The 57,671-nt window shown below is 69.8% G+C and carries 40 protein-coding genes (1 of these 40 running past the window's edge); 23 read left to right on the forward strand and 17 right to left on the reverse strand.

What is annotated here, in order from left to right:
- The first annotated feature begins 432 nt into the window (after positions 1 to 432).
- Positions 433 to 2,688, forward strand: a complete 2,256-nt coding sequence (gene yicI / locus ACFC51_RS34755; protein ID WP_376532741.1) for an alpha-xylosidase — start codon at positions 433 to 435, stop codon at positions 2,686 to 2,688.
- Between the two features lie 136 nt (positions 2,689 to 2,824).
- On the opposite strand, the gene ACFC51_RS34760 is transcribed toward yicI, so the two are convergent.
- Complete coding sequence (locus ACFC51_RS34760; protein ID WP_376532743.1) at positions 2,825 to 5,752, reverse strand: FG-GAP repeat domain-containing protein; 2,928 nt, start codon at positions 5,750 to 5,752, stop codon at positions 2,825 to 2,827.
- Positions 5,752 to 8,334: a S8 family serine peptidase gene (locus tag ACFC51_RS34765; protein WP_376532745.1), complete on the reverse strand. Its 2,583-nt coding sequence runs from the start codon at positions 8,332 to 8,334 to the stop codon at positions 5,752 to 5,754. The genes ACFC51_RS34760 and ACFC51_RS34765 overlap by 1 nt, the downstream gene beginning before the upstream one ends.
- 418 nt (positions 8,335 to 8,752) lie before the next feature.
- Here ACFC51_RS34765 and ACFC51_RS34770 point away from each other — a divergent pair, with 418 nt between their 5' ends.
- The 4 genes from ACFC51_RS34770 to ACFC51_RS34785 all read left to right on the forward strand — a co-directional run bounded on the left by ACFC51_RS34770 (position 8,753) and on the right by ACFC51_RS34785 (position 14,683).
- Entirely contained in the window at positions 8,753 to 9,376 is a 624-nt protein-coding gene (locus ACFC51_RS34770; RefSeq protein WP_376380947.1) for a histidine phosphatase family protein, read from the forward strand.
- Between the two features lie 1,037 nt (positions 9,377 to 10,413).
- Positions 10,414 to 10,962 (forward strand): DUF2690 domain-containing protein, encoded by a 549-nt coding sequence (locus ACFC51_RS34775; protein WP_376380738.1) that lies wholly within the window; start codon positions 10,414 to 10,416, stop codon positions 10,960 to 10,962.
- Between the two features lie 8 nt (positions 10,963 to 10,970).
- On the forward strand, positions 10,971 to 13,991 hold the full coding sequence (locus ACFC51_RS34780; RefSeq protein WP_376380735.1) for a hypothetical protein: 3,021 nt from the start codon (positions 10,971 to 10,973) through the stop codon (positions 13,989 to 13,991).
- Positions 13,991 to 14,683, forward strand: coding sequence for a hypothetical protein (locus ACFC51_RS34785; protein ID WP_376380732.1), 693 nt, complete (start codon positions 13,991 to 13,993; stop codon positions 14,681 to 14,683). The genes ACFC51_RS34780 and ACFC51_RS34785 overlap by 1 nt, the downstream gene beginning before the upstream one ends.
- A gap of 83 nt (positions 14,684 to 14,766) precedes the next feature.
- Here ACFC51_RS34785 and ACFC51_RS34790 read toward each other — a convergent pair whose 3' ends face one another.
- On the reverse strand, positions 14,767 to 15,093 hold the full coding sequence (locus ACFC51_RS34790; protein WP_376380729.1) for a hypothetical protein: 327 nt from the start codon (positions 15,091 to 15,093) through the stop codon (positions 14,767 to 14,769).
- Positions 15,094 to 15,774: 681 nt separating this feature from the next.
- Between ACFC51_RS34790 and ACFC51_RS34795 the strand changes: the two genes are divergently transcribed.
- Positions 15,775 to 17,496, forward strand: a complete 1,722-nt coding sequence (locus ACFC51_RS34795) for an LCP family protein (RefSeq protein ID WP_376532747.1) — start codon at positions 15,775 to 15,777, stop codon at positions 17,494 to 17,496.
- Positions 17,497 to 17,707: 211 nt separating this feature from the next.
- Here ACFC51_RS34795 and ACFC51_RS34800 read toward each other — a convergent pair whose 3' ends face one another.
- The 4 genes from ACFC51_RS34800 to ACFC51_RS34815 form a co-directional block, all read right to left on the reverse strand.
- Complete coding sequence (locus ACFC51_RS34800; RefSeq protein WP_376380724.1) at positions 17,708 to 18,355, reverse strand: class F sortase; 648 nt, start codon at positions 18,353 to 18,355, stop codon at positions 17,708 to 17,710.
- Between the two features lie 52 nt (positions 18,356 to 18,407).
- A complete protein-coding gene (locus ACFC51_RS34805) occupies positions 18,408 to 19,121 on the reverse strand; it encodes a hypothetical protein (protein ID WP_376380721.1) in 714 nt (237 codons plus the stop codon).
- 246 nt (positions 19,122 to 19,367) lie between these two features.
- Positions 19,368 to 20,828: a hypothetical protein gene (locus ACFC51_RS34810; protein WP_376532749.1), complete on the reverse strand. Its 1,461-nt coding sequence runs from the start codon at positions 20,826 to 20,828 to the stop codon at positions 19,368 to 19,370.
- Positions 20,829 to 20,907: 79 nt separating this feature from the next.
- Positions 20,908 to 24,756, reverse strand: a complete 3,849-nt coding sequence (locus ACFC51_RS34815; RefSeq protein WP_376381057.1) for a GH92 family glycosyl hydrolase — start codon at positions 24,754 to 24,756, stop codon at positions 20,908 to 20,910.
- 493 nt (positions 24,757 to 25,249) lie between these two features.
- On the opposite strand from ACFC51_RS34815, the gene ngcE reads away from it, so the two are divergent.
- The 3 genes from ngcE (at position 25,250) to ACFC51_RS34830 (ending at position 28,687) form a co-directional block, all read left to right on the forward strand.
- Positions 25,250 to 26,698 carry an N-acetylglucosamine/diacetylchitobiose ABC transporter substrate-binding protein gene (ngcE, locus tag ACFC51_RS34820; RefSeq protein WP_376381060.1) on the forward strand — a complete coding sequence of 483 codons (1,449 nt, stop codon included), beginning with the start codon at positions 25,250 to 25,252 and terminating at the stop codon, positions 26,696 to 26,698.
- Between the two features lie 50 nt (positions 26,699 to 26,748).
- Complete coding sequence (locus ACFC51_RS34825; RefSeq protein WP_376381063.1) at positions 26,749 to 27,672, forward strand: carbohydrate ABC transporter permease; 924 nt, start codon at positions 26,749 to 26,751, stop codon at positions 27,670 to 27,672.
- A 97-nt stretch (positions 27,673 to 27,769) separates the two neighbouring features.
- Positions 27,770 to 28,687, forward strand: coding sequence for a carbohydrate ABC transporter permease (locus ACFC51_RS34830; protein WP_376532750.1), 918 nt, complete (start codon positions 27,770 to 27,772; stop codon positions 28,685 to 28,687).
- A 74-nt stretch (positions 28,688 to 28,761) separates the two neighbouring features.
- On the opposite strand, the gene ACFC51_RS34835 is transcribed toward ACFC51_RS34830, so the two are convergent.
- The 7 genes from ACFC51_RS34835 to ACFC51_RS34865 form a co-directional block, all read right to left on the reverse strand.
- Positions 28,762 to 29,484 carry a GPR1/FUN34/YaaH family transporter gene (locus ACFC51_RS34835; RefSeq protein ID WP_376532751.1) on the reverse strand — a complete coding sequence of 241 codons (723 nt, stop codon included), beginning with the start codon at positions 29,482 to 29,484 and terminating at the stop codon, positions 28,762 to 28,764.
- A gap of 17 nt (positions 29,485 to 29,501) precedes the next feature.
- Positions 29,502 to 31,388 (reverse strand): amidohydrolase, encoded by a 1,887-nt coding sequence (locus ACFC51_RS34840; RefSeq protein WP_376376622.1) that lies wholly within the window; start codon positions 31,386 to 31,388, stop codon positions 29,502 to 29,504.
- Positions 31,385 to 32,338, reverse strand: a complete 954-nt coding sequence (locus ACFC51_RS34845; protein ID WP_376532753.1) for an alpha/beta hydrolase — start codon at positions 32,336 to 32,338, stop codon at positions 31,385 to 31,387. The genes ACFC51_RS34840 and ACFC51_RS34845 overlap by 4 nt, the downstream gene beginning before the upstream one ends.
- Positions 32,339 to 32,399: 61 nt before the next feature.
- Positions 32,400 to 33,230, reverse strand: a complete 831-nt coding sequence (locus ACFC51_RS34850; RefSeq protein ID WP_376532755.1) for an alpha/beta fold hydrolase — start codon at positions 33,228 to 33,230, stop codon at positions 32,400 to 32,402.
- Between the two features lie 64 nt (positions 33,231 to 33,294).
- Positions 33,295 to 33,879: a Dps family protein gene (locus ACFC51_RS34855; RefSeq protein ID WP_376532757.1), complete on the reverse strand. Its 585-nt coding sequence runs from the start codon at positions 33,877 to 33,879 to the stop codon at positions 33,295 to 33,297.
- Between the two features lie 122 nt (positions 33,880 to 34,001).
- Positions 34,002 to 34,532: a DoxX family protein gene (locus ACFC51_RS34860; protein WP_376532759.1), complete on the reverse strand. Its 531-nt coding sequence runs from the start codon at positions 34,530 to 34,532 to the stop codon at positions 34,002 to 34,004.
- A gap of 5 nt (positions 34,533 to 34,537) precedes the next feature.
- Positions 34,538 to 35,200 carry a hydrolase gene (locus tag ACFC51_RS34865; RefSeq protein WP_376532761.1) on the reverse strand — a complete coding sequence of 221 codons (663 nt, stop codon included), beginning with the start codon at positions 35,198 to 35,200 and terminating at the stop codon, positions 34,538 to 34,540.
- 230 nt (positions 35,201 to 35,430) lie between these two features.
- On the opposite strand from ACFC51_RS34865, the gene ACFC51_RS34870 reads away from it, so the two are divergent.
- Together ACFC51_RS34870 and ACFC51_RS34875 are read left to right on the forward strand one after the other, a co-directional pair.
- On the forward strand, positions 35,431 to 37,704 hold the full coding sequence (locus ACFC51_RS34870; protein WP_376532763.1) for a tetratricopeptide repeat protein: 2,274 nt from the start codon (positions 35,431 to 35,433) through the stop codon (positions 37,702 to 37,704).
- Positions 37,705 to 37,831: 127 nt separating this feature from the next.
- Positions 37,832 to 38,839 carry a helix-turn-helix domain-containing protein gene (locus ACFC51_RS34875; protein WP_376376608.1) on the forward strand — a complete coding sequence of 336 codons (1,008 nt, stop codon included), beginning with the start codon at positions 37,832 to 37,834 and terminating at the stop codon, positions 38,837 to 38,839.
- A 78-nt stretch (positions 38,840 to 38,917) separates the two neighbouring features.
- Here ACFC51_RS34875 and ACFC51_RS34880 read toward each other — a convergent pair whose 3' ends face one another.
- Positions 38,918 to 39,493: a TetR/AcrR family transcriptional regulator gene (locus tag ACFC51_RS34880; protein WP_376376606.1), complete on the reverse strand. Its 576-nt coding sequence runs from the start codon at positions 39,491 to 39,493 to the stop codon at positions 38,918 to 38,920.
- Positions 39,494 to 39,560: 67 nt separating this feature from the next.
- On the opposite strand from ACFC51_RS34880, the gene ACFC51_RS34885 reads away from it, so the two are divergent.
- The 7 genes from ACFC51_RS34885 to ACFC51_RS34915 all read left to right on the forward strand — a co-directional run bounded on the left by ACFC51_RS34885 (position 39,561) and on the right by ACFC51_RS34915 (position 48,861).
- A complete protein-coding gene (locus tag ACFC51_RS34885; protein WP_376376604.1) occupies positions 39,561 to 40,148 on the forward strand; it encodes a dihydrofolate reductase family protein in 588 nt (195 codons plus the stop codon).
- Between the two features lie 299 nt (positions 40,149 to 40,447).
- Positions 40,448 to 41,647 (forward strand): ROK family protein, encoded by a 1,200-nt coding sequence (locus tag ACFC51_RS34890; protein WP_376376602.1) that lies wholly within the window; start codon positions 40,448 to 40,450, stop codon positions 41,645 to 41,647.
- Between the two features lie 119 nt (positions 41,648 to 41,766).
- The gene (locus tag ACFC51_RS34895; RefSeq protein ID WP_376376600.1) at positions 41,767 to 42,876 is read left to right on the forward strand and encodes a sugar ABC transporter substrate-binding protein; all 1,110 of its coding nucleotides are present in this window, start codon (positions 41,767 to 41,769) and stop codon (positions 42,874 to 42,876) included.
- Positions 42,877 to 43,063: 187 nt separating this feature from the next.
- Positions 43,064 to 43,852 (forward strand): ATP-binding cassette domain-containing protein, encoded by a 789-nt coding sequence (locus ACFC51_RS34900; RefSeq protein WP_056791786.1) that lies wholly within the window; start codon positions 43,064 to 43,066, stop codon positions 43,850 to 43,852.
- Positions 43,849 to 45,126 (forward strand): sugar ABC transporter permease, encoded by a 1,278-nt coding sequence (locus ACFC51_RS34905; protein WP_376376597.1) that lies wholly within the window; start codon positions 43,849 to 43,851, stop codon positions 45,124 to 45,126. Before ACFC51_RS34900 ends, ACFC51_RS34905 begins: the two co-directional genes overlap by 4 nt.
- A 173-nt stretch (positions 45,127 to 45,299) precedes the next feature.
- Positions 45,300 to 47,213 (forward strand): 1-deoxy-D-xylulose-5-phosphate synthase, encoded by a 1,914-nt coding sequence (gene dxs / locus ACFC51_RS34910; RefSeq protein ID WP_376376596.1) that lies wholly within the window; start codon positions 45,300 to 45,302, stop codon positions 47,211 to 47,213.
- A gap of 145 nt (positions 47,214 to 47,358) precedes the next feature.
- Entirely contained in the window at positions 47,359 to 48,861 is a 1,503-nt protein-coding gene (locus tag ACFC51_RS34915; RefSeq protein WP_376532765.1) for an amino acid permease, read from the forward strand.
- Between the two features lie 5 nt (positions 48,862 to 48,866).
- Here ACFC51_RS34915 and ACFC51_RS34920 read toward each other — a convergent pair whose 3' ends face one another.
- On the reverse strand, positions 48,867 to 49,268 hold the full coding sequence (locus tag ACFC51_RS34920; RefSeq protein ID WP_376532767.1) for an NTP pyrophosphohydrolase: 402 nt from the start codon (positions 49,266 to 49,268) through the stop codon (positions 48,867 to 48,869).
- Positions 49,269 to 49,285: 17 nt separating this feature from the next.
- Positions 49,286 to 50,389 (reverse strand): LCP family protein, encoded by a 1,104-nt coding sequence (locus ACFC51_RS34925; protein WP_376376592.1) that lies wholly within the window; start codon positions 50,387 to 50,389, stop codon positions 49,286 to 49,288.
- 189 nt (positions 50,390 to 50,578) lie between these two features.
- On the opposite strand from ACFC51_RS34925, the gene galE reads away from it, so the two are divergent.
- From galE to ACFC51_RS34950, 5 genes are all read left to right on the forward strand, one after another.
- Positions 50,579 to 51,565 carry a UDP-glucose 4-epimerase GalE gene (gene galE, locus ACFC51_RS34930; protein ID WP_376376590.1) on the forward strand — a complete coding sequence of 329 codons (987 nt, stop codon included), beginning with the start codon at positions 50,579 to 50,581 and terminating at the stop codon, positions 51,563 to 51,565.
- A gap of 113 nt (positions 51,566 to 51,678) precedes the next feature.
- Positions 51,679 to 52,770, forward strand: coding sequence for a hypothetical protein (locus ACFC51_RS34935; protein ID WP_376376588.1), 1,092 nt, complete (start codon positions 51,679 to 51,681; stop codon positions 52,768 to 52,770).
- Positions 52,771 to 52,809: 39 nt separating this feature from the next.
- Entirely contained in the window at positions 52,810 to 54,384 is a 1,575-nt protein-coding gene (locus ACFC51_RS34940) for a hypothetical protein (protein ID WP_376532769.1), read from the forward strand.
- Between the two features lie 192 nt (positions 54,385 to 54,576).
- The gene (locus ACFC51_RS34945) at positions 54,577 to 55,833 is read left to right on the forward strand and encodes a CDP-alcohol phosphatidyltransferase family protein (RefSeq protein WP_376532771.1); all 1,257 of its coding nucleotides are present in this window, start codon (positions 54,577 to 54,579) and stop codon (positions 55,831 to 55,833) included.
- A protein-coding gene (locus tag ACFC51_RS34950; protein ID WP_376376582.1) for a glycosyltransferase crosses the window boundary here: on the forward strand, positions 55,830 to 57,671 show its beginning. 2,706 nt of this gene lie beyond the right edge of the window; the window shows 1,842 of its 4,548 coding nt (coding positions 1-1,842); its start codon is at positions 55,830 to 55,832; the stop codon falls past the right edge of the window. Before ACFC51_RS34945 ends, ACFC51_RS34950 begins: the two co-directional genes overlap by 4 nt.

The raw sequence follows: 57,671 nt of genomic DNA on the forward strand, positions 1-57,671 counted from the left end.
GCGGGACGCGTCGGCTCACCGAACGGGTCGTTGCCACGCCAGCCCACGGTCCACAGACCGAAGGTGAACCTGTCCGCAGGGGTGGGAGTGAAGCGGTCCGACATTGCACAGCCTCTTCGTCGACGTGGGGCCGGGCGGCAGCGCTGCCGGACCAGCCAATTTGTTTGCTTGCAGTACTAATACGCCATCTCGACGATGGTTTCTAGAGCATTTCCGTGATATTGCCGTCACGTGGCGTCAGTGTGGCCGCTCCAAGGTCACTCTCCGGGCTCCAGGTACTCGGGCAAATCGGTAATTCCCGAAGCCCGGCACCCCTGTCGGTCATATTTGTTTTGTGTACGATCAAAAGTGAGAGGACCCGCAGCCGCGCTCGCCGCAGGCGTCCGGACGTCCCGCAGTCCAGCACCACCTGATCGGTTAAGGACCACCCCCATGAAGTTCACCGACGGCTTCTGGCAGTTGCGCAGCGGTGTGCACGCCTCGTACGCCACCGAAGTCCGCGACGTCCGCCTCGACGACGACCGTCTCGCCGCCTACGCGGCCGTCAAGCGCGTCGAGCGCCGCGGCGACACGCTGAACGCCCCGCTGATCACCGTGGAGGCGTACGCCCCGGCCGAGGGCGTCATCGCGGTGCGCCTCACCCACCACGCGGGCAGGCGTCGCAGGGGCCCCGACTTCGAGATGCCGGGGGCCGCCGCGCGGTCCGCGGCCACCACCCGGACGCAGGGCCCGGCCGCCGAGCTGACCAGCGGGCCGCTCACCCTGCGGCTGCCCACCGAGGGCACCTTCGGCCTGGAGTTCCTCGACGGGGACGGCCGGGTCCTGACCTCCGCCGGCCGCAAGGGCAGCGCGTTCGCCACCCTCGACGACGGCAGCCACCACATGGTCGCCCAGCTCGCCCTGGGAGTGGGCGAGACCGTCCACGGCCTCGGCGAGCGCTTCACCCCGTACGTGAAGAACGGCCAGACCGTCGACATGTGGCAGGCCGACGGCGGCACCAGCAGCGAGCAGGCGTACAAGAACATTCCGTTCTACCTCTCCTCGCGCGGCTACGGCGTCTTCGTCAACCACCCCGGCAAGGTCTCCTTCGAGGTCGGCTCCGAGGCCGTCGGGCAGGTGCAGTTCAGCGTCGAGGACCAGACGCTGGAGTACTTCGTCATCGCCGGCCCCACGCCGAAGGACGTCCTCGCGCGCTGGACGGCCCTCTCCGGCCGGCCGGCCCTCCCGCCGGCCTGGTCGTTCGGCCTCTGGCTGACGACGTCCTTCACCACCTCGTACGACGAGGCCACCGTCACCTCCTTCGTCGACGGCATGGCCGAGCGGGGGATCCCGCTGAGCGTCTTCCACTTCGACTGCTTCTGGATGCGCGAGTACCAGTGGTGCGACTTCGAGTGGGACCCGGCCGTCTTCCCCGACCCGGAGGGCATGCTCGCCCGGCTCAAGGACAAGGGCCTCAAGATCTGCGTCTGGATCAACCCGTACATCGGGCAGAAGAGCGCCCTGTACGAAGAGGGCGTCCGCGAGGGCTACTTCGTGCAGACGCCCGAGGGCGACGTCTGGCAGTGGGACAAGTGGCAGGCCGGCATGGCCCTCGTCGACTTCACCGACCCGGCGGCCACCGCCTGGTTCCAGAGCAAGCTGAAGGTGCTCCTCGACCAGGGCGTCGACGCTTTCAAGACCGACTTCGGCGAGCGCATCCCCACGGACGTCGTCTGGCACGACGGCTCCGACCAGGAGCGCATGCACAACTACTACACGCACCTCTACAACAAGGCCGTCTTCGACCTCCTGGAGAAGGAGCGCGGCCAGGGCGAGGCCGTCCTCTTCGCACGCTCCGCCGCCGCCGGCGGACAGCAGTACCCGGTGCACTGGGGAGGCGACTGCTGGTCCTCCTTCGAGGCCATGGCGGAGTCCCTGCGCGGCGGCCTCTCGCTGTCCCTGTCCGGCTTCGGCTTCTGGAGCCACGACATCGGCGGCTTCGAGGGCACCCCCGACCCGGCGGTCTTCAAGCGCTGGCTCGCCTTCGGGCTCCTCTCCTCGCACAGCCGGCTCCACGGCTCGTCGTCGTACCGCGTGCCGTGGGAGTTCGGTGACGAAGCGGTCGACGTGGCCCGGCAGTTCACCCGGCTCAAGCACCGACTCATGCCGTACCTGTACGGCACCGCCGTCGAGACGCACCGTACGGGTGTCCCGACGATGCGTCCCCTGCTGCTGGAGTTCCCGGACGACCCGACGGCCCGGGTCGCCGACCGGCAGTACCTGCTGGGCCCGGATCTCCTGGTCGCGCCGGTCTTCTCCGACGACGGCACCGTCGAGTACTACGTCCCCGAGGGCACCTGGACCCACCTGCTGACGGGCGACACGGTCACCGGCCCGGCCTGGCGCCAGGAGACGCACGGCTTCGACAGCCTGCCGCTGCTGGTCCGCCAGGGCGCGGTCCTGGCGCTCGGCGCCGACGAGTCGCGCCCGGACGCCGAGTGGCTCGACGACCTCGAACTCCGGGTGTTCGCCCCAGCCGGCACCGGCGACTTCACCCGCACGGTGACCGTCCCCGACCGCACGGGCGCGGTGGCGGCGACGTACGAGGTGGTCCGCGAGGGCGGCGAGGTCCGCGTCACGACGGACACGGACCGGCCGTACACGGTCACGGTCGTGGGGGGAGACCGCCTGACGGCGGTCAGCCGCTGATCGCAGCACCACGGCGGACAGCCGGAGCACCCTGCCAGGGTGCTCCGGCTGTCCGCTCTCCGCGAGGGCGGCCCCACCGGTCCGCGCCGCGGGTGTCCCGGATCCGAGAGGGACACCGGCAGCGCGGGACGGGAGGTCAGGACAGCGTGAACGCCGTGACCTGGTGGATACCGTTGTCGGTCAGGAAGTAGCCGCCGTCGGACAGACCGGCGGTGCGGTCCATCCCGGAGTCGTCGCTGTTCAGCGACAACACCTCGTCGACACCGTCGCCGTCCAGGTCACCCGCGAAGTAGTTGCGGGCGCCGTTGGTGGCGGGGATGCCGCCGACCTCATCGGCCCAGCTGTCCTCGGAGTCGACGATGCTCGGGTCCCAGAGGTCGAGGCCGGCCTCGCCGCCGGCCACCAGCAGCGAACGGCCACCGGGGCCGGTCAGGAAACCGCCTCCGTAGGACTGCGGAAAGACACCCTGCTGCTTGAACGCGCCGTCCGGCCCGAAGCGGCGGAAGGAGGACGTGCCGCCCTCGTACAGCGACCCGTCCTTCACGAAGAAGCTGAAGTGCGTCCACAGACCGCCCGAGATCCAGCTGTTCAGCACCTCACCGGTTCGGCCGTCCCGGATCTCGAAGACGTTCTGCGTACCCGTACCGTTGTTGCCGGAGACGTCCCAGACGTAGGGTGCGTCGACCGTCCAGGTGTAGACCACCGCGTGCCCGTCCGCGTAGGGGATCTCCTTGGAAGCGAAGACCCCTTCGTTGGCGACCGCGGTACGAATCGGGGTGACGGCGCTCGCAGGCGCCTTCGGGGCCTCGGCCCAGCGTGCCTTGCCGGTCTTGGCGTTCAGCGCTACCGCGCTGATCGCCGGCTGGGCCACACGCAGGGAGTTGCGGCCGGCGTACGAGACGTACACCCGGCCGTCGTTGACCGACGGGTCGGAGAAGTACACGTCGCCCGCGTCCTCGGGGGCGTTGTACGTCCACAGGGCGTGACCGTCGCCGTAGTAGGCGCGCAGCGCGTCCGTCGCGACGAGGATGTCCAGCTCGCCGTCGCCGTTCAGGTCGGCGAGCCTGGCCGAGCGGACGAACTGGCCGCCGCCGTCGATGGTGGCGAGCGTCTTGCCGGTCCTGCCGTTGAGGACGACCGTCGCGGTGTCGGCCGCCACGACGATCTCCTGCTTGCCGTCGCCGTTGACGTCGCCGATCTGGATGTCGTGGACACCGCCCGCGACGGTGGCCTGCCACAGCTTCTCGGGCTTGGATCCGTTCACCAGCGACGGGCCCGAATACGCCCAGACGCCGTTGGACGAACCGCCCATCACCAGATCGTTCTTGCCGTCCTTGTTCAGGTCGGCGCTCTTGGCGTAGGCGATGTCGCCCTGGAGCGGGGTGACCTTCTCCGTCTTGCCGTTGCCCAGCTTGAAGGTGCGGATGTTCTGTTCCTGGTCGATCACCCGCACGTGCGAGCCCGTGGCGTCGCTGTAGAGGTCCTGGAACATCGGCGAGGCCTCGACGTCCTCGGACCGCCACGCGAGCTTGCCGTTACCGGAGAAGACGGTGAGCGAGGCGTAGCGCAGGCTGCCCCGGTTCTCCGGCTCGAACATCTTCCGGTCGTTCTGCGCGGACGCGACCAGCTTGCCGTCCATGATCCCGAGACCCCAGGTGCTGGGCGCGTCGCGGCCGTTCTCGGCATCCCGCTTGGTCGTGGACGACCAGAGGACCTTGTCCGCGTCGTCACCGCTGACGACACGGATGGTGCTGGCGTTGATGGACAGGTTCTCGTCGAAGGAGGACTCGGCGACCGCGTACTCGTCTCCCGCCCTGGCGCCGAGATCGCCGACCGTCAGCGCGGTGGGCAGAACATTGCTCCTGGAACTCAGGGTGGCGCGGTGGCCGCTCTTCAGGTCGTACGCGGCGACCTCGTAGCGCACCGCGTCGTTGACGTCCGCCTGCTCGATCGCGACGAGCCGCTTGCGGCCGGCGTCGAGGTGCAGCATGCGGTTGTACAGCACGCTGTCGGTCTGCCAGGTGACGGAGCCGTCGGTGGTGTCGAGGACGGCGGTGTGGCCGCGCGCGTCGACGCCGTCGGCCTTGGCGAGGTTCCAGCTGACGGCGACCTTGCCCTTGCCGAGGGCCTGGACGTCGCCCCAGTTCGTGTACCGGGCTTCTTTGGTGTCGAACGTCCAGGTGCCGGCCGGCGTCAGCCTGCCGTCCGCGGAGGAGAAGCGGATGCCGGTCAGGGTGGCGGTCGCGTCGGCCGGGACCTTGGCGTCGCCGCTCATCCGGGGCGCGTCGGCGATCAGCAGGGTGCCGTCGACGATCTTGACCATGGAAGCGTAGTTGTACAGCTTCGACCAGACCGTGGCGCCGGTCTTCCCGTCGAGGACCGTCACGAAGGTGCCGGTCGACAGGGGCGAGCCCGGGGAGGTGAACGCCCGCGGGTACGGGTTGGCGCCGACCTTGGCCGAGAACACCAGGTCCGGGACGCCGTCACCGGTCAGGTCACCGGCCGAACAACCGGACTCGGAGTTGGGCGAGAACGGCGAGACCGCGTTGTACCCCATGAGGATCTGAGGAGGGTACGGCTCGACCCGCCACACCTGGAGCGGCTTGACCTGCCAGTCGGTGAAGAACGAGGCGCTGGTGCGGGCCCAGGTCTCGCTGCCGTCGGCGGCGTGCAGCTGGACGTTGCCCATGCTGTTGACGGAGTAGTAGGCGCCGTTCTTGCCGACCGGCACCGTGGCGCCCAGACCGCGCACGCCTTCCAGCGTGGACTTCGCGGTCATGGTGACCTTGGTGGTCGGGTCGACCGCGGCGGCCGAGTGCTCGGCACCCGAGTCCGCCGCGCCGTCCGCGGCCTTCTTCTGCGTGCCGGTGGTGTCCTCGGCCTTGACGTACGGGTCGAGGGTGACGTCGGCGGCCAGCTTCTCGGCCTGGGTGTCCGTCAGCTTCATGACCGAGCCGCTGTCGCCGTCGGCGGCCAGGGCCTGGGGGGCGGCGGACAGGCAGAGGCCTGCCGCGACCAGAGCGGAGGCGAGCCGGACGGCCTGCCGGGAGTGGTGCGCTCTCATTACTTGGCTCCCTGCGTGAAGCGGACGGCGGTGCCGTCGGCGAGCACGGACTGGTTGAAGGAGTACTGCAGGGCGTCGGTGCCGGCCTGGTCGGCGATGCCGACGGTGGCACCCGCGCCCCGGTCGGCGACGGACTTGTACTGGAGGGTCACGGCGCCGGTTGCCTCGTCGAAGAGGACCTCGAAGGTGGCGCGGCCCGCCGTGCCGTCCGCGTAGGCGGCGTTGTTCCAGACGATGGCGAACGTGCGGTTGCCCTTGGTTCCGGTGGTGGCCGTCTGCACGGAGGACTTCTTGTCCAGCGTCAGGTCGTTCCACAGAGGGGCGACGACGCCCTTGACGCCGTTCGGGCCGGCGGTCGGCAGCGAGGTGTTGCCGTAGTCGCCGACGCGCGAGGAGAGGAAGTTGACCAGACCGTCGGTGGTGACCGAGGCGGAGGAGTACGCGACGCCGTAGTGCTTCACGGAGAAGGGCAGAGCAACGGTGGCGGAGTCCTCGTCACCGGACAGGGCCACCTTCTTGGAGCCCGCGATCCAGGAGTACGCGGCCGGGGCGCAGGTGTTGCCCGTGCTGTCCTCGCGGTTCGGGACCTTCACGTTCTTCGTCAGGTCGGTGGTGCCGACGGTGGCGGCACCGCTGTAGACACCGTTGCACAGGATGGGGGCCGCGGGCTTCACTGCCAGACCGTAGGAGCCCTCGGAGACCGCGGCGAAGGAGTAGGCGCCCTTGGCGTCGGTGGTGACGGCGTTCAGCGGTGCGCCGTTCAGCTCGACCTTCGCACCCGCCAGGGGCTTGCCGGTGACGTCGAGGACGGTGCCGGAGACCTGGTGCGAGGGGACCCCGGTCAGCGCGATGTCCTGTGTGTACGACTGCTCGGCGGCGAGCGTGACACCGGTCGTCGCGCCGTTCGCGTAGCCGTAGCCGCTGAAGGCGAGGGAGTACGTGCCCGGGGCCAGCGGCAGGCGGTACGTGCCGTCCGGGGCGGTGGTGACCGTACGCACCGAACCGGCGGTGTCGGTGGCGCTCACGGTGATGTTCCGCAGAGCCGCACCGGTCGCCTTGTCGGTGACCTTTCCGGTCACGGTGGCCGCGGTGTGCGGGGCCCTGTCGACGGAGGCGAGGATGTCGAGCTTGCCCTCACCCCAGACGTTGTTCATGCCGGCGGTGCCGCCGCAGTGCGTGTCGTCGACGTCGTGTGCGCCTTCGTCGAGCAGCGCGCGGGTCTCGTCGATCCTGCCGATCAGCGACGGAGCCGCCGACCACAGCAACGCGACCGCGCCCGCGACGTGCGGGGTCGCCATCGACGTACCGCTGATGGTGTTGTACGACGAACCCGGCCACGTGGAGGGGATGTCGACGCCGGGTGCCGAGATGTCCGGCTTCGCCGAGCCGTCGACCAGGGACGGGCCGAAGCCGGAGAACGAGGCGATGCTGCCGGTCGAGTCGTAGGCGCCGACGCCGTAGGACGGGGCCTGCGAGCCGGGGGCGTGAGCGGTGGAGCAGGTCTTGCCGTCACCGTCGTTGCCTGCGGCGAACGCCTCGAAGATGCCCGCGGCGTTCCAGGCCTCGACGATGTCCTGGTAGAACGTCGTGTCCCCGCCGCCCCAGGAGTTGTTGACGATGTTCGGGGCGAGGTCCGGGCGCGGGTTCTGCCCGTTGTGGTCGGTCGGCGCGAGGATCCACTGGCCGGCGGCGAGCAGGTCGTCGTCGGGGCACTCGTCGGTCGCGCAGCCCTTGGCGGCCATCCACGTGGCGTTCGGCGCGACACCGATCCCGTTCTTGCCGACCATGGTGCCCATCGTGTGGGTGCCGTGGCCGTTGTTGTCGCACGGGGTGCCGTCCGAGGGGCAGTTCCCGGTCGGGTCGTAGAAGTTGTAGTCGTGCGTGAAGGTGCCGTCGCCGTTGTTGCCGCGGTAGTTCGCGACGAGGTCCGGGTGGTCGTACTGCACACCGGAGTCGACGCTGGCGATGACGATGCCCTCGCCGCGGTCCTCGTACTGCTTCCAGACGTCGTCGGCATGGATGTCGGCCACGCCCCACTCGGGGGTGTCGTCACCGGTGGCGGACGAATCCGTGCCCGCCGGGGTGGGGCGCGACGTGGTGACCTTGCTGTCCGACACCTCGATGTCGTCGAGTTCGTACTTCTGCTGCTTGACCACCGAGGCGACGTCCGAGCGCTTCGCGAGCGTGTTCACGAGGTCCGCGTCACCGGTGACCCGGATCGTGTTGGCGATCCAGTAGTCCTTGTGGCCGACCCTCTCCTTGTCCAGGAAGGAGGTGAGCGACTTCTGGCTGTCCGCGGCGTGCGCGCGCAGCTCCTTGTACGCGGCCTTGGCCCTGCCGCCGTGCGTCTTCTGCTTTCTGGCGCCGGACAGGTCGGCCCGGTCCTTGAGGACGACGAAGAAGGTCGCGTCGCCGCCCTTGGCGACGGCGCTGCTCAACGACGAGTCGATCTTCGCGGTGGCGGCGGCGGAGGGGGTGCCGGCGGCGACGGCCGGCACGGCTCCGGCGGCCAGGGCCGTCGCGGTGAACGCGGCAGCCGCCCATGCGGCGGATCTGCGCCGGGGCGGTCGGGGCAGGTGCATCGGGGGTGCTCCTCGGTGGGCAGGTAGGGGAGCACGGATGCTAGGAACCCGCCGTTACACCGGCATTACTCGACCGCGGACCGCCCTGGGGCCCGCACCGACGCGTGCGGCCGGAGAGCCGGCCGGACCGTGTCCTGCGGCCGATCACCCCTCAGGGCCCGCCCGGTGCCGCGGCGGGACGTACAGCGTGCTCCGGGGTACCTCGTCGCCCGGCCCGACGTCGACGACCCGCACCCCCGGTGTCCCGAGCGGCCGGACACGCCGCCGAGTCCGGCTCGGCCCGGGTGCCGTCGGCCGGGTCGGAGGCCCTTCCGGGGCGAGCCGCCCCGTACTCGGCCCGGTGGAATGCGATCGTGAGCCGGCAGGTTGGCACCGACGGCACAGACGTACGAGAACAGCGCAGAGAGCGGAAGCATCCATGGGTGAGTTGATCCTGATCCGGCACGGCGAGACCGAGTGGTCCCGGTCCGGGCAGCACACGAGCTGGACCGACCTGCCCCTGACCGAGCTGGGGGAGCGCCAGGCCCGCGCCCTCGTGCCGCTGCTGGCGGAGCGCGAGATCGGGCTGACCCTGGTCAGCCCCTATCTCCGTGCCCGGCGCACCGCCGAGCTCGCGGGTCTGACCGCGCCCCGCGAGACGCCTGACCTGCGGGAGTGGGACTACGGGGCGTACGAGGGCGTGACCACGGTCGACATCCGCCGCACCCGCCCGGACTGGAACCTCTGGACCGACGGCGTCGCACCCGGCCCGGAGGAGCACCCGGGGGAGAGCCCGAAGGAGGTGGGCGACCGCGCCGACCGGATCCTGGCGGAGGTCAGGGCGGCGGCGTCCCGTCTCGGGGAGGCCGACATCGCGCTGGTGGCCCACTCCCACTTCCTGCGGGTGCTCACGGCCCGCTACCTGCGGCTGACGCCCGCGAGCGGCGAACTCTTCCAGCTCGCCACCGGGGCGGTGTCCCGCCTGGGTACGGAACACGGCAAGCCGGTGGTCACGGCACTGAACATGGCGCTGCCGGAGAGGCTGTTCCACGCGATCGGCTGACCGCGGGCCGTCCGTCCCGCGGGCGTCGACGCAACGCGTCCGCCGCACCGTACGCCGTCGGCCGGTACCTCGCCCACGAGGTGCCGGCCGACGGCGTTTTCCGTTGCCCGTGACCAGGATCACCTGGTGACACAGCGTGTTGCACGCCGGCCCGTGCTTCTCCTCGGCCCGCACCTCCGGCCGTTGCGCTTTGGCTGGAATTGCTGGCCGGAACGAGTCGTCGCAGGGGAGGCATCGGTTGCCTGCGGGACGTGGCCGGAGCCGGACGAGAGCGGATGGCGGCCGGCTGCGTCAGCCGCTGCGGTCCCCGGCCTCCCTGCCTTCCTGGCCTGAAAGCGCTCATGGTCCGGCGCGTTCCTCCCGAAATTCGGACAACAGGCCATGTCCCCAGCAAGAGTCGCGCATATACCGACAGCCGAGATCACTGCTGGTCATCCGCCTCCTCGCCCGTCAGGGCGGGCACGGCGACACCGCGTTGCGCCGGAAGTTCTGTTGGCTTATGTTGCGGCCGCCGCCTTTTCGCGAGGCCGGGCGGCCGATGTGTTTCTTGCGACCTGCAAGACAGACGCCTCGCTGAACGGCGATCCTGTGGGGGGATGACGTGGTCGGGTCCAGTGCGGGTGAAACCGCCTCAGGTTGTCACCCGTGACGCCCCAGGAATCCGCTGACCGGCCATCAGACCGCCCCTGTGTCCGTGGGATACGCCGCCTCGGCGCCGTCACGTCGTGTGACGCAACGCGCGTAGTCGGTGACGGCGCAGTGCGCTGAATTCGATCCGGGGACCGGCATCCGCCGGCGCGTCCCCGACCGCTTCCGCTGTTCGGGCGGAGGCGGTGCGTGGACGCCGTCCGAGCAGCCGGCTCCGTATTCCGTGGACGGCCCGGAGCCGGCTCCACGTCCCGGCCGTGCACGGACGCATGTGCCGGCCGAGCCGGAGCCGGCGCAGACGTGGGCACCCTCCGGTCACTCCGGCGGGACCAGTCCTGAACCGCGCCACACCTCTTGTGGCGCGAAAGAAGAGATATGAGGTGATGAATATGTTCGGCTTCCGTAGATGGGCGACGGCCGCGGCTGCCCTGACGCTGCTGACCGGAGTCTTTCAGGGGATGCAGGCGCCGCCCGCAGCCGCAGTCGACTGCTGGCGCGCCACCTGTGCGGGCAAGGACCCCATTCAGATGGGGTGTGACGACGACGCCGAGATTCTCCAGCAGGTGACCGAACCGGACGAGTCGGTCTCCGTCCGGCTGATGTGGTCCTACATGTGCCAGGGGGTCTGGATGAAGATCTCCCGCGACCTCGACACGTCCCCGGACTACGTGTACGGGACGCTCTGGACCACGCGTGATCCCGACGGCGGAATTCAGCAGTCCGACACCACCGGCCTTCTCGCCGACGGTGTGGCGGGCGCCTACACCAAGATGCAGAACTGGAAGAAGACGAGCGCGAAGGCGTGCTGGAACGACGTCGACGCCCAGTACGACCCCTTCCCCGGGAAGTACACCATGCAAGATCCCAACGCCACCGGGGACAAACCTGTCGACGCGAGCCTGCCGCAGCTGCACGGCTCCTGCACGGACTGGCTGTGAGGAAGGCAATGCGCAAGAGACGTCTCCGGAAGTACTTCTCCTTCAATCCGCTGATAGCCATGAGCGTGGTGGCGGCATCGGTGGCCGTGGTCCCGCAGTTCTCCGCGGACACCACCGAGCGGACCACCACCGCAGCCGCGGACAGCACCTCGCCCCGGCTCTTCTCGGCGCCCGGCGAGCAGCTCGGGTCGGGTTACACGGCGTCGCCGGACTCGATCGTCCAGGCCACGGGTGACGCGGAGGGCCTGCACATCCTGGCGGCGAAGGAGAGCGACGGGTTCTCCTTCTACGAGATCGCCCGGCTCAACCGCAAGGAACTGTCCGACACCGGTCCGTGGACGGGATATGTCTGCACCACGGGATCAGGGAAGTACGCGGCCGCGGTCTACGCCCCGTCGGCCTGGTCCAACGAGCCCGGGGCGTACAGCGCCGGCGCGTTCGCCGCGGTGATCCGGCTCTCCGACGGCAAGGTCACCGACGTTCCCGACCGGGTCCAGCTGGCGTACTTCACCCCGGGCTGCGGCACGGGCGACGAGGTGGCCTTCACCTCCAGTTCGGCCACCGACACCTCCGCCGGGTCGACGACGGTCCTGTCGGTCGACGCGGCCACGGGTTCGGTCTCCTCCCGCCGCACGGTCAAGGGCCACCTGACTCACGTCACCCCCACCCGGAAGTCCACGGTCGGCGTACTCGACGGCAACCTCGTCGACCTGAAGGGCGACGGCAAGAAGCTGTCCGCGCGCAAGCTCGCGGCGATGCCCGGACCGCTCTTCGCGCTGACCGCGTCGGACGACGGAAGTGTGGACGTCGGTACGGTCGAGGGCGAGAAGAGTGTCATCTCCAGGTTCGACGGAAAGGCACTCACCGAACTGGGCCGTGCCCCGAAGGGCAAGGTGAAGCTCCTTCGCGTGGCGGACGGGACAGCCGTCGCCGGTGACGTGAAGGGCATCGACACCGGCAAGGCCCCGGGCCTCTCCAAGCACGAGGTGGACGGCCCCGTGGCCGGGATCTCCCGCAAGGGGCACCTGGTGACCAACTCGGTGTTCTCCGAGCAGATGAAGGGCATCACCACCCGTGTCGGCTCGGCGTCCAAGAAGGGCGCCGGCACTCTGACGGTCAAGGCGACCGCACTCAGGACGGGTGCCGAGGCCACCACGCTCGTGGACGCTGATCGCAAGCGGCCCCGGACCAGCTCCTCCCCGTCGCTGGACCCGGCCGCGTTCACCGTGGCCGGCCCCGACGACGTGGACCCCGCCGCCTGCGGTGAGGGCATGCCCGAGACACAGTGCATCTCCGGATCGGGTGCACAGATCCGGGGCGAGGTGTGGGACATGGAGACCCCGTGCATCGTCAAGCGCAACGACCCCAAGCGCCAGGCTCTCCAGGCCAGCGCCAACATGGTGGAGTGGGCGGTGGACCAGGCGGTCCACGGCCAGCTGAACGTCTCCCGGCCGAAGGACTGGCACGCCACCGGCCTGGCCGCGTACACCCCGCAGGGCCTGTTCCCCAAGCCGAAGCTGACCGGCGGGGGTGAGATTCCCGCACAGGTGATGCTGGGGATCCTCGCCCAGGAGTCCAACTTCAAGCAGGCGTCCTGGCACTCCATGAACGGGGACTCCGGCAACGTCACCAAGTCCGACTGGTACGGCAACGAGAACGGCATCCACAACTACCCCAACAAGAGCAGGGCCGACTGCGGCTACGGCATCGCCCAGGTCACGACCGGCATGTCCGAGCTCCACAACCCGACGCTCAGCACCCTGGAGGCAGGCGCCGTCACCACCGACTACGCCGCCAACATCGCCGCGGGCCTGAGCATCCTGGCCGAGAAGTGGAACCAGCTCAAGACGCTGGGCATGCAGACCAACAACGGCAGCGCGGCCTACATCGAGAACTGGTACATGGCGCTGTGGGGCTACAACTCGGGCGTCTACATGCCGGGTGTGGAGAACCCCACCGGCGTCGTCGGCCTGGGCTACTTCAACAACCCGGTCAACCCGGACTACCCGGCGGACCGGCAGCCGTTCCTGCGGTACAGCTATGACGACGCCTCCCGGCCCGGTGAGTGGAGCTACCAGGAGAAGATCTTCGGCTGGGCTGAAGTCCCGCAGATGACCTGGGACGGAGAGGAGTCCTACTCCGAGCCGGACATGCCGATGGGAGTCATCAAGGTCGCCCCGCGCACCCTGTTCTGCAACCCGTCCATCAACGCGTGCAATCCGGCCGCGTCCGACCCGTGCCCCAGCTGGGACGAGCAGTGCCGCTGGGACGGCAGCGTGGACTGGATGGGCTCGCAGAGCACGGGCAACTCCAGCACCGAGCACCTCAGCTACTCGCTCGGATCGGGAGAGCCCGAGCTCAAGAGCAAGTACGACCACGGCCCCTGCATCGACCATCCGAGTGTCTACACCAACGCCATCATCGTCGACGACCTCGGTGAGCACGAGGACACCTACGGCTGCGGGGACTTCGAGGCGGCCGACGACGGCAAGTTCACCCTTCAGTCCGGCGACAACATCACCATGGAGAGGGAGGACGGCAGCTTCCGGGCGACGCCGTACATCGCTCCCATCGACCTCCACCAGCTCGGTGCCGGTTACGACCACCACGTCTACTTCACCCACAGCTACGACTACAACAACCAGCCCTTCCACCGGATCACAGGCCGGTGGCAGGTGAACCAGCGCAAGCTGCCCTCCGGTGACGAGCCCGGCCAGCGCTACAAGGTGTACCTCCACCTGCCCAGCCACGGCGCGGAAGCGGTCGTACGGTACGACTTCGTACCCGGCGACAACACGGCGGGGGCGAAGCCCGACTACTGCAACGTGAACCAGGGAACCCGCAGCGCGGGCAAGAACACCTGGTTCGAGATGGGCACCTTCAGCTTCTGGAAGGGCGGCTACATCGAGGCCGACAACATCCAGAAGGGCGCCACCGGCGACGACAACGTGGTGTTCGACGCGATCGCCTTCGTCCCGTACAACTCCGCCGAGCCCGGCGCTTGCGCCCTCGTCGACGGCGGCCTGTGATGCGCGCCGCCCTCCGGATCCCCGCCGTGCTGGTGACCCTCGTCATCGGCACGGCGGGAGTCACCTCCTGCGGCACCGATGACGCCCCCGGTACGACGGCCTCCGAGCGTCCGAAGGCGGCGGCCACCCGGTCCGGGCAGGCCGAGGAACGGACGGCTCCGCCCACCGGCGATCTGCCGAAGCACGCGGTGACCAGCGACAAGAAGCCCGGCTTCGGCCCGGCGGAAGCGATGGCCACCGGATACACCGGCAAGGACTTCCTGGCCACGCTCGCGAAGTCATGGGAGCTGAAGCTGGACGAGCCCGTCGAGCAGGAGATGCCGGACGGGAAGAAGAGGACCTACGTGCACGGGCGGGCCCAGGGCGGAACGACGGTCTCGGCCGGTTACGCCGATCACCGCAACCTGTCGTCCCTTCTGTGCAGGACCGGCACGGACAAGGACACCGCTCTCGACTTCCTCGATGCCTGCACCGGTCTCGATGTCGCGGGAGTCGACCACCCCGGGGCGAGTGCCTGGCTCGGGCAGGCGAAGAAGGAGACGGATTCGCTGTACAAGAAGAAGGTGGCCGAGACGGGCAACAAGAAGGAGTACGTCATCAGCGGTGTGTACTCCTCGGGTCCGGTGACGATGGTTCTGCACCGGGCGTACGACAAGTACTCGCTCAGGATTCTCGGTGGTGCGGTGGCGTGAACCTACTGCCCTGATTCTTGGGGAAGTGAAGGACCCCGCCGGCTTCGGCGGGGTCCTTTCCGCGAGACGTGTGCGCGAGGAGCTCAGCAGATGAGCTCTGCCGTCCTGCTCTTGTACTCCTGCATCTCGCCCGCTTCGTACCCTGCCTCCTTGAGGCTCTTCATCAGCGCCGCCGTGTCGCCGCACAGACGCGGGCGCTGCTGATCGAGATACGACTTCACGCCGTCGGCGGGCAGCTGTTCCCACGTCCGCTTGACGTCTTCGTTCTTCTCGTGGGCGTAGGAGAACTCGACCCATTCCTTCTCATGGCTCGTCAGGCGGGACGTGTCGATGTGCCCGTCGCTCCCCCCGCAGGAGGCAGCCATCAGAGTGCACGCCACCACCGCGAGGGATATGCGCACTTTTTTCACGAGGTTCTCTTCCCGGTAGATGTCGAGAGTCGTCCAGCCCCGGGGAGTCCGCCCGAGAGCCCTGAGAGCACCCTGAGGGCTGTCCCGGGCGAAGTCGTCCGGCGGAGTCCACGCTGTCGCGCAGGAGGACGATACCGGGCAGGCCGTCCGCCCTGAAGTGCGGCCTCCCGCGACGCCGGGACGAGCGAGGCCTGCGAGGCCGGCGGTGGCGGGGCCCTGGCTCGCGCCGCCTGATGCGGCCCGGATATCGGCCACCCACCCCCTTTTCTCGGCGAGTCGGCCCACGCGCGCACCGTCCGGGTGCGCCGCAGCGGCACGGCGGCGGTCACCCCGTCCCCGTATGTGCCGGACGCGGGGAGGCCGCCTTCGTGTACGTCGCGGACGGAGGCGCTGCCGATCCCGGGCTGGCGCTCGGCTGCAGGGTGGGGTAGGCGTACGAGAGCGGCGGCCGACCCCTCCTGACGAGGTGTCGGCCGTTCGCGATCCCATGCCCGAACGCGTCAACCTGTTCGCGCTCATGTCTCAACTCTGCGTAGTGGCACCGTATATGACGTGCAGTCATTTCGTGATGCCGTCACTCCCGGGATGGTGCGGAAGCCGTTGCGCAACCCGTTGCGCCGGTAGCATGACGCGTCGAACAACCAGGCGAATCGTGTGGCACCTGACGGAGGGCCGGGAAGCATGGACGCGCAGAATCACGGAGGTTCGGACGGGATCGACCCAGCGGATCAGTGGGTGCTCAACCCCGAGACCGGCACGTACGAACTGTGCCTGGACGGGCCTCCGGCCCCGCGTTCTCACGGCGGCTCCCGGCATGGAGCCCGCGCCTCATCCGCTCACGGCGACGGTGGAGGCGAGGGCGCCGACGCCACAGCTCCGGCCCGCGTCCCCCGACAGCGCAGTCGCCGCGACCCATCCGTTCCGGGCACCGGACCCGCCCCCGGCCGCCGCAGGCGAAGACGGGGGGCCAGGAGGAAGGCACTGCTGTGGACGGGGGGCACCCTGGCGGCGGTCCTCGTCGGCACGTCGGCGTACGCCTACTACTGGTACCAGCGCCTCGACGGGAACATCAGCACCGTCGACGTCGGTGACGTGGGGAGTGACACCGTCCTGGGCGACGGGCCGGTCAACATCCTGATCATCGGCAACGACGTGCGCGTCGGCAAGGGCAACGAGGCCTACGGGAACCGGAGCAACGTCACCGGCCACGCAGACACCACCCTCCTCTTCCACATAGCCGAGGACCGCTCCAACGCGACCGTCGTGAGCATCCCCCGGGACCTGATGACGAAGATCCCGGACTGCGAGACCAGACAGCCGGGCGGTGCGGTCGAGGTCATCGCCGGGTCGGACGTCCCCACCAGGTTCAACGAGTCCTTCGGGGTGAACGGCCGCGATCCGGGCTGCACCATGCGGACGGTCGAGGGCATCACGGATCTCGAGGTCGACCACTTCATGATGTTCGACTTCAACGCGGTCAAGACGCTGTCCACCGCGGTCGGTGGCGTCAAGGTGTGTCTGAAGAAGCCCGTCAAGGACCTCGACGGAGGCACCGGCCTCGATCTGCCGGCCGGGGAGAGCCGGATCGCGGGCGAGGACGCCCTGTCGTTCCTCCGCAACCGGCACGGCCTCAAGAACGAGAGCGACCTCGACCGGATCGAGATGCAGCAGCAGTTCGTCGCGTCGATGATGCGGCAGCTGAAGGAGGACACGCTGAGCAGTCCCACCAAGATGCTCGACGTCGCCGAGGCGGCCACCAACGCCCTCACCGTGGACAAGGGCATTGGCAGTGCCGCCAAGCTCGTCACCCTTGCCCGGGAACTCGGCAAGATCGACCTGAAGAACATCACCTTGATGACGGTGCCGGTGATCGACAACCCGGACGAGCCCACCCCCGTCACCGTCGTCCTGCACCCAGCCGAGGCACCGAAACTCTTCGGCATGATGCAGAGCGACGTGTCGTTCACCGAGGTGAAGAAGAAGCAGAAGGCCGCGAAGGACGAGCAGGCTGCGCTGCTCGAAGGCCCCCGGGCCGAGGCGTCGGCGGTGCGCGTCGACCTCACCAACGGCGGCGCGCCGAGCGGATCGGCGCGCGCCGTCCTGGAGTGGCTGCGGGACGCGAAGGGTGTGTCGAAGTCCGGCAACGCCGGCAACGCCCCGGAGGGTGTGGCGAGGACGACGCTGGAGTACGCGCCGGACCAGGCGGACCAGGCGCGCACGCTCGCCGACCTCATGGGCCTGCCCGCCTCGGCGCTGAAGCCCGGAGCGAAGGACGCCGCCGGGACGGAGCCGATGAAGCTCGTCCTCGGCGCGGACTTCAAGGAGGCCGGCACCCCGGTCGCCGCGCCCACGAAGGTGGACGTCAGGCAGTCCCGGGCCGACGAGGGCGAGTGCCCCGGGTGAACGTCGCCGGGTGCCCCGGGTGAGCACCCGGGAGTGCGCCGGGTGAACGTCGCCGGGCGCCCCGGGGAAGCACCCCTGGAGCGCGCCGGGCGAAGGTCCCGGGGTGCCCCGGGTCCACGCCCCCGCAGTGCGGCCGGACACCTCCGAGCACGGCGGACGGCCGGTACCTCGCCCCCGAGGTACCGGCCGGTTCCGTGTGGCGTGCCCCGGATCAGGCCGCCTTCTTCAGTGAGGTGAGGTGGGCGAAGACGACGACGTTGGCGGAGTACCCGCTCTTCTTGTCGAAGCGTCCTCCGCACGTCAGGAGCCTGAGCTCCGGTCGCCCGGTCGCCCCGTACACCTTTTCGTCGGGGAACTTGTCCTTCGTGTAGGTCTTCACCTCGTCCACGGTGAAGACCGCGGTCCGCCGGTCCGCCCGGGTGACCTTGACGATGTCACCCCGGCGCAGGACGTTGAGATTGAGGAAGATCGCCGGGCCCGTCGCGGTGTCCCGGTGGCCGACGATCAGAGACGTTCCCGCTTCCCCGGGAGAAGGCCCCTTCCCGTACCACCCCACCAGCTTGGGCCTGCTCAGCGGTGGGGCGCCGAGCCGGCCCTTCTTGTCGAGGCCGAGGGCGGTGACGGGAGCCTCGATGAAGATGGCCGGGACGGCGACCTTCACCGGCCGGGAATGCACCAGTGGGGCGTGCGAGGCGGGCACCTTCTTCTGCGGCTCGTGCGGTGCCCGCCGGAAGGGCGGTGCCCCGCCGCCCGCGGCGTCGCTGCCGCGGGCGGCGGTGACCGGCGAGGCGTCCTCGGACGAGTCCGAGCTCGCCCACACGATGCCGGTCACCAGCGAGAAGGTCACGCAGAGGGTCATGGTGAGCCGGCATGCCCGGCTCGGACCCCGTCGTCGCCGTCGGCCGCGCGTGTCAGGCCTCGTTGCGGGCACGGCGGCGTGCGGAACGGCGCACCACGATCAGCCCGGCGATTCCGGCGGCACCGGCGACCACGGCCGCCGAGGTCCCGATACCCGAACCGCTCTCCGAGCTGACGCCCTCCATCTCCGGGACGCCGCCACCGCCCGCGGGGACCGCACCGGACGGCTTGTCGTAGATCTCGGCGGTGGCCTTCTCGCCGCTCTTCTCGGCGCCCTTGTCCGCCTGCGTGCCCGACTCGGACGACTCCCGGCCGCCGGCCTCCTCGCGGTTGCCGTTCTGGCCGCCGCCCTGGCCGGGCCGCGAGCAGTCGACCTCGAAGCTCTTCGACTTCGGGACGGGCCCGGCGGTCCAGGTCAGCTGGTACGTGCCCTCGGGGAGCAGGTACTCCTGGCTGCGGGCCTTGCCCTCGACGAGCGGGAGGGTGTTCGTCAGCGTGTTCCCCGGGGGGCGCTCGGTGATCGTCCACACCAGCTGGGGGAGCTCCCCGAAGTTGTTCGCCACGAGCACGAACTGGCAGACCTCCACGCCGTTGCGGTCACCACGCGAGTGCCAGCTGACGGAACGGACGTCGATGTCGCCGCTCTCGCCGACGGCGAGCGCGGCCGGGGCTCCGGCCACCAGGGCGGCGCCCGCGACGGCGACCGCGGCAGCCACCTGGGTGCCCGTGCGGACACTGCGGGAGCGGAGGGAAGCGGAAATGCGCATGGAGGGCTCCTTCAAGCCGGGATGATTGTCGTACTGATCACCTGATCGCCTAAGGGATGCCATGGATCTTCGGAAGAGTGCGTCGGGACACCGCAGAAACGCGCAAAAGTACCCTGACTAGCCGATACGCGGTCATCAGGGCGGCGGAGGCGGACACCGTCCGGCGACGGGAGAACAGCACGGCGGACCACCCCGACGAGCGGGGACGGCCCGCCGTGGCACCGTGCGACCGGGCGGGTCGAGTCCTCAGCCGGCCTTTCCCCTGCGTCGCCGGACCGCCCTCACCAGCACGACAGCCGCACCTGCCGAAGTGGCGAGCGCGACCCAGGCCGTCGGGTGCCGGAGGGCCCGGTAGGCCGGTGCGGGCGAGGCATCGAGCGGAATGACGGCGGTGTCGTTTCCGGGTGTGCGGTCGTAGGGGTGGTACGTCCGGACGGTGCCCCGCGCGCCCGCCACCTGCCGGTCGATGCGGACGCGGAACACGATGTCGGCCGACCCGTTCCCGGCGAAGGCCTCACCCCCGAGGTCGCAGACGAAGGCGCCGCCCCGCCTCTCCGGCCGTGCGCACCCCCACGCGTGGTCCGTCTCCTCGAAGGCGTACGGGATGGAGGTGACCGTGGTGCCCTCGGGCGGGACCACCTCGAAGCGGCCCTTCACCTCGTCGCCCTCCAGCCGCCCCGGGCCGAGGTCTTCCGCCCCCAGCCGCACGTCCACCGTGTTGCCGACGCGTCCCCGGATGCTGCCGGTGACCGGCCTGTGGTCCGCCTGGACCGTCGTCTCCACCTCGACGGTGCCGTGGACGGCGTCGAAGCCGCCGTCCACCGTGCGGACCAGGGCCACCGGGGCGCCCGTCCCGCGCACCGTGTGGCCGTCGGGCTTCTCCGGCGTGGCCGACCAGCTGTAGGAGAGCGTGCCGGAGAGCTCCTCCCCGGCGGCGACGTACGCGAGCGGTGCGCCGGTCCGGTACGCGGCGCCCGGTGCGGCCTTCGTGGGGAACACGCACCACGCCGACGTGGGACGGGCCCCCGCGTAGGAGCAGTTGCTGTGACGGGCCTTCAGGGTGAGGCCGCCGTTCGCGGTGACGTGCAGGGCCACACCCCGTTCGGCGGTGAACCGCGTGTGGTTGGCGAACTGCGGTGTCACCGCCTCGGGTTGCCCCGGATTCACCCCGCTCACCTGGACCTCCTTGCCGGGGGCGTCCAGGGTGGGCCCGCCGACGGCCATGCGGGTGGTGCCGGTGACGGGCGCCGCGCCGGTGGCGCGTGCCGTGTAGGTGACCGTGCCGCTGTCGCCCGGCTCCACGCCGTCCACCCCGACGATGCGGAAGGGGACGTTGCTCTCGCCGTCGTTCAGCAGGGTGCCGTAGTCGCAGGTGAACACCCAGCCCCTGCCCGAGCAGTTCCCGTAGCCGCCCTCGACCACGCGGGCGACGCCCTTCAGCCCCGAGGCGTCGACGACGACCGTGATGTCGCGGGCCGGTTCCGTGTTCCCCGGGACGATCGCGACGGGCACCTGGAAGTCTTCGTCCGCCCCTTCGGCGCCCTCGTCCGCGGCGTACAGGACCATGGTGCGCGGGACGCCCTCCAGGGTCAGTGCGACCCCGTCCGAGGCGGTGGCCCGTGCCGGTGCGAGCAGCAGGGCGAGCACGGTCGCGAGGCCCGCGGCCGTTGCCGCCGCGCGTCCGGGGATCCGTATCCGTGGGGGCATGCGGAGCACTATGCCACCGGGGGCGGCCACCCGTCCGTGCGGGTGGCCGCCCCCGGCCCTCTCAACTCCGTTCAGGAGATCAGGAGATCAGCTCGATCTCCGCCAGCGTCGCCGCCGATGTGCTCACCAGCCGGTACTTCGCGTACGCCTTCGGCGCCTGCACCGAGAAGACCCGGGTCTGCTTGTCCCAGGCGAACGTCTGGCCGGACCGCTTGTCGAGGTCCTTCCAGCTCGTGCCGTCCGCCGATCCCTGCAGCACCCAGCCCGTCGGGGCCTTGTCCGCCGTGGCCGAGGTCAGCGTGTACTGGACCGCCTTCGTGCCCGCGGCCGCCGGCAGCTCCACCGACCCGACCGCGGCCGAGGTCGCCGAGGTGTTGTCGTACAGCGCGCCGTCACCCTTGAGCACGTCGCCCTTGGGCGCCGGCACCTTGTCGTCCTGGGTGATGGAGACCGGGGCCGCGTCCTTGCCGGTGCCCCATGCCGAGGGCTCGGAGCCCATGTCGAACTCCAGCACCCCGCCCCTGGCGAGCAGGTCGTGCGGCAGCGACGTGGACGTCCACTTCTTGCCGTTGACCTTCAGGCCCTGGACGTAGATGTTCGTGGAGCTGTTCTTCGGGGCCTTGACGACGAGGTCGCGGCCGTTCTCCAGGTGCACGGTCGTCTTCGTGAAGAGCGGCGAGCCGATCGCGTACTCACCGCTGCCCATGACGAGCGGGTAGAAGCCGAGCGAGGAGAAGAGGAACCAGGCCGACTGCTCGCCGTTGTCCTCGTCGCCGTGGTAGCCCTGGCCGATCTCGCTGCCCGTGTACAGGCGGCCGAGGACCTCGCGGACCTTCTCCTGCGTCTTCCAGGGCTGCGAGGCCGCGTCGTACATGTACGTGGCGTGGTGCGCGACCTGGTTGCTGTGGCCGTACTGGCCCATCCGCACGTCGCGTGCCTCGGTCATCTCGTGGATCACGCCGCCGTACGAGCCGGTGAACTCCTTGCCGGCGGTCTCCGGCGTCGAGAAGTAGGTGTCCAGCTTCTTCGCCAGACCGTCGCGCCCGCCGTAGAGGTTGGCCAGGCCCCGGCTGTCCTGCGGGGCGGTGAAGGCGTAGCCCCAGCCGTTGGTCTCCGTGTAGTCGTAGCCCCAGACACGGGGGTCGAACTGGTCGGAGGGCAGGCGCCAGTCACCGTTCGGCTTCTTGCCCTGGAAGAAGCCGGCCTTGTCGTCGAAGAGCTTGACGTAGTTCTGCGCGCGGTTGAGGAAGTACGCGGACTCCTCCTTGTACCGCTGCTTCTTCGTCTTCTTGTAGAGGGCCTGGCCCATCTGCGCGATGCCGTAGTCGTTGAGGTAGCCCTCCAGGGACCAGGAGAGGCCCTCGTGCGTCTCGGTGTTCGCGTAGCCGGTGAAGACCGAGGTGTCCATGCCCTTGCGTCCCACGCCCGAGGAGGGCGGGGTCACCGTGGCGTTCTTGACCGCCGCGTCGTACGCCGCCTCGGCGTCGAAGTCGACGCCCTTGACGTAGGCGTCGGCGAAGGCCACGTCGGAGCTGGTGCCCGTCATCAGGTCGGAGTAGCCGGGGGAGGACCAGCGCGAGATCCAGCCACCGTCCTTGTACTGCTGGACGAAGCCGTCGACCATCTTTCCGGCCTGCTTCGGGCTGAGGAAGGAGTACGCCGGCCAGGTCGTCCGGTAGGTGTCCCAGAAGCCGTTGTTGACGTAGACCTCACCCTTGACGATCTTCGCGCCGGTGTGGGTCGGGGTGTCCGTACCCGTCTGCGGCGAGAAGGGGCTCGCGTAGGTGCTCTTCCCGTCGACCTGCTCGAAGCCGGAGTTCGGGTAGAGGTAGAGCCGGTACAGGCTGGAGTAGAGCGTGGTCAGCTGGTCGGCGTTCGCGCCCTCCACCTCGACCTTGCCGAGGATCTTGTCCCAGGCCTTCTGCGCGTTCCGCTTCACGGTGTCGAAGGAGGTCTTCGCCGGCAGTTCCATGGCGAGGTTCTTCTTCGCCTGGTCGACGCTGATCAGCGAGGTGGCCAGACGGAGGTTGACCGTCCGGTCCTTGCCCGCGTCGAAGCGGAAGAAGCCGGTCACGTCGTCACCGCCGCCGCCCTTCAGCTTGCCGCTGTCGGTGACCGGCGCGTCGAAGGAACCGTATACGAAGAGCCGGGTGGCGCCGGTGGAGCCGCCGCTCTTCACGTCGGAGTACCCCGTGAACGAGCCGGTCTCCGGGTCGAGGGTGAGACCGCCGTCGTTGGAGACGTTGTCGAAGACGAGGCTCGCGTCGTCACCGGGGTAGGTGAAACGCATCCGCGCCGCGTGGTCGGTCGGCGCCATCTCGGCCTGGAGGCCGTTCTCGAACGTCACCCCGTAGTAGTGCGGGGTCGCCGTCTCGTTCTCGTGGCGGAACGGCAGCGCACGGGCCGTGCGGGAGGCGTCCGGGGTGCCGGAGGCCGCCGACGGCATCATCTGGAAGGTCTGGCGGTCCCCCATCCAGGGGCTCGGCTCGTGGCTGGCGCTGAAGGCCTGCATCGTGGGCAGGTTGTCCTCGTTGTTGCCCCGGGCGTAGTCGTACAGCCAGCTCGTGGAGCCCGCGTTGGTGACCGGCGTCCAGAAGTTGAAGCCGTGCGGCACCGCGGTCGCGGGGAAGGTGTTGCCGCGGGAGAAACCGCCGCTGGAGTTGGTGCCGCGGACGGTCGACGCGTAGTCCGAGAGGTGCGCCTTGCGCTTCTCGGGTGCCTTCGGGGCGATCGAGATGTCGTCGATCCACCCCTGGAACTTCGACGGGCCCTTGGGGGAGTCGTACGCGACCAGGATCCGGTCGACGGTCTTGCCGGCGGCGACCGAGCCGATCCGCGAGGCGACCTTGTTCCACTGGTTCACGTACAGCCGCTTGGCGTCGGCCTGGCCCTGCGGGGTGAGCAGCCCGCCGTGGCTGTCGGTGGCCTTCAGCTCGCTCAGGTAGGTCCCGTCGGTGAAGGCGAGGTCCACCGCCACGTGGGTCGCGGGGTAGGCGAGGTCCGTCTCGCCCATCTGCGGGTAGACCAGGTAGGAGAGCTGGGTGTCCTTCGTGACCGCCGTGTCGACGTCGAAGACCTTGTTGTACGAGTAGGCGTGCCCGTCGGCCTTGTGCGTACCCGCGTAGCGCAGCGCCTTCGTCCCGGTGAACCCCGCGCCCTGCTTGGCCGTCGGGGAACCCGAAGGGCCCCGGTCGGGCTGGGTGCGCATGTCGTCGGGTGTGGGGGTGGAGGTGTCGCCGTCCGAGAACTGGACGTCGGCGAGCTGGATCGCGTCGGACGCGCCGTTGTTCTTCGTGATCTCCAGCCGGAAGTGCTGGTAGGCCGTTTCGGTGGCGAAGTCGAAGGACTTCGTCTGGTGGCGCTCGGAGAAGGTCTGGCCCGTGCGGGTGTCCAGATCCGTCCAGGTCTTGCCGTCGGCGGAGCCCTTGAGGGTCCAGTCCTTGGGGTCCCGCTCGTCGTGGTCGTTGGCCGAGGTCAGGGCGTAGGTCACGACCTTGGTGGGCTCGGCGAGGTCGAACTCGACCCATCCCGTGGACTGGAAGGCCAGCCACTTGCTGCCGGGTTCGACGTCGACCAGGTTCTCCTTGCCCTCGCCGCCGCCCGTGTTCTCGCTGCTGGCGCGGACCTCCGTGACCTGATCGGTGACGTTGCCCGGTATTCCGTCGGCGAAGCCGCCGTCGACACCCGACGCACGCTTCTTTCCGTCGGCGTCCTCCTCGACCGTGCTGCGCCAGTCGGGCTGCTTCTCGTCGGCTTCGAAGGAGGAGCTGAACGAGGTGTCGCCGGACGGCTTCCGTGCCGCGTCGGACGTCTGGGCGAGGGCCGCGGTGGGGGCCGCCAGGGCCATGACGAGAGAGGCCGCGAGGACCGCGGCCGAGCGGTTGTGTCTGTGGCGCGAGCCGTGCTGGGGACCACGTAGGGGCTGCATACGGAGCCGTTCCTCCCGGGGACATGCTCTGGACAACGTTGTCATTGTGGGGCGCGGGTACCAGTAGGTAGCCAAGTGGCGGGATGTGTCAAGGGTGTTGCACGGGGTCGACGCCGGTGATTCGACCGTATTGCGGAATACGCCGTTTCCGTGCGAAGGCACGCGGTGCCGAGGTGACCGGGAGGTCTCAACTCGGGAAAGACTGCCGCTCAACCCTGCATTCGATCTTGCTCAGTTGGCGGCAAGTGGACTATACCTGTCGGCGTCTGCACAGCCGCTTCACAACGGCGCGCGGGCGCGGGGGAGGGTGGAACGAGTGCGGGCGCGCGAGCGGCTGCCGCACGGTCGCCCGAAACTCCCCCACTGCACGGAAATCCGGAAATCTGCACGACCCAAGCGCAACTGACCGCGGTGGCGGGGCCCTTCGCCTAGGCGAATTCCTTACGGGTGACCGGCACACCGCCTGAGTCCTGGAGAAGGCGAGGACTTGAGCATGGGATCCACCTCAGGCCGCACGAACGAAGGCCTTGGCCGTCGCGATCTGATCAAGCGTTCTGCCGCACTCGGCCTGATCGCTGTTCCGACGATGAGCTTCCTGTCGGCCTGCGCGAGCAGTGACAGCGGAAGCGACGAGAAGGTCGAAAAGGGCACCAAGAGCGCGAAGAACCCGCTCGGTGTCAATGAGACCGCCGCCCTCGAGGTGGTCATCTTCAACGGCGGCTTCGGCGAGCAGTACGCCATCGACGCCGAGAAGAAGTACAACGCGGCCTTCCCCAAGGCGCCGAAGGTCAAGCACGCGGCGACCGAGAAGATCCAGTCGACGCTGCAGCCGCGCTTCAACGGTGGCACCCCGCCGGACCTGATCGACAACTCGGGCGCCGAGCAGATGGACATGGGTGTCCTGGTCGGCAAGAAGCAGCTGCTCGACCTCACGCCGCTCATGGACGCCCCGTCCTACGACGACCCGGCGAAGAAGGTCCGCGACACGCTGCGCCCGGGTGTCCTGGAGATGGGCCAGTTCGACGGCGACCCGGTCTGGATCATGTACTACGCGTACACGGTCTACGGCGTCTGGTACTCCCAGACCAACCTGGAGAAGCTCGACGCGGCGTACCCGGAGACCTGGGACGACATGCTCGCGCTGTGTGCCAAGGCGAAGAAGAAGGGCATCGCCGGCTGGACGTACCCCGGCAAGTACCCGTACTACCTGCCGTTCTCGCTCTACCCCTTCATCGGCAAGATCGGTGGCCGCGAGGTCCTCGACAAGATCGACAACCTGGAGCCGAACGCCTGGAAGGACCCGGCCGTCAAGGCCGCCTTCGAGGCGTACTACGAGCTCTTCCAGAAGGGCTACATCCTCAAGGGCACGCCCGGTCTGACCCACATCCAGTCGCAGACCGAGTGGACCAAGGGCAAGGCGCTGTTCATCCCGAACGGCTCGTGGGTGGAGAACGAGGCCGCTCCCACCACGCCCGAGGACTTCAAGATGATGGTCGGGGCGCCGTCCAGCCTGGACTCGTCCGACAAGCTCCCCTACGGCACCATCTGGGCGTCCGGCGGCGAGCCGTTCGTCGTGCCGGCGAAGGCGAAGAACCCCGAGGGCGGCATGGAGCAGCTGCGCATCATGCTCAGCGAGGAGTCCTCCAAGAACTTCACCAAGTCGGTGAAGTCACTCAGTGCCTTCAACGGCGGCACCGACGGCCTCACGCTGTCCACCGCCATGCAGTCCGGTGTCGACGTGCTGAAGAAGGCCGGCGACAACGTGGTGAACCCGCGCATGCAGGACTGGTACGTGAAGCTCCAGAAGGAGCAGATCGGTATCGCCGGAATCGGCGAGATGATGGCCGGCCGCGCGACCCCGGCGGAGACCATCAAGAAGATCCAGGCCTTCGCGGACGCGGCGGCCAAGGACCAGTCCATCAAGCACTACAAGCACCAGTGAGCCACCGTCACCAGCGGCGGCACCCGCTCAGAAATCGGGGTCGGTAAACGATGCAGCACGGCAAGTACCGGTTCATCGTGGGGTTTCTCGTGGCCCCACTGGCGTTGTACGCCATCTTCGTCATCTGGCCCTTCGCCCAGTCCATCTACTACTCGTTCACGGACTGGACCGGACTGAGCCCGGACTTCCAGATGGTCGGCTTCGACAACTACAGCCGGATGCTCGACGACAACATCTTCTGGAAGTCCTTGCAGCACAGTGTGCTGCTCGCCCTGCTGCTGCCGCTGGTGACGCTGGGTCTCGCACTGTTCTTCGCCTTCATGCTCAATGTCGGCGGCCGGCGACGGAAGAACGCCGCGGTTTCCGGGGTGCGAGGCTCCTCCTTCTACAAGGTGGCCTATTTCTTCCCCCAGGTGCTGTCGATCGTGATCGTGGCCCTGCTCTTCCAGTTCGCGTTCAACCCGTCGTCCGGAATGCTCAACGAGACACTGAAGGCGGTCGGCCTCAAGAGCCTTCAGCCGGACTGGCTCGGCGACCCCGATCTGGCGCTCTACTGCGTGATGGTCGTGCTGATCTGGTCGACGGTCGGATTCTTCGTCGTCCTCTTCTCCGCCGGAATGGCGTCCATCCCGAAGGACTTCTACGAGGCCGCCCTGCTCGACGGGGCCAGCCGCATCACGACGTTCTTCAAGATCACGCTGCCGCTGCTCTGGGACACCGTGCAGTCGGGCTGGGTCTACATGGGCATCCTGGCGCTCGGCGTGGAGGCCTTCACCGCCGTACAGGTCATGACGGTCGGGCCGGGTGGTCCCGACTACTCCACCACCGTCCTGCCGCTGTACGTCTACCAGACGGCCTTCCGGGACGCCCAGGCCGGCTACGCGACCACCATCGGGGTCGGGCTGCTGATCGTCACCATGCTCTTCGCGGGCATCGTGATGCGCCTCGGCCGCCGCGAGCGGCTGGAGTTCTGATGCCGGCGTCCCCGATGTTCCGCGACCGGACGGCCGGCTGCGCACAGATCAGTTCGGTCCCGGTGGCCGGCCCGACAGTTGTACGAGGTGAGCACACGTGAAGGTCACTGAGACTCCGCCCGCCGTCCCGGCCCCGCGCTCGCCGGTGGCGAAGACGGACGCCCCGGCCGTCGAGGCCGCGAAGAGCAGCGAGGGCAAGGTCCTCAACGTCTTCTCGCACGGCGTGCTGATCATCTGGGCCGTGCTCGTCGTCATGCCGCTGCTCTGGGCGGTGATGGCGTCGTTCAAGACCGACGACTCCATCCTCTCGACCCCCTGGGCACTGCCGGACAAGCTGCACTTCGAGAACTGGTCACGGGCCTGGAACCAGGCCCACATGAGTGACTACTTCCTGAACACCATCCTGGTGGTGGGCGGTTCACTCATCGGCACGCTGCTGCTGGGTTCGATGGCGGCCTACGTCCTGGCACGGTTCGACTTCCCCGGGAACCGCTTCGTCTACTTCCTCTTCATCGGAGGGATGAGCTTCCCGATCATCCTGGCGCTGGTCCCGCTGTTCTTCGTCATGAACAACATGGGCCTGCTGAACTCGGTGCACGGGCTGATCCTGGTCTACATCGCCTACTCGCTGCCGTTCACCGTCTTCTTCCTCACCTCGTTCTTCCGGACGCTGCCGACCTCGATCGCGGAAGCGGCCATGCTCGACGGCGCGTCGCACACCCGGACGTTCTTCCAGGTGATGCTGCCGATGGCCAAGCCGGGCCTGATCAGCGTCGGCATCTTCAACTTCCTCGGGCAGTGGAACCAGTACATGCTGCCGACGGTGCTGAACACCGACCCGGACGGCAAGGTGCTCTCCCAGGGGCTGGTCGAACTGGCCACCAGCCAGGGGTATAAGGGGGACTGGTCGGGTCTGTTCGCCGGCCTGGTCATGGCGATGCTGCCGGTCCTCCTCGCCTACATCGTCTTCCAGCGCCAGGTCGTCGCCGGCCTGACGGCGGGGGCGCTCAAGTAGGGGGACCCGAGCGTCCGCGGGACGTGCCGCAGGGGCTCCTCCGTCCAGCCGGACGGAGGAGCCCCTGCGGCGTCTCACAGCGTGCGCCGCACCCCCGCCTGGCGCTCCAGGTCGCGCAGCTGCACCGCGAGGTCGCCCTCGACGGCCGTGTGGGCGGGCCCGCTGCGCCCGATGGGCAGGACCTCCGCACTGCGCATGTCCTCCAGCATCAGGGCGAACGCCGCGTACATCGCGACGAGCGCGACGAGGAGTCCGAGCCCTCCGGCCGTGTACCTGAGCCACTCGGCCCCGGTCAGCCCGGCCAGGCCGGTGGCCGCCCACCGGGGCAGCGAGACGACCAGGACGAGCCAGAGGGCGCGCTTCGGCCGGGTGACGGCGACCATGAGCGCCCCGAAGCACAGGAACGCCAGGTTGAACACGCCGAGCACCCTGGCTTCCCCGGCCACGCCCGTACCCATCACGAGGGCGTACGCCAGCCAGCTGCCGGCGAACGTGCCCATGAGGGTCGCCGCGATCACGTCCCGGGCGCCGAACGCCAGGTGGCTGACCAGGAGCTGGAGGACGAAGGCGGGCAGCACGCAGAGGGCGACGGCTGTGCGGTCCGCGGTGTCGAGGACGCCGAGCTGGAGGCAGGCCGTCATCACGGAGGCGATCGCCACCGTGAAGAAGCCCAGTGGCATCGGTGAGGCGATGGGGCGCAGGTTGATGCGCGTCATCGCCCTGAGGTCCGCTTCGAAACGGCGGCCCGGGGCCGCGTCCGGGCCCTGGCCCGGCCCGGCGGCGGATGCGGTACTCATCAGAGGGTTCCCTTGGGTCAGTGCGCGAAGCAGGGGTCGGGGAAGGGCGGGGACACGGCGGGCGTGTGGCCACGGGCGGCACGCCACAGACGGTGGTCCTCCGACTCGGCCACGGCTTCGGCCATGAGCAGGGCCTGGCGCGCGCCGGTGGAGGCGTATCCGCCGAAGTGGGCCACCGGGCTCCACGCGGGGCTGACCGGTGGGACGGCTTCGTCGAGACCTTCGTACTCCGCTCCCGCGTGGACGATCCGCCCTCCGACGACGGTGAGCACGGATTCGATGCCGGGGATGACGGCCTCGGGCACGGTGAGGAAGTCGTCCGAGAGGACGGCGAGGTCACCGTAGAAGCCCTCCCGCAGGACGCCCTTGACGTCCTGCTCGCCCGTCAGCCGGGCACCGCCCCGCGTGTACAGCCCCAGGGCGGTCTCCCGGTCGATCAGCTCCCCGGCGGGCCGCAGCGCCGTGCCACCGACGGTGCGGCCGCTCACGAGCCAGTGGAGCGCGACCCACGGGTTGTACGAGGACACACGGGTGGCGTCGGTCCCGGCGGCGACGGTCAGTCCCCGGCTGAGCATGGCCCGCACCGGCGGGGCGTGGGAGGCGGCCTCGGATCCGTAGCGGTCGAGGAACGCCGGGCCCTGGAAGGACATCCGGTTCTGTACGGACAGGGCGCCGCCCAGGGCCGCGATCCGGTCCAGGCTGTGCGCCGAGACCGTCTCCGCGTGGTCGAAGAGCCAGCAGTTCCCGTCGGGGAAGAGCCCTTCGGCCGCGAGCTTCTCGAAGACGGCCAGGTCGCGGCCGATGGTCTCGTCGTAGGTGGCGTGGAGCCGGAAGCCCCAGCCCTTCTCCATCAGCAGCCGGACCGCCTGCTCGAACTCGGCCTCGTACCCCTCGGCGAGTTCGGGGCGGGGCTCGGAGAAGTTCTCGAAGTCGGCTGCGGCCCAGATCAGGTTCTCGCCCGCTCCGTTGAGGCGGAGCCACTCGTCGCCGTCCTCGGGACGGACGGCCCCGGTCCAGCGCCTGAGGTCGGCGATCTCCTGTCCGGCCGTCTGCGGGAACAGGTGGTAGGCGATCCGCAGTGACAGCTCCCCCGATCTGGCCAGGTCGACGACGGTGGCGTAGTGGTCGGGGAAGCTCTGGAAGCCGCCGGCCGCGTCCACGGCCGAGGTCAGACCGAAGCGGTTCAGTTCGCGCAGGAAATGGATGGTGGACGTCCGTTTGTCGGCGTCGTCCAGGGCCGGTGCCTTCGCCAGGGTGGAGTACAGGACGAGGGCGCTCGGCGCCGCCAGCAGTACCCCGTTGGGTTCGCCGTCACGGCCCCGCACGATCTGCCCGCCGCGCGGGTCCGGGGTCTCGCGGGTGAACCCCGCGGCCTGCACGGCTGCCCTGTTCATCAGCGCGGACTGGTAGAGGTGCAGGACGAAGACGGGGGTGTCGGGTGCGGCGGCGTTCAGCTCCGCCACGGTCGGCATCCGCCGTTCGGCGAACTGCTCGGCGGTCCAGCCGCCCACGACGCGGATCCACTGCCCCTTCGGTGTGCGGCCCGCCTGCTCCCGCAGCATGGCCAAAGCCTGGCGGAGGCTGCGCACACCGTCCCAGCGGAGTTCGAGGACGTAGTTCAGGCCGCCTCTGATGACGTGCAGGTGCGAGTCGTTGAGCCCGGGGATCACGCGTCGGCCGAGCGCGTCGACGATCCTGGTCGCCGGCCCCACGAGGGAGGCGAGGTCGTGGTCGTCGCCGACGGCCACGACCCTGCCGTCGCGCAGGGCGACGGCTTGGGCCGCGGGGCGCGCGGGGTCGCCGGTGAACACCTTGGCGTTACGGACCAGGAGGTCCGCCGGCGGGTGCTCCGGGTGCTCGGCGGGGAGCAGGCCCGCCACGGGCATGCTCGTGGTGCCGGTCATGCCAGGGCCGTGCGCAGGGTGTCGGCCGCGAGACCGATGGCGAGCTCCGCCGCCCGGGTCCCGCGCAGCGCGTTCAGCATGACGAAGTCGTGGATGGTCCCCTCGACGCGCAGGGCGGTCACCGGAACGCCCGCCGCCCGGAGCTTCGCCGCGTAGGCCTCGCCCTCGTCGCGCAGGACGTCGGCCTCGGCGGTGATCACCAGGGCGGGCGGCAGACCGGTCAGTTCGTCGAGGGAGGCGCGCAGCGGCGAGGCGGTGATCCGCGCCCGCTCGGTCTCGTCGGTCGTGTACTGGTCCCAGAACCAGCGCATGGCGTCACGGCGCAGGAAGTAGCCCTCGGCGAACCGCTCGTACGATTCGGTGTCGAACGAGGCGTCGGTGACCGGGTAGAAGAGCACCTGATGGGCGAAGCTGACGTCGCCGCGCTCCTTGGCCATCAGGGCGAGGGCGGCACTCATGTTCCCGCCGACCGAGTCACCGGCGACGGCGATCCGGCTTCCGTCGAGCCCCTTCAGGTGTCCCTCCCGGACGATCCACCGGGCGACGCCGTAGTTCTGCTCGATGGCGACGGGGTAGCGGGCCTCGGGCGAGAGGTCGTACTCGGGGAAGACCACGGCGGCCCCGGTGGCGACCGTGAGGTCACGGACGAGCCGGTCGTGGGTGTGGGCGTTGCCGAAGACCCAGCCCGCACCGTGGACGTAGAGGATGACGGGGAGGGGGCCCGTGACACCGCGGGGGCGGACCACCCGGGCGCGGACGCCGCCGGTGGGACCCGCCTGGACGGTGATCCACTCCTCGTCGACGGCGGGAAGGTCGACGCCCTCGTCGCTCTGGACGTCGTCCACGGCCTTGCGGCCGTCGGCCACGGGGATCTGGTAGAGGTACGGCGGCTGTGCCGTGGCATCGGCGAAGGCCTGGGCGGCGGGCTCGAGTACCGGCTGGTCGGACATGGGGTCTCCTTCAGGGGGAACGGGGCGGAACGAGGGACGGGAAGGCGGCGCGGCAGGCCGCTCAGGCGAGGAAGGCGAGCAGCGCGGCGTTGACCTCGGCGGCGTGGGTCAGGATCAGACCGTGCGGACCGCCGGGGACCACCTTCAGTTCGGCGCCGGCGATGCTCTTCGAGAGCGGTATCGCGGTGGCGTCGATGGGGAGGGTGCGGTCGGCGTCGCCGTGGATGATCAGGGTGGGGACGTCGATGCGCGCGAGGTCCGCCCGGAAATCGGTGAGCCAGGCCTGGACGCAGTCGAGGGTCCCCTTCGCGGAGGCGCCGACCGCCACGTTCCAACTGGCCTGCACCGCCTGCTCGCTGATGCGGTCACCGCCGAGGACGTCGACGTTGTAGAAGTCCGCCAGGAAGTCGCTCATGAACGCGAACCGGTCGGCGACGATGGCCTCCTCGATGCCCTTGAAGACGCTCCCGTCCACACCGCCGGGGTTGTCCTCCGTCCGGAGCAGGAAGGGGGGAACGACGCCGATCATGACGGCCTTGGCGACGCGCCCCGACCCGTAGGTGCCGAGGTAGCGGGTGACCTCGCCGCTGCCCATGGAGAAGCCGACCAGAACGGCGTCGCGCAGGTCCAGGGCGGTCAGCACCTCGTGCAGGTCGGAGGCGAACGTGTCGTAGTCGTAGCCGTCGGCGGGCTGGTCGGAGCGGCCGAAACCGCGCCGGTCGTAGGTGACGACCCGGTGGCCGGCGGCGAGCAGAGCGGCGGTCTGCTTCTCCCAGGACGCTCCGTTCAGCGGCCATCCGTGGATCAGCACCACGGGCCGGCCCGAGCCGTGGTCCTCGTAATGGAGCTCGACGGGGGCGGAGTTGCCCTCGGCCACCTTGATGAACGGCATGTGGTTCTCCTTCGTGGGAACGACCGGAAGCCGGTCGCAGGGGGTGGATGGATGTACGTGCCCGTCAGGCGCGCACCAGGGGTGTGTCGACGAGGTGTTCGGCCAGGAACCACACCTGCGCCTCGCCGGTGCGGACGACCTGGGAGACGAGCAGGTCGTTGCTGCCCTCGTCGCCCTCGGCCGAGAGCCGGGCCGCGGCGTCCCGGGCGTCGATCAGGATCCGCTCGTGGGCGTCGAGGAGACGCGAGAGCATGACGGGCACCTTCTCGACGCCGTCGGGCGGCCGGGGGACCGAGGTCAGTTCCGCGACGTGGCGCGGATCGCCGACCGCGACGCCGCCGAGGCTCTGGACCCGCTCGGCCAGGGCGTCCACGATCGCCAGCTGCTCGTCGGCGTGCTTGTCCAGCATCAGATGGAGGGAGTAGAAGGTCGCTCCACGCATGAGCCAGTGGTGCTTCTTGTAGAGCGAGTACAGGATCTGTGTGTCGGCGAGCACGCGGTTCAGCCGCTGGCAGGCGTACGTCCGGGTGTCGTGGCCGAGCCCGACCGGCAGCTGCTTGAGGGTCCCGAACGGCTGGGTCTCCTCGCCCGTCTGATGCAGCAAGGGCTGTCCGGTGTCGTGCGGGGTGGTGGCGGGGGCGGTGTGCATCGAGTGCTCCTGATCCTGGGCAGGCCGGGCGGCCGGCCTCGGTGGAGGGGTGGGGCGGGTCCGGGGGTCCGCCGGAAAGGGGTGTGCGCGGACGGACCGGGCCCGCAGCGTGCGTCCGGCGCTCAGCGCCGGACCGCGGATTCCGTCGTGGGGGAGGCGGGCTCCGCCGCGGGGCCGCGGTGCAGGACCAGCCGGGCGATGAGCCCGCTGCCCACACCCACCGCGAGGACGGGAACCGCCCACCGGAGCGGGTACGGCGCCAGGCCGAGCGATGCGTCGAGCGACCAGGCCCCGGGGCCGGTCGCGGCCAGGGCTGCGGCGGTGACGATCAGGACGAGGGGGTACTCGTAACCGTCGTTCTGCACCCACAGGCCGTTGTGCCGCTTCACGGTGAGGGCGACGGTCATGACCCCGATGGTCCCGGCGGCGGCGAGCGGGGTGAGGAGCCCGGCCGCCAGCAGGAGACCCGATCCGATCTGGCCGCCTCCCGCCGCGAGGGCGGTCAGGACCCCGCCGCTGAAGCCGTCGGCGCGGAACTCCGCGGCCCCTCCGGCGAGTCCGTCGCCACCGAGGTGCGAGCTGACCTTCTGGACGCCGTGCGCGGCGACGAGCAGTCCCACCAGAAGGCGCAGGACCAGGATGCCGGTGTCCAAGGAGGTCAGCCGGCCGCGTGCGCGCCGATGACGGCCTGCGCGTACACGACGCCCAGCCCGTACGCCCCGGCGTGCTCCTTGACGATCTCCATCACGGCGCCGTAGGTCTCCTGGCGCGCCCAGTCGCGCTGGAGCTCCAGAAGCACCTGCACCCAGGTCACGGGTACGGCGCCGGCGGCGAGCATCCGCTGGAGGGCGTGCTCGTGCGCGGCCGGACTGACTCCGCCGGAGGCGTCGGAGACCACGTAGACCTCGTAGCCCTGCTCCAGCGCGGACAGCGCGGGCAGGACGAGACAGACCTCGGTCCACAGGCCCGACAGGATGATCTTCCTGCGCCCCGTCGCCCTCACCGCGGCCACGAGCGCCTCGTCCTCCCACGCGTTCATGGAGGTGCGGTCGACGACCTCCGCCTCGGGGAAGACCTCGGCGAGCTGCGGCAGCAGGGGCCCGGAGAACGACTCGGCGGCGACCGTGGTCAGGACCGCAGGCACCTCGAACGCCCGGGCCGCCTTGGCGAGTCCCACCGTGCTGTTGATGATCGCCGCGCGGTCGCCGCTCCCGGTGCCGAAGAACATCTGCGGCTGGTGGTCCACGAAGAGCATGACCGAGTTCTCGGGCGTGAGCAGGTCTGCGCTCGGAGCGGCCTGCACCTTGGTGATGTCGAACACGAGGGGTGTCCTCTCGAAGGAGTCGGAATGAGCGCCGGCCACACGGCGCGGCTGGGCACGGACCGAAGCTACGGCCGGAGTGCCGGGCCGTTTTGTCTTCCCGCGCACAGCCGCTGGCACGACAGCGCACTACCGGTGAGCTGCTTCTTTTCGGCATTTTTTATGATTGGCCTTTGATGTGTGGACGTCGCCGCCTGTGAGCGGCGATCGGAACTGCTGGAGGACCTGGGGTGACGGGTGGGCAGGTGGCGTTCGGCGCCGTGCTGCGGGAGCTGCGACTGGCGAGGTCACTCACGATCGAGGGGTTGTCCGAGACCTCGGGCATCAGCGTCAGGGGCATCGGTGACCTGGAGCGTGACCGCAGGGCCGCACCGCAGCGCCGTACGATCGCCGCGCTCGCGGACGGGCTCGCCCTGGAGGAGCCGGAGCGCGAGCGCCTGCTGGCCGCCGCTCGTTCGGGGCGCAGCTCCTCCTACCGCCCGGTCGGCGTGCGTTCCTTCCCGCGGGGCGTGGACGACTTCACGGGGCGCCACCGGGAGCTGGCCCTGCTCACCGAGTGGGCCGGGGAGTCGCGGGAGCGTCCGGTCGTGGTGGCCGTCTCCGGGTCGCCGGGCGCCGGAAAGACGACGCTGGCGCTGCACGCGGCGCGACGGGTGGCCGACGGGTTCCCGGACGGACAGCTGCTCGTGGACCTGAGGGGCACGCACGACGCGCCGCCCGAGCCGGCCGAGTTGGTCGTCACGGTACTCAAGGCGCTGGGGACGCCCGATCGTGAACTGTCGAAGGCCGGGCCGGGGGGAATCGCGGATCTCTACCGTCACGTGTTGTCGGAACGGCGGCTGTTGCTGGTCCTGGACAACGCCCGGGACGAGGCACAGGTGCGCCCTCTGCTCCCGGGCGCGGGTGGCGTCCTGACTGTGGTGACGAGTCGGCGGATGCTCACCGGACTGGAGGGCGTCCACCGCCTGTGGCTGGGACAGCTCGGCCCGGAGGACGCCACGGCGCTGCTGGCAGGCATCGTCGGATCCGGGCGGGCGGCGGCCGAGCAGGACGCACTGGCGGACGTGGCCCACCGGTGCGGCTACCTGCCGCTGGCGCTGCGGGTGGCAGGCAACTGGCTCGCCACCCGGACCGGCTGGACCGTGCGGCGGCTCGCGGAGCGCCTCGCGCAGGAGGAACGCCGTCTGGACGCGCTGTCAGCCGGCGACGTGCGGGTGGCGGCCGCCTTCGACCTGTCCTACCGGCAGCTGACCCCGGAGGCGGCACGCGTGTTCCGGCTCCTGACCGTGGTGCCCGGTCCGGACGCGAGCGCCGCGTGCGCGGCCGTGCTCACGGGGTACGACGTGTTCGACGCCGAGGACACCCTGGAGGAACTGGTCGAGGCGGGGCTGCTCGGCACGGAGGGCACCCGCTACCGGCTGCACGATCTCCTGCACCTGTACGCCCGGGCCCGGCTGGCCGAGGACGAGCCCGCCGATGCCGTCGAGCGGTCGAGGGGGGACCTCCACCGGTGGTTGCTGGAGACGGCGGTCACGGCCGGCCGGTGGTACGAGCCCGACCACGGTGCCCCACCGGCCGCCTGGCGGGGCATCGTCGACCTGTCCAGCGCCGAACGGGCCCGGGAATGGCTCCAGGCGGAGGGGGCCAACTGGCTCGCGGCACTCCGTGCCGTCTCGGCGGCCGGCCGTCACGCCACGGTGGTGGAGGTCGCCGAGGCCCTGCACTGGTTCTCCGACCAGTGGATCTTCTGGGGACACTGGGCCGAGGTGTTCGGCCTGGCCGTGCGGGCGGCCCGGGCGCTGAATGATCCGTCGGTGGAGGCGACCCAGCTGAACTACCTCGCCTGGGCGGTGCTGTTGTGCGAGGCCCGCCCCCGGGACAGCCTGGTCCACTCCGCCGCCGCCCGCGCCTCGGCCGGCGCTGCGGGCGACCTGGTGCAGCAGGCATGGTCCCACCAGTACAGCGGCTGGGCGCACCGGTTGCTGGGCGAGACCGACGAGGCCCTCGCCCACATCGGCGAGGCCGCGGACCTCTTCGCACGCGCCGACTACGTCCACGGGCTGTTGCAGACCCCGTTCCACCAGGCCTTGTTGTTCTCGGGCGCGGGCCGATTCGAGGAGGCGTTCGAGATGTTCCGGAGGACCCTGCGCGCGCTGGAGGACCACGCGGACCGGATCGAACCGCACGTCGCCGCGATGACCCGGCTCGGCGCGTACGGAGGCATGGGCACCGTGCTGAGCGGCCTGGAGCGCTGGGACGAGGCCGTGGCGCACCGTGAGCGCGCGCTCGGCATCTGCGCGGAGATGGGGAACACCGCCCTGGAGAGCCGTGAACTGACCCAGCTCAGCGATGCCTTGCTCGCCGCAGGCCGGGTCGAGGAGGCGCGTGCGTGCCTCAGGCGCTGTGTACGCCTGGGGCCGGACGCCGATCCCCAGCGGGTGACCATGGCGCGTGAGCGGCTCGCGCTGCTCGACGCCCAGGAGGACCGCCGCGACGGCTCGTAGAGGCGTCCCCTTGCGTGGTTTTCTGCCTGCTTTCTGCCTGGAGACGCCGCTGACCTGCTGGTTGGCTGGTCCAGGCGGACAGGAGCGGTGCCGCCGTCCGTGGGCAGCACGAGTGGAGGACGTACGGGTGAGTCAGGTCGTGCCGGGAGAACCGGTTTTCCGCGGCGAAGGGCCGAGCGGGTGGCGCGAGGCCCCCGGGAGTGGCCTGGGGACGGTCCACATCACCCCCGGGGACCAGGAGACGTTCCCCGGGCGCGTCCGCACCACCCAGGTGGGCTTCGTCCGCGTCCTCGACCTGGAGGCGGACGCCCGGCGCACCGGCCGGACGGAGACGCACCTCACCGCAGGGCCCGCGCCCTTCGTCGCCTTCGGCATCCAGAGGCAGGGCGCCGCGGAATTCGCGCAGGGGGACAGGAGGGTCTCGACGGGGCCGGGGGACCTGCTGCTGTGGGACACGGCGCTGCCGTACACCCTCCACCACTGCGCCGCGTCCGCAGTTCGGATCGTCCTCCTGCCGCGGCACACCCTCGGAATCCGGGACGCCGACCTGCGGGCGGTCACGGGCACCGTCGTCGGCACGGCGGAGGGGTTCGGATGCGCGCTGTCCGCCCTTCTCGCCACGCTGGTCGCCGCCGGCGAGCCGCGCTCCTCGGCAGTCGGCGACCTGTCGGCCGAGAGCGTCGTGAACTTGTTCCGTGCGCTGGTCGCCGAGTGCGGGCGCCGGTCCGGCGACAGCCCCGCGGATTCCGGTACCGGGCGCGAGCACCTGCTCGCGCGGATCCGGTCCCACATCGACGTCCACCTCGCCGACCCCGGTCTCTCACCGGGCGCCGTGGCGCGGGCCCACCACATCTCCGTGCGCTATCTGCACCGGCTCTTCGAGGCCGAGGGCATCACGGTGGCCCGCTTCATCAAGCAGCGGCGGCTGGACCAGTGCGCACGGGAACTGGCACGCCGGAGCCCGTCGCCTCCGACCGTGTCGTCGATCGCAGGGCGGTGGGGGTTCGTCAACGCGGCCCATTTCAGCCGCACGTTCCGCGCCGTCCACGGTCATTCCCCCGTGCAGTGGCGTGCGCTGCGCACGGCGACGGAGCAGGAGGCCGTACGGCTCACAGGACCGGCCGGGCAGGACTGACGCCGTCCTCGCCGACCGCGCGCACGGTCGGTCCGCAGGGGCGTACGGCGGCTCGCGTGAGCGGGAGGCCCCGGCGCGTCACCCCGTCACGATGCGGTCGACCGCCGCTTCCACCAGCCGGTCGCGCTCGGCCTCGGAGAACACGTCCGGCAGCGTGAGCTGTTCGACGATCAGCCAGTTGAACGTCAGGATGAGCAGGCGGACGGCGGTGGCGTCGCCCGGCAGTCCGGACGCCTCGTGGTAGGCCACATTGGCCTCGACGTCCGCGCGTACCTGCTCGGTCAGCACGGTCCGCAGCGCCGGGCGCCGGGTGGATTCGAGGCGCAGTTCCAGCAGGGCCAGGTAGCCGGTGCGGAAGGCGCTGATCCGCCCGATCAGTTCACGCATGAGCACCGTGTAGGTCTCGCGGTCCCTGGGGGCGGACCGCTGGCGTTCGACCGTCGCCTCGTCGGGCTGGAGCCGTTCGTAGACCCGGGCGGCCGCCTGGGTGAGCAGGTCGTCACGGTTGGCGAAGTAGTTGGAAGCCGTCCCCGTGGGCACGGCGGCCTCGGCGTCCACCGCCCTGAAGGTCAGTCCGCGCGCGCCTTCCCTGGCCAGCACCTCGATCGAGGCGTCGACGAGGGAGGCCCGTCGCGCGTCGTTCCTGCGCACCATTGACACCACTCCATCTGTAGTACTACGTTCTAACCACTTCAACCACAGTACTATGAATGGATCGCCCTTGCGAAAGCTCGTGTACTACGTCGCGGTCACCATCGACGGCTACATCGCCGGTCCGGGGGGAGAGTTCGACTTCTATCCCCAGGGGGACGAGACCCAGGCGGCCGCCTACATGAAGTCGATGAACACCCGCTATCCCGAGACCGTCCCCACCTTCGCCCGGGCGGGCGTGGGCCTCACGGACGCGCCCAACCTGCGGTTCGACACCGTGCTGATGGGGCTCGGCTCGTACCGTCCCGGCCTGGACGCGGGTTTCACCAGCCCCTACGCCCACCTGCGCCAGTACGTCGTGTCCACCACGCTGGCACCCGACACCGACCCGGCCGTCACCGTGGTGCCCGGGGACCCCCTCGCGCTGGTGCGCGAACTCAAGGGGGAGCAGGGCCAGGACATCTGGCTCTGCGGCGGCGGTCTTCTCGCCGGCGCGCTGCTGCCCGAGATCGACGAGCTGATCATCAAGAGCTACCCGGTCGTCGCGGGATCCGGGATCCCGGCGTTCAACGGAGCGTTCGACCCCACGCTCTTCAAGGTCACCGAGCGCACCTCGTTCGACAACGACGTGGCCGTCACCTGGTTCTCCCGGCGCTGACGGGGCCGGTGCGCCGTCGTGTACCGGTGCGGGTGCCGTTGTCCCGGTGCCGGCCGTCCTTGCCTTCACCCGGACAACAACTGTCACCAGAAGTGAACAGGCCACGCCTGGCCGTGAACCGCCTCCCGGCCCCGGCCGGTGGGCGGTTCACGCAGGTTTCCGGGTTTTTGCGGCTGTCCGGATATGGAGGCCCGGTGCTCATAGGAGGCTCCGACTGCTCAAGGTCTTGACGGGGGGCACCCCAAAACGCTCAGCTTAGGGTTCACATGTTAGAGAAAACGGCAGGAGTGAGTGAGTCGATGGAGACTCCCGGGTCGCAGACATCTCTGCATAGGGCCAACCTTGAGCGGGTCGTACGTGCCGTAAGGATGGCGGGGTCCCTGACCCAGGCTGAGATCGCCAGAAGCACCGGGCTCTCCGCAGCCACCGTCTCCAACATCGTCCGTGAGCTCAAGGAGGGCGGCACGGTCGAGGTGACCCCCACCTCGGCGGGCGGCCGCCGCGCCAGGAGCGTCTCCCTGAGCGGGGACGCGGGCATCGTCATCGGGGTGGACTTCGGCCACACGCACCTGCGGGTGGCCGTCGGCAACCTGGCCCACCAGGTGCTGGCCGAGGAGTCCGAGCCGCTCGACGTGGACGCCTCGTCCGCGCAGGGCTTCGGCCGGGCGGAACAGCTGGTCAACCGGCTGATCGAGACCACCGGGATCAGCCCGGGGAAGGTGATCGGCGTCGGGCTCGGTGTTCCGGGCCCGATCGACGTCGAATCCGGCACGCTGGGCTCCACCTCGATCCTGCCGGGCTGGACGGGCATCAACCCCAGCCAGGAGCTCGCCGGACGCCTCGGGGTGCCGGTCTACGTCGACAACGATGCCAACCTCGGGGCGCTCGGAGAGCTCGTCTGGGGAAGCGGGAGGGGCGTCAGGGACCTCGCGTACATCAAGGTCGCCAGTGGTGTCGGCGCCGGCCTGGTGATCGACGGGACCATCTACCGGGGGCCCGGCGGCACGGCCGGCGAGATCGGCCACATCACCCTCGACGAGTCGGGTCCCGTCTGCCGCTGCGGCAACCGCGGCTGCCTGGAGACCTTCACCGCGGCCCGGTACGTCCTGCCGCTGCTGAAGCCCAGCCACGGGCCGGATCTCACCATGGAGCGGATGGTCCAGCTGGCCCGCGAGGGTGATCCCGGATGCCGCAGGGTCATCGGGGACGTCGGCCGGCACATCGGCAGCGGCGTCGCGAACCTGTGCAACCTGCTCAACCCGAGCCGGGTCGTGCTCGGGGGATCCCTCGCGGAGGCGGGGGAGTTGGTGCTCGGGCCCATCCGCGACTCGGTCTCGCGCTACGCCATTCCCAGCGCCGCACGGCAGCTCTCCGTGCTCCCCGGAGCGCTCGGCGGACGGGCCGAGGTGCTGGGCGCGCTGGCCCTCGTGCTCAGCGAGATGGGGGATTCAACCCTTTTGGAAAGCACCCTCCCTGCCGCGACGCCTGCCTTCACTTAGATAACGAATGGCACCGTTGTCATCTCGTTAAGGATTTACTCCTTGACGCTGACCTCGCGGCCGAGTTGACTTCCAGCCACCTCGGCCGCAACGTCGCGGCCTCGTCAGGGAGGTTCGAAATGAACACGCGTATGCGTCGTGCCGCCGTTGCCGTTGCCGCCACCACCATGGCCGTCTCGCTCGCAGCGTGCGGAAGTGCCAAGGAGTCCGGCGACAAGGCCAGCACCGACTCGGGCAAGAAGGGCGACGCCCTCAAGATCGGTCTGCTCCTTCCCGAGAACGTCACCGCACGTTACGAGAAGTTCGACAAGCCGATCATCGAGAAGAAGGTCAGCGAGCTGACCGGCGGCAAGGCGGAGGTCATCTACGCCAACGCCAAGCAGGACGCCACGCTGCAGTCGCAGCAGGTCGACACCATGATCACCAACAAGGTCGACGCGCTCATCATCGACGCCGTCGACTCCAAGGCCATCGAGAACAGCGTCAAGAAGGCCAAGGACGAGGGCATCCCCGTCGTCGCCTTCGACCGCCTCGCCGAGGGCCCGATCGACGCCTACACCTCCTTCGACAACGAAGAGGTCGGCCGCGTGCAGGGCAAGGCCCTCCTGGAGGCCTTGGGCGACGCCGCCAAGCCCACCATCGTCATGATGAACGGCTCGATCACCGACCCGAACGCCGCGCTCTTCAAGAAGGGCGCCAAGTCGGTCCTCGACGGCAAGGTGACCTACGGCAAGGAGTACGACACCAAGGAGTGGAAGCCGGAGAACGCCAACTCCAACATGGAGGGCGCGATCACGGCGCTCGGCAAGGACAAGATCGCCGGCGTCTACTCCGCCAACGACGGCATGGCGGGCGGCATCATCCAGGCCCTCAAGTCGGCCGGTCTCTCCAAGCTCCCGCCGGTCACCGGTCAGGACGCCGAACTCGCCGGTGTGCAGCGCATCGTCACCGGTGAGCAGTTCATGAGCGTCTACAAGTCGTACCCGCAGGAAGGCATCGTCGCCGCGGAGATGGCCGTCGCGCTCGCCAAGGGCGAGAAGCTCGACACCATCGCCACGTCCAAGGTCGACAACGCCGGCACGAAGGGCATCGCCACCGTCCTCGTCCCGGTCGTCTCGCTGACCAAGGACAACATCAAGGAGACCGTCATCAAGGACGGTATCTGGACGCTCGACGAGATCTGCACGGCCAAGTACAAGGCCGCCTGCACCTCCGCGGGCCTGCAGTAGGCCCTCCGCCCGGCACGCCCCCCAGGGGCGGCAGGGCGGCCCCGAAGCCTGTCCGGCGCCCGGTCCACCAACTGTCCCGCTACCGGGCCGGGCGCCGGACGGAACGCTTCTGCTGTTTCTCACTTCTGCTCAACCACCGCACCTCCCCCCAGGTGCGGTATCCCCGCCGGGTCAGGCGGCGAAGGAGATGGTTCACGTGTCCGCTACGCCCGTGTTGGCGTTGCGAGGGGTCTCGAAGCGATTCGGTGCCGTCCAGGCGCTCACCGACGTCGAGCTCGAGGTCCACGCCGGTGAGGTGGTCGCCCTGGTGGGTGACAACGGTGCCGGTAAATCAACGCTGGTCAAGACGATCGCCGGGGTGCACCCCATCGATGACGGAGTCATCGAGTGGGACGGCCGACCGGTCCAGATCAACAAGCCGCACGATGCCCAGAACCTGGGGATCGCGACCGTCTACCAGGACCTCGCGCTCTGCGACAACATCGACGTCGTCGGCAACCTCTACCTCGGCAGGGAGCTCCGCAAGTTCGGGATCCTCGACGAGGTCGAGATGGAGCGACGTTCCCGCGAGCTCCTCAGCACGCTGTCGATCCGCATCCCCAGCGTCCGCATACCGATCGCGTCGCTCTCCGGCGGTCAGCGCCAGACCGTCGCCATCGCGCGTTCGATGCTGGGCGAGCCCAAGCTCGTCATCCTCGACGAGCCCACCGCCGCGCTCGGCGTCGAGCAGACCGCCCAGGTCCTCGACCTCGTCGAGCGGCTGCGCGAGCGGGGACACGCGGTCATCCTCATCAGCCACAACATGGCCGATGTGAAGGCCGTCGCCGACAAGGTCGCCGTGCTCCGGCTGGGCCGGAACAACGGGGTCTTCGACGTGAAGACCACCTCGCAGGAAGAGATCATCTCCGCCATCACGGGTGCCACGGAGAACGCCGTGACCCGTCGTGCGGCGCGCAACGCGGAGGCCCAGAAGTGACAACCGACAAGACGTCCACCGCAGTGGTCAACCCGGAGGCCGCCAAGGGCGCCGACACCGTGGTCGACCCCCGCCTCCTCGTGCGCGAGCAGGGCTTCGGCGGCTACATCACCGAGTTCAAGCGCAAGATGCGCGGTGGTGACCTGGGCTCGATCCCCGTGATCATCGGCCTGATCATCATCTGCGTGGTCTTCCAGAGCCTGAACTCCGAGTTCCTCTCCGCGAAGAACGTCAGCGACATCGCCGTGACGATGGTGGCCACCGGCATGATGGCCGTCGGCATCATCTTCGTGCTGCTGCTCGGCGAGATCGACCTCTCGGTCGGCTCGGTCAGCGGTGTCTCCGGCGCCGTCGTCGCCGTGCTGAGCGTCACCCACGGGATGAACGAGTGGCTCGCCGTCCTCGTCGCGATCGTCAGCGGCGCCGTCATCGGTGCCATCCACGGCTTCTTCTTCGCACGGATCGGCGCCCCGGCGTTCGCCGTGACCCTCGCCGGTCTGTTGTTCTGGCTGGGCTTCATGCTCCAGCTGCTCGGTGACACCGGCACGATCAACCTGGACAGCGACGGCGTCGTCGGCCAGCTGACCACGTACTACTTCTCGGACGTCGCAGCCGCCTACGGCCTCGCCGCCGTCGCGGTGATCGGGTACTTCCTCTCCGCGTTCCTCGACACCCGCCGCCGTGAGGCCGCGGGCGTCCCGTCGCGGCCGATCGTCGACATCGTGGTGCGCACCGTGATCCTCGCGGTCTTCGGATTCGGCGCCGCGTTCATGTTCAACCAGTACCGCGGCCTCCCGCTGGCCCTGGTCCTCTTCCTCGTCGTCCTGGTCGGCACGGACTTCGTCCTGCGCCGCACCTCCTACGGCCGGAAGATCTTCGCGCTCGGCGGCAGCGTCGAGGCGTCCCGCCGTGCGGGCATCAACGTCACCGCCATCCGCATCTCGGTCTTCGCCATCGCCGGCACCTTCGCGGCGATCGGCGGCCTCTTCTGGGCCTCGAAGATCGCGGCGGCCAACCAGGGCTCCGGCGGCGGCGACCTCCTGATGAACGTCATCGCCGCGGCCGTCATCGGCGGCACCAGCCTCTTCGGCGGCCGGGGACGCACCTGGAACGCGCTGCTGGGTGTCATGGTGATCGTCTCGATCCAGTACGGCCTGGCCCTGGAGGGCATCGCCACACCGATCAACTACATGATCACCGGCGCTGTTCTTCTCATCACGGTCGTGATCGACTCCATCACCCGCAAGACGCAGAAGACCGCAGGCCGCGCCTGACCGTCGTACCTGCACAGAGGTGCCCGGCATCGTCCGCGATGCCGGGCACTCGCACGTCCGCCGTGTCCCGGCGCGGCGCGGCGGAATGCGCCGCCCGATGACCGGGGCCGCCGGCGGAACATTAGACTCATCGGATCGACACGCTCGACCAGCTCACAAGCAAGGAGGCACGGGTGGACCTGCTGACCCGCATCAAGGGACCGCGTGACCTGGACCGGCTCGGCCTCGAGCAGCTCGACCAGCTCGCCGGGGAGATCCGCACCTTCCTCGTCGAGGAGGTCTCCAAGACCGGCGGCCACCTCGGCCCGAACCTCGGCGTGGTCGAGCTGACCATCGCCCTGCACCGGGTGTTCGAGTCCCCGCAGGACAAGGTCCTCTTCGACACGGGCCACCAGAGCTACGTGCACAAGCTGCTCACCGGCCGGCAGGACTTCTCGAAGCTCAAGAGCAAGGGCGGCCTCTCCGGATACCCGTCCCGCGCCGAGTCCGAGCACGACGTCATCGAGAACTCGCACGCCTCGACGGTGCTCGGCTGGGCCGACGGCCTCGCCAAGGCCAACGAGGTCCTCAAGAAGGACGACCACGTCGTCGCCGTGATCGGTGACGGCGCGCTCACGGGCGGTATGGCCTGGGAGGCGCTGAACAACATCGCCGCCGCCAAGGACCGCCCCCTCGTCATCGTCGTCAACGACAACGAGCGCTCCTACGCCCCGACCATCGGCGGCCTCGCGAACCACCTCGCCACCCTGCGCACCACCGACGGCTACGAGCGCTTCCTGGCCCGTGGCAAGGACCTCCTGGAGCGCACACCCGTCGTCGGCAGGCCGCTGTACGAGACCCTGCACGGCGCCAAGAAGGGCCTCAAGGACTTCATCGCCCCGCAGGGCATGTTCGAGGACCTCGGCCTCAAGTACGTCGGACCGATCGACGGCCACGACATCGAGGCTCTGGAGTCCGCGCTCCAGCGAGCCAAGCGCTTCGGCGGCCCGGTCATCGTGCACTGCCTCACGGAGAAGGGCCGCGGTTACACCCCCGCCCTCGAGGACGAGGCGGACCGCTTCCACGCGGTCGGCAAGATCCACCCGGACACCGGCCTGCCCATCTCCACCTCCGGCCTCGACTGGACCTCGGTCTTCGGCGAGGAGATGGTCAAGCTCGGCCACGAGCGCGACGACATCGTCGCCATCACCGCGGCCATGCTCCAGCCCGTCGGCCTCGGCAAGTTCGAGGAGGCATTCCCGGACCGGATCTACGACGTCGGGATCGCCGAGCAGCATGGCGCGGTGTCCGCGGCCGGCCTGGCCACCGGCGGGCTGCACCCCGTCTTCGCGGTCTACGCGACCTTCCTCAACCGCGCGTTCGACCAGGTCCTGATGGACGTCGCCCTGCACAAGTGCGGAGTGACCTTCGTCCTGGACCGGGCCGGCGTCACGGGCACGGACGGCGCCTCGCACAACGGCATGTGGGACATGTCGATCCTCCAGTGCGTGCCGACCCTGCGCATCGCCGCCCCGCGCGACGCCGACCAGGTCCGTGCCCAGCTGCGCGAGGCCGTAGCCGTGGACGACGCACCCACCGTCGTCCGCTTCTCCAAGGGCGCGGTCGGCCCGGCGGTCAAGGCCGTCGGTACGGCCGGCGGCATGGACATCCTGCGTGCGGCGGGCACGGGCACCCCGGACGTCCTCCTGGTCTCCGTCGGCGCCCTGGCCCCGATGTGCCTGGAGATCGCCTCGCTGCTGGATGCCCAGGGAATCTCCACCACCGTGGTCGACCCGCGCTGGGTCAAGCCGGTCGACGAGGCGCTCGCCCCGCTCGCCGCGGAGCACCGGGTCGTCGTCACCGTCGAGGACAACAGCAGGGCCGGGGGTGTCGGCTCCGCCGTCGCCCAGGCACTGCGTGACGCCGGCGTCGACGTACCGCTGCGCGACTTCGGCATCCCTCCGGTCTTCCTGGACCACGCCTCGCGGGGCGAGGTCCTGACCGAGATCGGGCTGACCGCGCCGGACATCGCCCGGCAGGTCACCGGCCTCGTCGCCAAGCTGGACGGCCGGTACGAGAGCCGGGCCGCGGAGCCCGTCCGCGACTGACCCGACCGCACGGCCGTGGGCCGGTCGGCCACCCCACTCGGGTGGTCCGACCGGCCCATTCGCGTGAAATCGTACGGCGCGGAGCGTGCGGGGGGCCGCCCGTTCCGAATCATGGCGTGCACGACGAGCGCGTGGAGGTACGCCGGTGAGCACGCAGCAGGACACGCCCCCCAGCAGAAAGGGACTGTTCCGGACCAAGACGGTCGAACAGTCCATCCGTGACACCGAGGAGCCGGAGCACGCGCTCAGGAAATCCCTCTCCGCGCTGGACCTCACGGTGTTCGGGGTGGGTGTCATCATCGGCACCGGGATCTTCGTCCTCACGGGCAAGGTCGCCAAGGAGACGGCGGGGCCCGCCACGGCTCTCGCCTTCGTCGCCGCGGGCATCGTCTGCGCGCTCGCCGCGCTCTGCTACGCCGAATTCGCCTCCACCGTCCCGGTCGCCGGTTCGGCGTACACCTTCTCGTACGCCTCGCTGGGGGAGCTGGTCGCCTGGATCATCGGCTGGGACCTGGTGCTGGAGTTCGCGCTGGGCACCGCGGTGGTGGCCGTCGGCTGGTCCGGCTACGTGCGCTCGCTCCTGGACAACATCGGCTGGACGATGCCCGAGGTGCTCTCCGGGCCCGATGTGGCGAGCGGGTTCGGCTTCGACGTCCTGGCGTCCGCCCTGGTGCTGATCCTGACCGTCATCCTGGTCCTCGGCATGAAGCTCTCCGCCCGGGTGACCACGGTCGTGGTGGCCATCAAGATCGCGGTCGTGCTCATCGTGATCATCGCGGGGGCGTTCTTCATCGACGCGTCGAACTACTCGCCCTTCATCCCCGAGGCCGAGGGCCAGACCACGGGCTCGGGCCTGGACGCACCGCTGGTGCAGCTGATCTTCGGGTACGAGCCGACCAACTTCGGCGTCATGGGCATCTTCACCGCAGCGTCCATCGTCTTCTTCGCCTTCATCGGCTTCGACGTCGTGGCGACGGCCGCCGAGGAGACCAAGCTCCCGCAGCGGGACATGCCGCGGGGGATCCTCGCCTCGCTCGTCATCTGCACGCTGCTCTACGTGGCCGTGTCGATCGTCGTCACCGGCATGCAGAACTACTCCGAACTCTCCGTCAGCGCCCCGCTCGCGGACGCCTTCAAGGCCGTCGGGCACCCCTTCTACGCGGGCGTCATCAGCTTCGGCGCGGCGGTCGGTCTCACGACGGTCTGCATGATCCTGCTGCTCGGCCAGACCCGGGTGTTCTTCGCGATGAGCCGGGACGGCCTGCTCCCGAGGTTCTTCTCCGTGACGCACCCGCGCTTCGGCACGCCCTACCGTCCGACGATCCTGCTCGGCGTGATCATCGCGATCGTGGCGGGCTTCACCAGCATCAACGAGCTGGCGACCCTGGTGAACATCGGCACGCTCTTCGCGTTCGTGGTCGTCGCGCTCGGCGTCATCGTCCTGCGCCGCACCCGCCCCGAGCTGCACCGCGCGTTCCGCACCCCCTGGGTGCCGGCGCTCCCGATCCTGTCGGTGGCGGCCTCGGTCTGGCTGATGCTGAACCTGCCGGCGGAGACCTGGCTGCGGTTCGGGATCTGGATGGTGCTGGGCGTGATCATCTACTTCGTGTACGGCCGCGGGAACAGCCGTATGGCGAAGGCCGACTGAGCCGGTCAGTCACGCCGCGTCGGCGGCAGCGGCCGTACCGTACGAGGGCCGGAGCACCGGGCCCCGTGCGCTTCGGCCCGCTGCCGCAGCTCGCGGTCGGCGGTGACCACGAGGCAGGACCGCACCCCCCGGGCGGCGCTGGCCAGCGCGACGACCAGGTCGTCGCCGCTGCCCGGCGCCGCCTCCACCCGTACCCCTGGCACGGACGGGACCCCGCGCGCGGCGCCCTCCACGACCAGCACGATCTCGACGGGACCGGTCTCCCCGGGCAGACCGTCGGCGGCGTACGGGACCAGGGAGTCCCGCAGCCGCTCGGCCGCCCCGCGCCGGTCCCGCCACCATCCGTCGGGTACGGAGCCGACGACATTGGCGGCGTCGACGATCACGAGGGTCTTCTCACCGGTCATCCCCGAAGGATGACAGGTCAGCCGCCGGTCGCCGGCGACTTCTTCGCCGACTCCGGGATCGTGCCGTCCGTCCGGATCGCCTTCCAGAGGTCCCCGGCCTGGGGCTCGGAGGCCACCACGCGGTTGGGGTCCTGCTTGTCGTAGGCGACGGGCAGCATGATCGTCTCCATGGTGGAGGGATCGACGCCGTTCATCGAGCGGGCGAACTCCGCGAGCGAGGTCAGCGAGGCGAGTCCCTCGTCGGTCGTGAGCGACTTGGTCGCGGAGTTGGCGATCTTGTAGGTGCTCGTCGGACTGCCCAGCAGGTCCTGCGACTTGATCTCCGTCAGCAGGGCGAGCAGGAACTGCTGCTGGAGCCCGATGCGGCCGAGGTCGCTGCCGTCGCCGATGCCGTGCCGGGTGCGGACGTAGGCGAGTGACTCGGTGCCGTTCAGCTTGTGCGTGCCGGCGGTCAGGTCGAGACCGGAGGACTTGTCCTTGATCGGCTGCTCGACGTCGACGGTGACCCCTCCGATCGCGTCGACGAGGTCCTTGAACCCGGCGAAGTTGATCTCCAGGTAGTGGTCGATCCGGACCCCGGACATCTTCTCCACGGTCTTGACCACACAGGCCGGGCCGACCTGCGAGTAGACGGAGTTGAACATGACCCGGTCCGCGGACGCCGTCTTGGAGCCGTCGGCCTTGACGCACTCGGGCCGGGTCACCAGGGTGTCGCGCGGGATGGACACCGCGGTGGCCTCGGTGCGGCCCTCGGGTATGTGGACGACCAGTGCGGTGTCGGAGCGTGCCCCGCTGACGGCGCCGCCCCCGCCCAGCTCCTGGTTCTCCGCCCCGGCACGCGAGTCGGAGCCGAGGACGAGCAGGTTCTGACCGGTGGTGGGGAGCTTCTCGGGGCGGTCCTCACCGAGCGCCTTGTTGATGTCGACGCCCTTGATGTTGCCCTCGAGGTCCTGGTACAGCCAGTACGCCGTGCCGCCGCCCGCGAGCAGGAGCACGAGGAGCACCCCGAGCGTGATCTTGAGGCCGCGGCGGCGCTTGCGTTCCTTCTTCCGGCCCCGGCCCCCCTCGCGCGATGCCGAGCGGCCGCTGCGGGGACCGGGTGTGCTCTCGTCGTGGCTCATCTGCTCGAGTCCTCAAATCTCGTCGCCCGGGGTGGGCGGGGAATCGGACGGGACTCGGGTGGGGGGCTGGACCGGTCCGTAAAAGTTCAACTGACCGAGCACTATAGAACAGACAAGCGCATGAACATGTGAACCAAGTGAACAAGGACCGGCTGATGGGTGGATCCTGTGTCGAACTACTATTCGCCCATGACGTGGTTGATAACGGGCGGGGCAGGGTTCATCGGGTCGCATGTGGTCCGGTCGATGCTGGCCGCGGGCGAACAGGTCGCCGTGTACGACGATCTCTCGACGGGTGACCCCTCCCGGGTCCCCGAGGGCGTCCCCTTCGTGAAGGGGACTACGCTCGACGCCTCCTGCCTGAGGCGCGCCATGGACGAGCTGTCGGTCCGGGGGGTGGTGCACCTCGCGGCGAAGAAGCAGGTGGCCGAGTCGGTGGCACGCCCCCTCCACTACTACGACGAGAACGTGCACGGCCTCCGGACCGTTCTGGAAGCGGCGGCCGGCAGCGGGATCCGTGCGTTCCTCTTCTCCTCGTCCGCGGCGGTGTACGGCATGCCCGACGTCGACCTGGTGACGGAGGACACGCCCTGCGCGCCGATCAACCCGTACGGCGAGACGAAACTCGCCGGCGAGTGGATGGTCCGCGCGGCCGGGAAGGCGCACGGAATGGCGACCGCCTCGATGCGCTACTTCAATGTCGCGGGGGCGGCGACGCCGGAACTCGCCGACACCGGCGTCTTCAACCTCGTGCCCATGGTCTTCGAGAAGCTCACCCAGGGCCGGGCCCCGGTGGTCTTCGGTGAGGACTACGGGACCCCGGACGGCACCTGTGTGCGCGACTTCATCCATGTCGACGACATCGCCTCGGCGCATCTCGCCGCGGCGCGGGCCCTTCTGGACCGGGAGCCCGGCACGGACCTGACCGTCAACGTCGGACGCGGCGCAGGCGTGTCGGTGCGCGAGATGATCGACCTCATCGGCGACGTGACCGGGTACGGAGCCGACGCGGCACCCGTCACCGCGGCACGGCGGCCGGGGGACCCGGCGCGGGTGGTCGCCTCGGCCGACCGGATCCGCGACGACCTCGGCTGGTCCGCGCTCCACGACGTCCGCTCGATGGTGGCGTCCGCCTGGGAGGGCTGGTGCCTTCGGCATCCGGACGCCCGCCGGTGAGCCGGGGGTGACCGCTCCCGGCACCTGATGCTCCGCAGTCCGTCCACGAACGTCCCACGCCTCCGTCCGACCTGTGACGGGAGCGCGATGCCCTGAGAGGGTGACGACACATCATGCGAGGTCTCTCCCTCGACGAAGCCGGACGCACCGGATCCGGCCCGGACACCGGGACGGTGACCGGAGGCCCCTGGCTGCTGGCAGGTCATGACGGCCGGCTGACCGTCTACGTACACGCCGGCGGCGCGGTGCTGCGCTGGACGGAAGAGGCTCCGGGATCCCGGCGCTGGTCCGGCCCCGACCCGGTGCCGGCCAAGGGCATCACCGACCTCACCGTGGTCCAGGGCCAGAACCGTTACGCCCACTTCCTCGGGCGCCGGACGCGTCCGCGCGCCGACGACTGGTCCACGGTGGACGTCGTGCGTGCCACCCAGTACCAGACCGGCCGTCCGATGACGGAGTGGCGTTCGCTGGGCAATCCCTTCAAGGAGATCGCCCGGGCGGTCGAGATCGGCGGTCCCAGCGGGGCCGTCGCCGAGGACGGAGCCCTCCACGTCTGCGTCCCCACCGGGCTGGGCGCGCTCGCCCTGCGCCGTGAGGACAAGCAGGGCCGGTGGGAGGCGTGGGGGAAGCTGCCCGCCGCCGGGGTCACCGACCGGCCCGCTCTCGCGGCCACCTCCACCGGACTGGTCGAGGCGCTGGTCCCCGCGCGTACGGGGGCGCTGCACCTCTGCCAGCAGAAGGCCGGCGGTCCCCTGGAGCCGGGGTACGAGGTCGGTGCCGTGCCCCTGCCCGGCTCCGTGAGTGCGCTGGAGACGGCGCCGGGGCGGCTGACGTACTACCTGACCGATGTGCGCGGCGCCGGGGTCGCCGCCTTCCGCGCGGGACGCTGGCCGATCCCCCTGGGCGGCGAGCCCGGGGACGGGCGGATCAGCGCGGTGCGCACGATGCTGGACGGCATGGACTGCACGGTGCTCGCCTTCAGGAGCCTCACCGGGACGGTCCGGCTCGGGGCCTGTGCGACGGAGGGGGAGCAGAGCGGCTTCTGGTGGACCGACACCGGCAGGCGGTGCGCGGGTGATCCCTCACTCGCCGTCGACGGCCGGGGACGGATGGCCGTGGCCGTGGTGGGGGCCGACGGGCGGCCGGTGGTGGCCCGGCAGGTGGACGGTCAGGGCCTGACCCTGAGCGACTGGCGCCGGATATGAGCCGTACTGCGCAGGGGGAACCGGGAAAGGACGGAAGACGTGGCCCGAAGGGCGAGTGACGGTACGGCGGGAAGGTCCGAGCCCGGCAGTGCCGCGCGCGGGGAGTTCCGGCAGGTGGCGGTCGTCGCCTCCGGCCCCGCCGACGCGGCCGCCCTGGTCCGGGCCGAGGGCCCCGGTACCGCGATCCGTGTCCTGTGCGTGGACGAGGGGAGCAAGGACGAGCGTGCCGCGCTGGAGCGGGCCCTCGGCGAGGCTTCCCGGCGTGGGTGCCAGGTGCCCGGCGGCCCGGCGTTCACCGGCCGGGACGGCGACGTCGGCGCGGCCCTGCTGCGGGAGCTGCGGGCACTGCGTCCCCGGTGGGTCCGGTCGGCGGACCCCGATCCGGTGCGTGCGGGCTACGACGCGGACGCGGGCGTACCCGTGCACGACGAGCCCCACCGGGCCGCCGCCGCGCTGGAGGCACTGGCCGCGGTGCGCGCCTGGCAGACGGAGTCGGGCACTCCCGTCTTCGTCGACTGCGGCCGGGCGGCGGCCGACGAGAAGCTGGACGCCGCCGCGGCCTCGCGCTACCCGCGCACGGTGAACTGGCTGACGGAGGGGTTCGACGGCAGGCTGACGGCGTTCCTGCCCTCCGCCGCGGGTGTGGTCCGGTGGGTCCAGTCGGAGCCCGAGGGCACCGGCTGGCTGGGGCCGGAGCTGCTGCCGGGTCCCCGTCTGATGCCCGGGCTGTCCGTGGTGCGGGACCCCCACGGCTTCGTGCACCTGCTGGCGCTGCGCCGCACGGCACGCGAGGGCGGGGGTGACGACGTGGAGATCGTGCACGCCGTGCAGTACCGCTCCGGACAGCCGCTCACCCCGTGGCACTCGCTGGGCAGCCCCAACCCCGGGGACCGGTACAAGAGCAGGGAAGGCGGCTTCCCCGTCGCCGGTTTCGACGGCGCGGGCGGCTTCCTCGTCTTCGCCCGGAACTTCGGGCACAGCGTGAGCTACCGCCGGCAGTCGCCCGACGGCGCCTGGACCCGGTGGTACCACCTGCGGGGTCTCCGGGTGGCCGACGACCTGGTGACGGTGACCACCGGGCGCGGTGAGGTCGAGCTCTACGCCCGTGCGCGCGACTCCGACGCCGTGGTGCGCTGGTCCCGGTCCGGGCCGGGCGGCGAGTGGGCCGAGGACCGGAGCGTGCCCTTCACTCCCGTGCCGGGCTCGATGTCCGCGGGCCCGGAACCGGGCACGGTCCTCTTCCGGGACCTGCTGACGAACGAGCCCGGCATCTGGTGGCCGGGAGCTCCCGCACCTCTGCCGCTCGGCGGCGCCGAGGGCAGCGGGCCCCTGACCGGTGCCCGGGGCGTGGAGGTGGACGGCTGGTCCTACGCGCTCGTGGTCCGTTCGGGCCCTGGTGGGGAGAGCGCCGTCGGTGCCTACGCGGAGGGCCGTCCCGACGCGGGCGTGTGGTGGAGCGACGCCGGAACGACTTCGTCCCTTCCGTCCGCGGCTGTCCGGTCGCGGAACGGAATGGTCACATTGGCGGCTGTCACCGCCGGGGGGCGACTGGCGATCGCTCACCGTACGTCACGGACAAGCGGGCTGGAATTTGAATCCTGGTACACGGTGTGACGGTCTCCGACCGATAACGCTCTCCAGGAGTCGGAATGATAACGACACTGGTCCAGAACAGTTCAGTTCTTGATAAAGTCTGTGAATCTTTCATGTGAAGGACCGGGGGGGACCTGGTGAACATGAAGGCCCCTCGTCGTCTGCCCGTGCGCGGACGAGGGCTGTTTGCTGGTTCTTCATTACTGAGGGGTTATGGCCAAGCTGTCCCTGCGCGCCGTCCAGAAGCTGACATGCAAGAAGCGTGACGCCTGGTGGACGGTGATCCTCGTCGATCCCGTGGCGACCCGCATGCTCATCGTCATGGCGCGGTTCGGCTTCATCACGCCCAACCGGGTCACCTGGGCGGCGCTGTTCGTGGGGCTGGGGTCGGCCGCATTCTTCCTCGAGGGCGACCCGCTCTCCCTCGCCATCGGCGCCGCGCTGTACCACCTGAGCTTCATCTTCGACTGCATCGACGGAAAGCTGGCACGGCTCAAGGGCAACGGAACGATCTTCGGCGGATGGCTCGACTACGTCTTCGACCGTATCCGCGTGCTCTTCTGCGCGCTGGCCCTGATGGGCGGCCAGTACCTCCGCAACGGTGACGAGCGGTATCTCCTGGCCGCTCTCATGGTCGTCTTCCTCGACATGCTCCGCTACGTCGACGCCCTGCAGATCTACAAGATGCGCATGTCCATGCGTACGAAGATCGAGAAGGTCACCAAGGAGAAGCTGGAGGCCGAGCGCGCGGCCGCAGCCGAGGCGTCGGCCGGCCGGCCGGTGGCCGAGGCGGAGCCGCAGCAGATCCAGTTCATGGAGGACCTGCTGCGCGAGAATCCGGAGGCCGAGGCGGAGACCCTCAAGGAACAGGCGTCGGCCGCCCACGTGGTGGACCTGCACGCCCAGTTCCGCCATCGCTTCCCGTGGTACCAGCGGGTGCGGCACGCGATGCTGGGCAGCCGTATCAGGCCGCACCTCATCAGCGGCATCGAGTTCCAGATGTTCATCTTCATCATCGGCCCGCTGATCGGCCAGATCCTGATGACCACCCTCGTCTCGGCGGCTCTGCTCGGAGCCTTCGAGCTGATCATCATGTACAAGTTCTGGCTCTCCACCCGTGACTTCACGAACGTGATGGCCGAGCTCAGCTCGGCGCCGTCCACGGCGGGCACGATCTCACCCCAGATGCACCGGGGCCGTCACCGCCGGGGAGTCGAAGAGGGGCTGCGCGACGCGGAGCGGCTGCTGGAACAGCAGCCGGACGACGACCCCGGCTTCCAGCCCTACCCCCAGCCGTACACGGCGCACGTGCCGGAGCAGCGGTACGCGTACCACGAGGAATGGCCGGCCGCAGAAACGTATCAGCAGCCTGCCCGCACCTACGGCTACCCGGCTCAGGGCGAGCGCCTGTACGCCGCGCCCCACGCGACCCTGCCGGAGACGGGCGGATACCGGGAAGGCGACCGATGAGCAACGACCAGGACACCCCCGAGGTCTGGGTGACCGTCGTCATCCCCGCCTACAACGCGGCGACGACCATCGCCAAGGCGCTCCAGTCGGCGGTGAACCAGACGTACGAACTGGTCGAGATCGTCATCGTCGACGACGCCTCGACGGACAACACCCTCGACATCGTCAAGAGCTTCGCCGGTACCGACGGACGGGTCCGGGTGCTGCGCCGGCCCACCAACAGCGGGGGAGTCGGAGCTCCGCGGAACATGGGCATCGCCCAGGCCGCCGGCCAGTACGTCATGTTCCTGGACGCGGACGACGAGCTGCCGCCCCGGGCCTGCGAGCTCCTCGTGGCGGGCGCGCTGGAGACCGGCAGCGACATCACCGCGGGCAAGGCGGTCCGCGTCAACCGGGCCACCGGCGAGTCCGAGGGGTGGGCTCCCGAGGTGTACGCGATGCGTCGTACCGTGCCGGGCCTCGCCGAGTTCCCGCTGATGCTGACCGACCCGATCGCGGCGGCCAAGCTGTACCGCGTCGACTTCCTCCGCAGCGGCGGGGTGTGGTTCCCCGAGGGCGTGTTCTACGAGGACACCTACTTCTCCACGGTGGCGGGCTGCGTCGCCGACGGCATCACCGTCATCACCGATCCCGTCTACCGCTGGATGTGGGAGCCCGACGGCGGCTCGATCACCGGCCGCACCGGCGAACTGCGCAGCATCACGGACCGGGTCGCCGTGCACCGCGCCACCGACGCGTTCCTGCTCGACCGGGGCCTGTGGTCGCTCAAGATCCGCAAGGACTCGAAGTTCCTCGCGCACGACCTGCGGCTGTACATGCGGGCGCTGTCGGAGGGCGACCCCGAGTTCCAGCAGGGCTTCGCCGAGATCGCCAGCAACTACCTCTTCTCGATCAGCGAGGAGGCCTTCGAACTGTGCGACCCGGTCGACCGGGTCCGTGCCTACCTCCTCATGTACCAGGAGACCGAAGCGGCGCTGACGACGCTGGACTACGCCCAGCGCAGGAGCACGCTCTCCTCCTTCCTCGTGGAGGAGGAGGGCCGCGTCTACTGGTCCGGCGACCACCTCCACCTGCCGGACGCGCGGCGGATGCTCGACGTCACGGAACTCGGCCTGGCGACGGCGAACCTCTCCCAGGTGCCGCTCTTCGCCCAGCTGGACCGCTGGAACGTCAAGGGCGTGGAGCTGCGGTTCGAGGGCCGGCTGGCCAACCGGTTCGGCCGGATCGGTTCGGGCGACGACCTCAAGCTGTCCCTGGCGGTCCGCAACCGGCACACCAAGCGGGACGTCACGGTGCCGATAGGCGGGCACCGGGTGGACGAGCGGTTCATCACGTTCGACGGCGTGGTGGACCTCGCCGCCGTGCTCGGGAAGGAGTTCTCCGAGAGCACCGTCTGGAACGTGTCGGTCGTCGTCGAGTGGAACCGGAGCCGCTCCCGCTCGCCGCTGAACGTGCGCGACGTGGAGCTCACCGGGCTGACCTTCCCCGCACGGGACGAGGAGCTGGAGGGGTACCGCACGATCAGCGGAAACCTCGCCCTGCGGTGCGCCGTGGCCGGACGCCGGACCTTCGAGACCGAGCAGAACGACCCCACTGCGCCGTGGATGTGGTGGCGCAGCCTGGTCCACGCGCCGATCGCCACCCTCGACTACCCCTTCGAGATGGCCGTCGTCGTGCCCTGCTACAACGTGGCCGCCTACCTGGACGACTGCCTCGGCTCCGTCGCGGCACAGCTGGGCTTCGCCGCGACGCAGGTCGTCCTGGTGGACGACGGCGCCACGGACGAGACCCCGCAGATCCTCGACCGATTCGCCGCGCGCTACGCGAACGTCACGGTG

Origin of the sequence: Streptomyces sp. NPDC055962 (assembly GCF_042270185.1) — a bacterium.
Taxonomy (GTDB): domain Bacteria; phylum Actinomycetota; class Actinomycetes; order Streptomycetales; family Streptomycetaceae; genus Streptomyces.

What these genes read in the sequence shown, in the direction of transcription:
- ACFC51_RS34800 (WP_376380724.1), bottom strand. Translation starts at nt 18,355, where the DNA reads ATGACCCTCTGCGTGACCTTCTCGCTGGTGACCGGCATCGTGTGGGCG.
- ngcE (WP_376381060.1), top strand. Translation starts at nt 25,250, where the DNA reads ATGGGATCCACCTCAGGCCGCACGAACGAAGGCCTTGGCCGTCGCGAT.
- ACFC51_RS34945 (WP_376532771.1), top strand. Translation starts at nt 54,577, where the DNA reads ATGGCCAAGCTGTCCCTGCGCGCCGTCCAGAAGCTGACATGCAAGAAG.
- ACFC51_RS34890 (WP_376376602.1), top strand. Translation starts at nt 40,448, where the DNA reads ATGGAGACTCCCGGGTCGCAGACATCTCTGCATAGGGCCAACCTTGAG.
- ACFC51_RS34805 (WP_376380721.1), bottom strand. Translation starts at nt 19,121, where the DNA reads ATGCGCATTTCCGCTTCCCTCCGCTCCCGCAGTGTCCGCACGGGCACC.
- ACFC51_RS34785 (WP_376380732.1), top strand. Translation starts at nt 13,991, where the DNA reads ATGCGCGCCGCCCTCCGGATCCCCGCCGTGCTGGTGACCCTCGTCATC.
- ACFC51_RS34770 (WP_376380947.1), top strand. Translation starts at nt 8,753, where the DNA reads ATGGGTGAGTTGATCCTGATCCGGCACGGCGAGACCGAGTGGTCCCGG.
- ACFC51_RS34835 (WP_376532751.1), bottom strand. Translation starts at nt 29,484, where the DNA reads ATGAGTACCGCATCCGCCGCCGGGCCGGGCCAGGGCCCGGACGCGGCC.
- ACFC51_RS34775 (WP_376380738.1), top strand. Translation starts at nt 10,414, where the DNA reads ATGTTCGGCTTCCGTAGATGGGCGACGGCCGCGGCTGCCCTGACGCTG.
- ACFC51_RS34760 (WP_376532743.1), bottom strand. Translation starts at nt 5,752, where the DNA reads ATGAGAGCGCACCACTCCCGGCAGGCCGTCCGGCTCGCCTCCGCTCTG.
- ACFC51_RS34845 (WP_376532753.1), bottom strand. Translation starts at nt 32,338, where the DNA reads ATGTCCGACCAGCCGGTACTCGAGCCCGCCGCCCAGGCCTTCGCCGAT.
- ACFC51_RS34780 (WP_376380735.1), top strand. Translation starts at nt 10,971, where the DNA reads ATGCGCAAGAGACGTCTCCGGAAGTACTTCTCCTTCAATCCGCTGATA.
- ACFC51_RS34815 (WP_376381057.1), bottom strand. Translation starts at nt 24,756, where the DNA reads ATGCAGCCCCTACGTGGTCCCCAGCACGGCTCGCGCCACAGACACAAC.
- ACFC51_RS34825 (WP_376381063.1), top strand. Translation starts at nt 26,749, where the DNA reads ATGCAGCACGGCAAGTACCGGTTCATCGTGGGGTTTCTCGTGGCCCCA.
- ACFC51_RS34895 (WP_376376600.1), top strand. Translation starts at nt 41,767, where the DNA reads ATGAACACGCGTATGCGTCGTGCCGCCGTTGCCGTTGCCGCCACCACC.
- ACFC51_RS34855 (WP_376532757.1), bottom strand. Translation starts at nt 33,879, where the DNA reads ATGCACACCGCCCCCGCCACCACCCCGCACGACACCGGACAGCCCTTG.
- ACFC51_RS34810 (WP_376532749.1), bottom strand. Translation starts at nt 20,828, where the DNA reads ATGCCCCCACGGATACGGATCCCCGGACGCGCGGCGGCAACGGCCGCG.
- ACFC51_RS34840 (WP_376376622.1), bottom strand. Translation starts at nt 31,388, where the DNA reads ATGACCGGCACCACGAGCATGCCCGTGGCGGGCCTGCTCCCCGCCGAG.
- yicI (WP_376532741.1), top strand. Translation starts at nt 433, where the DNA reads ATGAAGTTCACCGACGGCTTCTGGCAGTTGCGCAGCGGTGTGCACGCC.
- galE (WP_376376590.1), top strand. Translation starts at nt 50,579, where the DNA reads ATGACGTGGTTGATAACGGGCGGGGCAGGGTTCATCGGGTCGCATGTG.
- ACFC51_RS34765 (WP_376532745.1), bottom strand. Translation starts at nt 8,334, where the DNA reads ATGCACCTGCCCCGACCGCCCCGGCGCAGATCCGCCGCATGGGCGGCT.
- ACFC51_RS34935 (WP_376376588.1), top strand. Translation starts at nt 51,679, where the DNA reads ATGCGAGGTCTCTCCCTCGACGAAGCCGGACGCACCGGATCCGGCCCG.
- ACFC51_RS34795 (WP_376532747.1), top strand. Translation starts at nt 15,775, where the DNA reads ATGGACGCGCAGAATCACGGAGGTTCGGACGGGATCGACCCAGCGGAT.
- ACFC51_RS34925 (WP_376376592.1), bottom strand. Translation starts at nt 50,389, where the DNA reads ATGAGCCACGACGAGAGCACACCCGGTCCCCGCAGCGGCCGCTCGGCA.
- ACFC51_RS34850 (WP_376532755.1), bottom strand. Translation starts at nt 33,230, where the DNA reads ATGCCGTTCATCAAGGTGGCCGAGGGCAACTCCGCCCCCGTCGAGCTC.
- ACFC51_RS34880 (WP_376376606.1), bottom strand. Translation starts at nt 39,493, where the DNA reads ATGGTGCGCAGGAACGACGCGCGACGGGCCTCCCTCGTCGACGCCTCG.
- ACFC51_RS34900 (WP_056791786.1), top strand. Translation starts at nt 43,064, where the DNA reads ATGGTTCACGTGTCCGCTACGCCCGTGTTGGCGTTGCGAGGGGTCTCG.
- ACFC51_RS34920 (WP_376532767.1), bottom strand. Translation starts at nt 49,268, where the DNA reads ATGACCGGTGAGAAGACCCTCGTGATCGTCGACGCCGCCAATGTCGTC.